The sequence below is a fragment of the Sphingomonas sp. genome (assembly GCF_041661885.1).
Taxonomy (GTDB): domain Bacteria; phylum Pseudomonadota; class Alphaproteobacteria; order Sphingomonadales; family Sphingomonadaceae; genus Sphingomonas.
This window is the reverse complement of record NZ_JBAZTL010000012.1, coordinates 1-41723: the sequence shown is the minus strand read 5'-3', so window position 1 is coordinate 41723 and position 41723 is coordinate 1. Positions and strand designations below refer to the sequence as shown.

At 62.8% G+C, this 41723-nt stretch carries 72 protein-coding genes; 38 read left to right on the top strand and 34 right to left on the bottom strand.

The annotated features are described in order from the left end of the window. The coding region (locus WC704_RS17175; protein ID WP_372892156.1) for a hypothetical protein at positions 1–390 on the top strand (390 nt) is incomplete at its 5' end. On the opposite strand, the gene WC704_RS17170 is transcribed toward WC704_RS17175, so the two are convergent. The 9 genes from WC704_RS17170 to WC704_RS17130 form a co-directional block, all read right to left on the bottom strand. After that, positions 383–802, bottom strand: coding sequence for a 3TM-type holin (locus WC704_RS17170; RefSeq protein ID WP_372892154.1), 420 nt, complete (start codon positions 800–802; stop codon positions 383–385). The two genes, WC704_RS17175 and WC704_RS17170, sit on opposite strands and share 8 nt — an antisense overlap. Next, complete coding sequence (locus WC704_RS17165) at positions 802–1221, bottom strand: hypothetical protein (protein WP_372892152.1); 420 nt, start codon at positions 1219–1221, stop codon at positions 802–804. The genes WC704_RS17170 and WC704_RS17165 overlap by 1 nt, the downstream gene beginning before the upstream one ends. 1 nt (position 1222) lies before the next feature. Next, positions 1223–1570 (bottom strand): hypothetical protein, encoded by a 348-nt coding sequence (locus WC704_RS17160; RefSeq protein WP_372892150.1) that lies wholly within the window; start codon positions 1568–1570, stop codon positions 1223–1225. A gap of 79 nt (positions 1571–1649) precedes the next feature. Then, entirely contained in the window at positions 1650–2069 is a 420-nt protein-coding gene (locus WC704_RS17155) for a hypothetical protein (RefSeq protein ID WP_372892148.1), read from the bottom strand. After that, positions 2066–3262, bottom strand: a complete 1197-nt coding sequence (locus WC704_RS17150) for a hypothetical protein (protein WP_372892146.1) — start codon at positions 3260–3262, stop codon at positions 2066–2068. Before WC704_RS17150 ends, WC704_RS17155 begins: the two co-directional genes overlap by 4 nt. Continuing rightward, entirely contained in the window at positions 3259–3432 is a 174-nt protein-coding gene (locus tag WC704_RS17145; protein WP_372892144.1) for a hypothetical protein, read from the bottom strand. The genes WC704_RS17150 and WC704_RS17145 overlap by 4 nt, the downstream gene beginning before the upstream one ends. Then, entirely contained in the window at positions 3429–4265 is an 837-nt protein-coding gene (locus tag WC704_RS17140; protein ID WP_372892142.1) for a hypothetical protein, read from the bottom strand. Before WC704_RS17140 ends, WC704_RS17145 begins: the two co-directional genes overlap by 4 nt. Continuing rightward, a complete protein-coding gene (locus WC704_RS17135; RefSeq protein WP_372892140.1) occupies positions 4265–4582 on the bottom strand; it encodes a hypothetical protein in 318 nt (105 codons plus the stop codon). Before WC704_RS17135 ends, WC704_RS17140 begins: the two co-directional genes overlap by 1 nt. A 3-nt stretch (positions 4583–4585) precedes the next feature. Then, entirely contained in the window at positions 4586–5098 is a 513-nt protein-coding gene (locus WC704_RS17130) for a hypothetical protein (RefSeq protein ID WP_372892138.1), read from the bottom strand. A 17-nt stretch (positions 5099–5115) separates the two neighbouring features. Between WC704_RS17130 and WC704_RS17125 the strand changes: the two genes are divergently transcribed. Continuing rightward, a complete protein-coding gene (locus tag WC704_RS17125) occupies positions 5116–5268 on the top strand; it encodes a hypothetical protein (protein WP_372892136.1) in 153 nt (50 codons plus the stop codon). Here the strand turns inward: WC704_RS17125 and WC704_RS17120 are convergent. From WC704_RS17120 to WC704_RS17015, 22 genes are all read right to left on the bottom strand, one after another. Beyond that, complete coding sequence (locus WC704_RS17120) at positions 5239–7014, bottom strand: hypothetical protein (protein WP_372892134.1); 1776 nt, start codon at positions 7012–7014, stop codon at positions 5239–5241. The genes WC704_RS17125 and WC704_RS17120 overlap by 30 nt on opposite strands. Further along, a complete protein-coding gene (locus WC704_RS17115) occupies positions 7015–8043 on the bottom strand; it encodes a hypothetical protein (RefSeq protein ID WP_372892132.1) in 1029 nt (342 codons plus the stop codon). A 3-nt stretch (positions 8044–8046) separates the two neighbouring features. Further along, complete coding sequence (locus WC704_RS17110) at positions 8047–9048, bottom strand: hypothetical protein (protein WP_372892130.1); 1002 nt, start codon at positions 9046–9048, stop codon at positions 8047–8049. A 9-nt stretch (positions 9049–9057) separates the two neighbouring features. Continuing rightward, entirely contained in the window at positions 9058–10002 is a 945-nt protein-coding gene (locus WC704_RS17105; protein ID WP_372892128.1) for a hypothetical protein, read from the bottom strand. Further along, a complete protein-coding gene (locus WC704_RS17100) occupies positions 10002–10619 on the bottom strand; it encodes a hypothetical protein (RefSeq protein WP_372892126.1) in 618 nt (205 codons plus the stop codon). Before WC704_RS17100 ends, WC704_RS17105 begins: the two co-directional genes overlap by 1 nt. A gap of 4 nt (positions 10620–10623) precedes the next feature. Next, the gene (locus WC704_RS17095) at positions 10624–10929 is read right to left on the bottom strand and encodes a hypothetical protein (protein ID WP_372892124.1); all 306 of its coding nucleotides are present in this window, start codon (positions 10927–10929) and stop codon (positions 10624–10626) included. Continuing rightward, on the bottom strand, positions 10926–12389 hold the full coding sequence (locus WC704_RS17090; protein WP_372892122.1) for a hypothetical protein: 1464 nt from the start codon (positions 12387–12389) through the stop codon (positions 10926–10928). The genes WC704_RS17095 and WC704_RS17090 overlap by 4 nt, the downstream gene beginning before the upstream one ends. Beyond that, a complete protein-coding gene (locus WC704_RS17085; protein WP_372892120.1) occupies positions 12386–13027 on the bottom strand; it encodes a hypothetical protein in 642 nt (213 codons plus the stop codon). The genes WC704_RS17090 and WC704_RS17085 overlap by 4 nt, the downstream gene beginning before the upstream one ends. Further along, positions 13024–13305, bottom strand: a complete 282-nt coding sequence (locus tag WC704_RS17080) for a hypothetical protein (protein WP_372892118.1) — start codon at positions 13303–13305, stop codon at positions 13024–13026. The genes WC704_RS17085 and WC704_RS17080 overlap by 4 nt, the downstream gene beginning before the upstream one ends. Further along, positions 13305–13541, bottom strand: a complete 237-nt coding sequence (locus WC704_RS17075; RefSeq protein WP_372892116.1) for a hypothetical protein — start codon at positions 13539–13541, stop codon at positions 13305–13307. The genes WC704_RS17080 and WC704_RS17075 overlap by 1 nt, the downstream gene beginning before the upstream one ends. Then, positions 13541–13906: a hypothetical protein gene (locus tag WC704_RS17070; protein ID WP_372892114.1), complete on the bottom strand. Its 366-nt coding sequence runs from the start codon at positions 13904–13906 to the stop codon at positions 13541–13543. The genes WC704_RS17075 and WC704_RS17070 overlap by 1 nt, the downstream gene beginning before the upstream one ends. Before the next feature lie 52 nt (positions 13907–13958). After that, positions 13959–14912, bottom strand: coding sequence for a DUF5309 domain-containing protein (locus WC704_RS17065; RefSeq protein ID WP_372892112.1), 954 nt, complete (start codon positions 14910–14912; stop codon positions 13959–13961). A gap of 29 nt (positions 14913–14941) precedes the next feature. Then, entirely contained in the window at positions 14942–15967 is a 1026-nt protein-coding gene (locus tag WC704_RS17060; RefSeq protein ID WP_372892110.1) for a hypothetical protein, read from the bottom strand. Positions 15968–15981: 14 nt separating this feature from the next. Beyond that, positions 15982–16212, bottom strand: a complete 231-nt coding sequence (locus WC704_RS17055) for a hypothetical protein (RefSeq protein WP_372892108.1) — start codon at positions 16210–16212, stop codon at positions 15982–15984. Beyond that, positions 16209–16388 (bottom strand): hypothetical protein, encoded by a 180-nt coding sequence (locus WC704_RS17050; protein WP_372892106.1) that lies wholly within the window; start codon positions 16386–16388, stop codon positions 16209–16211. The genes WC704_RS17055 and WC704_RS17050 overlap by 4 nt, the downstream gene beginning before the upstream one ends. 1 nt (position 16389) lies before the next feature. Continuing rightward, positions 16390–17037, bottom strand: coding sequence for a hypothetical protein (locus WC704_RS17045; RefSeq protein ID WP_372892104.1), 648 nt, complete (start codon positions 17035–17037; stop codon positions 16390–16392). Positions 17038–17046: 9 nt separating this feature from the next. Beyond that, positions 17047–18024: a hypothetical protein gene (locus tag WC704_RS17040; RefSeq protein ID WP_372892102.1), complete on the bottom strand. Its 978-nt coding sequence runs from the start codon at positions 18022–18024 to the stop codon at positions 17047–17049. Further along, positions 18021–19298 carry a hypothetical protein gene (locus tag WC704_RS17035; protein WP_372892100.1) on the bottom strand — a complete coding sequence of 426 codons (1278 nt, stop codon included), beginning with the start codon at positions 19296–19298 and terminating at the stop codon, positions 18021–18023. The genes WC704_RS17040 and WC704_RS17035 overlap by 4 nt, the downstream gene beginning before the upstream one ends. Further along, the gene (locus tag WC704_RS17030; RefSeq protein WP_372892098.1) at positions 19295–19810 is read right to left on the bottom strand and encodes a hypothetical protein; all 516 of its coding nucleotides are present in this window, start codon (positions 19808–19810) and stop codon (positions 19295–19297) included. Before WC704_RS17030 ends, WC704_RS17035 begins: the two co-directional genes overlap by 4 nt. A 109-nt stretch (positions 19811–19919) precedes the next feature. Continuing rightward, positions 19920–22148, bottom strand: coding sequence for a hypothetical protein (locus tag WC704_RS17025; protein WP_372892096.1), 2229 nt, complete (start codon positions 22146–22148; stop codon positions 19920–19922). Next, entirely contained in the window at positions 22148–22336 is a 189-nt protein-coding gene (locus tag WC704_RS17020; RefSeq protein WP_372892094.1) for a hypothetical protein, read from the bottom strand. The genes WC704_RS17025 and WC704_RS17020 overlap by 1 nt, the downstream gene beginning before the upstream one ends. Positions 22337–22339: 3 nt before the next feature. Beyond that, on the bottom strand, positions 22340–23641 hold the full coding sequence (locus tag WC704_RS17015) for a terminase large subunit domain-containing protein (protein ID WP_372892092.1): 1302 nt from the start codon (positions 23639–23641) through the stop codon (positions 22340–22342). An 84-nt stretch (positions 23642–23725) separates the two neighbouring features. Between WC704_RS17015 and WC704_RS17010 the strand changes: the two genes are divergently transcribed. Then, positions 23726–24067 carry a hypothetical protein gene (locus WC704_RS17010; protein WP_372892090.1) on the top strand — a complete coding sequence of 114 codons (342 nt, stop codon included), beginning with the start codon at positions 23726–23728 and terminating at the stop codon, positions 24065–24067. A 449-nt stretch (positions 24068–24516) separates the two neighbouring features. On the opposite strand, the gene WC704_RS17005 is transcribed toward WC704_RS17010, so the two are convergent. Continuing rightward, the gene (locus WC704_RS17005) at positions 24517–25002 is read right to left on the bottom strand and encodes a hypothetical protein (protein ID WP_372892088.1); all 486 of its coding nucleotides are present in this window, start codon (positions 25000–25002) and stop codon (positions 24517–24519) included. 216 nt (positions 25003–25218) lie between these two features. Here WC704_RS17005 and WC704_RS17000 point away from each other — a divergent pair, with 216 nt between their 5' ends. The 7 genes from WC704_RS17000 (at position 25219) to WC704_RS16970 (ending at position 27017) form a co-directional block, all read left to right on the top strand. Then, entirely contained in the window at positions 25219–25395 is a 177-nt protein-coding gene (locus WC704_RS17000) for a hypothetical protein (protein ID WP_372892086.1), read from the top strand. Further along, complete coding sequence (locus WC704_RS16995; protein WP_372892084.1) at positions 25392–25787, top strand: hypothetical protein; 396 nt, start codon at positions 25392–25394, stop codon at positions 25785–25787. Before WC704_RS17000 ends, WC704_RS16995 begins: the two co-directional genes overlap by 4 nt. Then, positions 25784–25957 (top strand): hypothetical protein, encoded by a 174-nt coding sequence (locus tag WC704_RS16990; protein WP_372892082.1) that lies wholly within the window; start codon positions 25784–25786, stop codon positions 25955–25957. The genes WC704_RS16995 and WC704_RS16990 overlap by 4 nt, the downstream gene beginning before the upstream one ends. 121 nt (positions 25958–26078) lie before the next feature. Further along, positions 26079–26414, top strand: a complete 336-nt coding sequence (locus WC704_RS16985) for a hypothetical protein (RefSeq protein WP_372892080.1) — start codon at positions 26079–26081, stop codon at positions 26412–26414. Further along, positions 26411–26590 (top strand): hypothetical protein, encoded by a 180-nt coding sequence (locus tag WC704_RS16980; RefSeq protein ID WP_372892078.1) that lies wholly within the window; start codon positions 26411–26413, stop codon positions 26588–26590. The genes WC704_RS16985 and WC704_RS16980 overlap by 4 nt, the downstream gene beginning before the upstream one ends. Beyond that, on the top strand, positions 26587–26826 hold the full coding sequence (locus WC704_RS16975; protein WP_372892076.1) for a hypothetical protein: 240 nt from the start codon (positions 26587–26589) through the stop codon (positions 26824–26826). The genes WC704_RS16980 and WC704_RS16975 overlap by 4 nt, the downstream gene beginning before the upstream one ends. Then, a complete protein-coding gene (locus WC704_RS16970; RefSeq protein ID WP_372892074.1) occupies positions 26823–27017 on the top strand; it encodes a helix-turn-helix domain-containing protein in 195 nt (64 codons plus the stop codon). The genes WC704_RS16975 and WC704_RS16970 overlap by 4 nt, the downstream gene beginning before the upstream one ends. A 237-nt stretch (positions 27018–27254) precedes the next feature. Here the strand turns inward: WC704_RS16970 and WC704_RS16965 are convergent, their stop codons facing one another. After that, positions 27255–27629, bottom strand: coding sequence for a zinc-finger-containing protein (locus tag WC704_RS16965; protein WP_372892072.1), 375 nt, complete (start codon positions 27627–27629; stop codon positions 27255–27257). A gap of 10 nt (positions 27630–27639) precedes the next feature. Next, a complete protein-coding gene (locus WC704_RS16960) occupies positions 27640–27894 on the bottom strand; it encodes a hypothetical protein (RefSeq protein WP_372892070.1) in 255 nt (84 codons plus the stop codon). A 134-nt stretch (positions 27895–28028) separates the two neighbouring features. On the opposite strand from WC704_RS16960, the gene WC704_RS16955 reads away from it, so the two are divergent. The 28 genes from WC704_RS16955 to WC704_RS16820 form a co-directional block, all read left to right on the top strand. Beyond that, complete coding sequence (locus WC704_RS16955; RefSeq protein ID WP_372892068.1) at positions 28029–28955, top strand: PD-(D/E)XK nuclease-like domain-containing protein; 927 nt, start codon at positions 28029–28031, stop codon at positions 28953–28955. Next, entirely contained in the window at positions 28952–29944 is a 993-nt protein-coding gene (locus WC704_RS16950; protein WP_372892066.1) for an ATP-binding protein, read from the top strand. Before WC704_RS16955 ends, WC704_RS16950 begins: the two co-directional genes overlap by 4 nt. Positions 29945–30073: 129 nt before the next feature. After that, positions 30074–30280: a hypothetical protein gene (locus WC704_RS16945; RefSeq protein ID WP_372892064.1), complete on the top strand. Its 207-nt coding sequence runs from the start codon at positions 30074–30076 to the stop codon at positions 30278–30280. A gap of 5 nt (positions 30281–30285) precedes the next feature. Continuing rightward, positions 30286–30741: a hypothetical protein gene (locus tag WC704_RS16940; protein ID WP_372892062.1), complete on the top strand. Its 456-nt coding sequence runs from the start codon at positions 30286–30288 to the stop codon at positions 30739–30741. Beyond that, a complete protein-coding gene (locus WC704_RS16935; protein ID WP_372892060.1) occupies positions 30741–32105 on the top strand; it encodes a helicase-related protein in 1365 nt (454 codons plus the stop codon). The genes WC704_RS16940 and WC704_RS16935 overlap by 1 nt, the downstream gene beginning before the upstream one ends. Continuing rightward, entirely contained in the window at positions 32096–33082 is a 987-nt protein-coding gene (locus tag WC704_RS16930; protein WP_372892058.1) for a site-specific DNA-methyltransferase, read from the top strand. Before WC704_RS16935 ends, WC704_RS16930 begins: the two co-directional genes overlap by 10 nt. Before the next feature lie 166 nt (positions 33083–33248). Next, entirely contained in the window at positions 33249–33641 is a 393-nt protein-coding gene (locus WC704_RS16925; protein WP_372892056.1) for a hypothetical protein, read from the top strand. 73 nt (positions 33642–33714) lie between these two features. Beyond that, positions 33715–33945 carry a hypothetical protein gene (locus WC704_RS16920; RefSeq protein ID WP_372892054.1) on the top strand — a complete coding sequence of 77 codons (231 nt, stop codon included), beginning with the start codon at positions 33715–33717 and terminating at the stop codon, positions 33943–33945. After that, complete coding sequence (locus WC704_RS16915; RefSeq protein WP_372892052.1) at positions 33942–34676, top strand: hypothetical protein; 735 nt, start codon at positions 33942–33944, stop codon at positions 34674–34676. The genes WC704_RS16920 and WC704_RS16915 overlap by 4 nt, the downstream gene beginning before the upstream one ends. Next, complete coding sequence (locus tag WC704_RS16910; RefSeq protein ID WP_372892050.1) at positions 34673–34945, top strand: hypothetical protein; 273 nt, start codon at positions 34673–34675, stop codon at positions 34943–34945. Before WC704_RS16915 ends, WC704_RS16910 begins: the two co-directional genes overlap by 4 nt. Beyond that, positions 34942–35148, top strand: coding sequence for a hypothetical protein (locus tag WC704_RS16905; protein WP_372892048.1), 207 nt, complete (start codon positions 34942–34944; stop codon positions 35146–35148). Before WC704_RS16910 ends, WC704_RS16905 begins: the two co-directional genes overlap by 4 nt. A 67-nt stretch (positions 35149–35215) precedes the next feature. Beyond that, positions 35216–35593: a hypothetical protein gene (locus WC704_RS16900; protein WP_372892046.1), complete on the top strand. Its 378-nt coding sequence runs from the start codon at positions 35216–35218 to the stop codon at positions 35591–35593. After that, complete coding sequence (locus tag WC704_RS16895) at positions 35590–36159, top strand: hypothetical protein (RefSeq protein WP_372892044.1); 570 nt, start codon at positions 35590–35592, stop codon at positions 36157–36159. Before WC704_RS16900 ends, WC704_RS16895 begins: the two co-directional genes overlap by 4 nt. Continuing rightward, positions 36156–36494, top strand: coding sequence for a hypothetical protein (locus WC704_RS16890; RefSeq protein WP_372892042.1), 339 nt, complete (start codon positions 36156–36158; stop codon positions 36492–36494). Before WC704_RS16895 ends, WC704_RS16890 begins: the two co-directional genes overlap by 4 nt. 31 nt (positions 36495–36525) lie before the next feature. Further along, positions 36526–36804, top strand: a complete 279-nt coding sequence (locus WC704_RS16885) for a hypothetical protein (protein WP_372892040.1) — start codon at positions 36526–36528, stop codon at positions 36802–36804. Positions 36805–36958: 154 nt separating this feature from the next. Beyond that, positions 36959–37174 carry a hypothetical protein gene (locus WC704_RS16880; protein ID WP_372892038.1) on the top strand — a complete coding sequence of 72 codons (216 nt, stop codon included), beginning with the start codon at positions 36959–36961 and terminating at the stop codon, positions 37172–37174. 178 nt (positions 37175–37352) lie between these two features. Further along, positions 37353–37628, top strand: a complete 276-nt coding sequence (locus tag WC704_RS16875; protein WP_372892036.1) for a hypothetical protein — start codon at positions 37353–37355, stop codon at positions 37626–37628. A gap of 253 nt (positions 37629–37881) precedes the next feature. Then, positions 37882–38229, top strand: a complete 348-nt coding sequence (locus tag WC704_RS16870) for a hypothetical protein (protein WP_372892034.1) — start codon at positions 37882–37884, stop codon at positions 38227–38229. A gap of 196 nt (positions 38230–38425) precedes the next feature. Beyond that, a complete protein-coding gene (locus tag WC704_RS16865; protein ID WP_372892032.1) occupies positions 38426–38731 on the top strand; it encodes a hypothetical protein in 306 nt (101 codons plus the stop codon). Between the two features lies 1 nt (position 38732). Further along, entirely contained in the window at positions 38733–38981 is a 249-nt protein-coding gene (locus tag WC704_RS16860; RefSeq protein ID WP_372892030.1) for a hypothetical protein, read from the top strand. After that, a complete protein-coding gene (locus WC704_RS16855; protein ID WP_372892028.1) occupies positions 38978–39133 on the top strand; it encodes a hypothetical protein in 156 nt (51 codons plus the stop codon). Before WC704_RS16860 ends, WC704_RS16855 begins: the two co-directional genes overlap by 4 nt. Before the next feature lie 130 nt (positions 39134–39263). Then, complete coding sequence (locus tag WC704_RS16850) at positions 39264–39725, top strand: hypothetical protein (protein WP_372892026.1); 462 nt, start codon at positions 39264–39266, stop codon at positions 39723–39725. After that, positions 39722–40063, top strand: a complete 342-nt coding sequence (locus tag WC704_RS16845) for a hypothetical protein (RefSeq protein ID WP_372892024.1) — start codon at positions 39722–39724, stop codon at positions 40061–40063. Before WC704_RS16850 ends, WC704_RS16845 begins: the two co-directional genes overlap by 4 nt. Then, positions 40047–40661: an NUMOD4 motif-containing HNH endonuclease gene (locus WC704_RS16840; protein ID WP_372892022.1), complete on the top strand. Its 615-nt coding sequence runs from the start codon at positions 40047–40049 to the stop codon at positions 40659–40661. Before WC704_RS16845 ends, WC704_RS16840 begins: the two co-directional genes overlap by 17 nt. Then, positions 40658–40942, top strand: a complete 285-nt coding sequence (locus WC704_RS16835; RefSeq protein ID WP_372892020.1) for a hypothetical protein — start codon at positions 40658–40660, stop codon at positions 40940–40942. Before WC704_RS16840 ends, WC704_RS16835 begins: the two co-directional genes overlap by 4 nt. Positions 40943–40944: 2 nt before the next feature. After that, a complete protein-coding gene (locus tag WC704_RS16830) occupies positions 40945–41334 on the top strand; it encodes a hypothetical protein (RefSeq protein ID WP_372892018.1) in 390 nt (129 codons plus the stop codon). Then, positions 41331–41507, top strand: coding sequence for a hypothetical protein (locus WC704_RS16825; RefSeq protein WP_372892016.1), 177 nt, complete (start codon positions 41331–41333; stop codon positions 41505–41507). The genes WC704_RS16830 and WC704_RS16825 overlap by 4 nt, the downstream gene beginning before the upstream one ends. Next, positions 41504–41723: hypothetical protein (locus WC704_RS16820; RefSeq protein ID WP_372892014.1), on the top strand; the 220-nt coding region annotated here is incomplete at its 3' end. The genes WC704_RS16825 and WC704_RS16820, both read left to right, overlap by 4 nt.

Below are 41723 nucleotides of genomic sequence, written 5' to 3'. Positions count from 1 at the left end.
TCAGACGAGCTGGAGGCCGCGATGGGAGCGCAGTCGGTAGGACGTTTCGGCGTTAGCGATGGCCGCGTTTCGTTGTCGCTAGACGACATGCAGATCGGCCTAATCCTCGCCATTGGCGGGTGCGAGGTCTATGCCACCCCGCAGCCTGCGCCGACGTGGACACCGCCGCCGAAGGGCGCCCCGCAGCCCGCGATACCGGAGGGCTGGCGCAAGCCTGGGCCGGTCACGCCGAATCATCCGATGGAATGCCTGATCGTTGTCGAGGCGTGGCGCCAAACAGACGGAGACTGGTTCAGCAACGAGAAGTTCTTGAGCGCGCACGAACCGATTGCTTGGATGCCGGACACGCCGGAGAACCGCGCCATGATCGAGGCGGGGAAGGCTACTTAGCCGCGCCCTTGACCTTCTCGAACGATCTGCCGCCGATGTACCCGAGCATCACCCACTGGAATAGCTCGACGATGTCGGGCGGAATCGACGCCAGCCAGGCTTTGAACCCTGCCGCAATCGCTGCCGCAGTCTCCGCGCTGAACGCCGACAGAATGCCCATCGGGATCGCGGTCAGGATGAGGATGTAGACAACGTACAGGAACGATGGTCGCGCCCGACTTGTCCACGGATCTGTGCTTTTGGCTTCTGCCATGATTGCCGACAAACGCACATTGACCTCTTCCAGTTCGCCACGCTGCTGAGCCTGCAACATGGCCAGCCGCGCCGCGTCGCGCTGCACTGGGTCCGGGAACACCTTGTCGATGATCTTGCCACCGATGTCCAGAATGGCGGTCAGCGGGTCGAGTGCCATTACAGCAGCCCCGTCGCCTTGCCCACGATCTGCGCCAGCAGCAGCGCGAGCGCGCTCAGTGCGCCGACGAACAGTTTGCGCTGGAACGAAACATCCGCCTCACGCCACTTGTCCTGCGTGGTCAGTTTTTCAATGATCGTCCGGTTCTGCTCTTCGCAGACGGCGATGTGCCGCGAGATCGCCGTGTCCGCCTGCGCGGCTTTCTCGAAGGCGGCCTTGGCTAGTGCCCAAAGCTCGTGGTCCTTCTGCCTGCGTCCTGGCGAGCCTGTTCTTTTCTCTTTTGGTCCGGCCATCGCTAGTTCTCCGACCGAAACTGCGGTGAGTGGGAATAGCGCCAGAACCAGCACGCCGAGGATGATGAATGACGGGTCAAGCGTCAGCGCCGACAGCCCGCAGGCGCCGAGCATGACGAATGCCACACTACGTTCCGCGTCGCTTCCATGCGATACAGGCGGCTGCACAACAGATGAGCAAGGCATATCCATTACCTCCGAACAATTCGACACACAGCCCGTTCGGCGAGCCTTCCGACGACAGGTAGCCACACAGCGCCGTCTGTCCTTCCTCAAATATCAGCAGCCAGCACGCAGCAGTGCCGACAATGCGCGGCAGACCGGGCGGGAACGTGCCCAGCAGCGCGATACCGAGTACGGAACCCTCGACGCCGCGCAGGATGTAGAACGCCCACGATTGAGCCTGTTCGTCTACCGTGAGATAGCCGTAGTGCGCGAGCATCACGGCCGCCAGAATGGCCACCGCGCGCGTCATCTGCGCGTGCGCTTGGCCGGTTTGATGGGCTTTGACTTCTTCACTGGTCCGGGTCCGCCGCCTGACATACTCGTTTCTCCTATGGGTTGACGATCCATATATCATCCCGCCCGTGGTTGCGACAATCAATGTGCAGCCAGGTCGGGGTCGCTTCTGGTCGCTCCATCGTCGTGATGGTCGGAAAGCGCAGTCGATGCTTGACGATGTAATCCACCGCTTCCGCAGACGGGATACCGATCTTGCAGTCCATCGCCCCGCCGAACCGATGCATGGAGTACGGGGCGCCGGTCTTGGTCGTGAACGTCCGCAGTCCCGATTCCTTGTACGGCCCGCCGTCCGCCCAGTTGTTGACGACGACCGGACCGAAGGCTGCCCGTAGGTCGTCCAGCGCGACGAGGATCGCCGGTTGCAACAGCTCCCACGCACGGTCGCCCCGCGCGGCGTAGATGTCGGGGTCGACCAGCTCGGTGAGCTTGAAGTGCTTGGGGCGGTAGATCATGCGATTTCCAGCGTTCCAGTGCGGTCGACGACATGCTTGTACGGCGCCCACTGCCCGTCGCGCTGGCCCTTGCTGTGCGGCCAACGCAGCATCGTGTTCTTGCCCTGCGACTCGTTCAGCACGCCGATGCCGCCGGTGTTCCATGTGTTGACGCCGATGTCGATGCCCTGCACGCCGGCGCCCATCTTGATCCCGACCGAGCAGTTCGCGTCGTCGGTGTAGTAGCCGGGCTCGAGAAACTGGTTGCCGCTGATGGTTGCCTCGGCCGCCTTGATGAGCCACAGCCCGACCGTCTGCGGCACGCTGCGGTCCCAGCTGCCGTTGGGCGCGTAGAACTGGTTGCCTTGGATGACGAGGTGCCTGTGCTTCGTGAACACCGCGCCGTAGCTCCACGGGTTCAGGTGGTTGCCGATGAGATGGAACCCCGGCTCGTACAACCAGTCGTTGTCGAACGTGTGGTCGACCCACACGCAGAAGTCTGGGTGAACGATGTTGCCGCCTTCGACTCTCCCGCCCTCGTACGTCTCGCCTGATGCGCGGCTGTTCGTGCGCACACCGTACTTGAAGCGGCCCCAGACGTACGGCCGGATCACCCACGGGTCGTAGCAGCCGGTGATGCGGATGCCGTACTCCGCCACGTCCGGTCCGGCGTTGGTCTCCACCCGCACGTCAGTGAGTTTCGGGTAGAACATATCGTTGAGGTCGATGCCGATCTTGAACCGACCGCGCTTGTGCGGTTCCGGCCCCTCGGGACCGACGAACAGTTCGTCGCCACGGAAGTTGTGGATGCGATGGTCGCCGGCTCCCGGCTGACCTTCCGGATGCTCGGCCGTGACCTGCAACATCACGCCGTTGTCCACGGTGTCGCTTGCCAGCACCTCGGACAGCAGCGCCATCTCCTTGACGATGACCTGCACCCTGTTGTCGCCCCGGTGGACGTGCAGCACGCCGGATCGGTTCGCACCCGTAGCCACCAGCGAGGTCGAGAACTGCCCTGTACCGGAGATGGTCAGCCCCTTCTCTCGGCCGTTGAACGCCGTCGGGGTGCGGACCTTCATCGCCCGGTCGAAGTTGTGCCGGCCGTCGATGGTCGCCGACGTGCAGCCGCGGTCCGCGACCTGCTGGATGACCCTCTCGAACTCCCCTGCGCGGTCCGGGCCGAACGGGTAGCGGTCGTTGTCGAGAACGATCACGGGGCGGGTTCGGGAATGGGTCCGAAGTCCACGCCATCCCACGTCCCGCCGATCACGCACCCGGCCGCGTAGGCGACCAGATCATGACCGGCAGGCGGGGTGTAGCTCGAAACGCCGTCCCACACGATGATGTTGACGACGAAACCACCCTTGACCAGTGCGTACATCACGCAGCCCTCCGTGTGACGATGCGGGCAAAGCCCTGAGCGCCGTTGCCGCCTGCGGCTGTTGCGGCAGTTGCGGCTGTGCGAGTACCGCCACCGCCGCCGCCGGCCCCGTAGTTGCCGCCGACGCCGCCGGCATGGGCTGTTGCAGATGTCACGTCGCCCGTGCCGCCGCCGCCGCCGCCGCCTGTGTAGGTCGGGGTCGTGCGCGCCGTTCCTGCGGAACCGTCAGCGCCCGCGTTACCAATGCCCGCAAGCGAGGATGATCCATCAGCGGGATAGCCGCCCGTGCTGCCGGGGTCAGTATCCACACTGGAGTTGACACCACCGCCGCCGCCCGGAGCGCCTGCGCTGGTGGGCGTTGTGGTTATGGTGACGCCGGTCGAACCGGCCCCGCCATCGCCGCCCGCATAGAATCCCAGCCCGCTGAATCCGGACAGGCCGCCAAGGCCGCCCGGAGATGATCCGCTGGCCGGCGTCGAGCCCAGTCCACCGCGCGCGTAGAGGTTCGCAAATGACGTAGCGCCGCCTGCCGTGCCTGCGGTCCCGTTCGCGGTCGCAGCGCCGGCAACGCCACCAGCACCGATCGTGACCGTTTCAGTGGCCGAGAACTCGTCCGCCGTGGACTCTCCGATGACCTTCGCGCCGCCACCGCCACCGCCGCCGGCCACCGCCGTCGCCGTGCTGCGTCCGCTTGCACCGCTGGCGCCGGCGCCGATGATTTCCCAGCTCACGACGGCCTTGTTGTCCGCCCACGCGGCCTTCGTCCATGTGCCGGAGCTGGGGAACTCCTGGATGTCGATCAGCGTATTGCCGGAATCATGCGCTGGAATGGCCATTACGCGCCCCTCCCGCTCAGTCGGAACGACACGCCGGTGTTGCTCGCGCGGACCATGATCAGTTCGTTCGCGCTGATCGCCTCATGGCTCATCAGCGGTTGACTGTCGTTCGCGTTGACCGTGAAGTCGTAGTAAACGTAGTCCTCGCTCGCCAGCGCGCCAATCGCGCCGTCGATCACGGCCAGGCGGATCGTCACCGACGTAGCGTTCCGGTTGCAGACCGTCACGTCAACCGACGACGCCTCCGTGAAGTCGAACAACGTCTCGTCCGTGGCAGCGACGGCGATGTCGTGTACCGCAATCCTTCCAAGTGCCATGATTCAGCCTCCAAACATCCAGTGAACCTCGGCCGCAGACAGCGGCAGAAGCGCGGTTGCAGTAGCGGAGACGAGGCCGCCTTCTTCCAGCGTGCCCTCGTCTAGATCGGTGATGGCGAGAGTCGGCAGCGGCAGCGAATCGTCGGACGAGACAAGCCCGACCTCCCACGTCGTCGGCGCGCCGGCAAAGGTGATGACGGACACGGTGACGGTCGTATTGGTCGCGAACACGGTGTTCGTCACACGGCCTACAACGCTGTCAGCGCGCACGGCGCGGCCGATGGGGTAGTAGGCCGACACGTCGCCCGACAGCACGATGTCGGAGCCGCTCGCGCTGTTGATCGTATGCCCCAGTCCGATCCACTCCGCGTCCTGATACCACTCGCGCATCCGCGCCATCATCTCCCGCGCGCAGTTGTTCACCGACGACGGCGCCTGACCTTCCGGCCATCCGTTGGGCGGCGAACTGTTGTTGCTCGCCGGCGTTGTTGAGTAGCTCTGTAGCTTGGTGGTCATTGTGATAGTCTCAGGCTATGACGACGATGACGCTATCGATTCTCATTAAGCCGCTGGTGCTGCTGCTTCTGTTCGCGCTCGTCGTCCGTCCGCTCGCGCATGCATTCGCACGGGTGTACCCGGAAGGGCGCGTCAAGCGTCTATTGCTGCGCCGCATTGCTCGCACCTAGAGCTGCCGCAGAAGTGCCCAGCAGCGACTGACGGCGCAGCAGCGCCTCAAGCGCCCGATCAGGATCAGCCGCACGCGAGAGGATGTCGGCCGCTTCCTGCGGATTCAGGCCGATTTCAGCGAGCCGCTGCACAACACGCGGTTCCGCCAGCCTGCCGGCCCACTGAATCGGCCGCGCAAGCGTCTGCGCAAGCACGTTCTGACTCAGCGTCTGCGGCAATCCGAGCGGACCCGCTACTTGCTGAATGAAGTTCTGCGCGATCAGGTTCTGCGCGGTCGGGGAGCCTGGCGCGCGGCCGAGTTCTTCAGCGTTCACGCGTCGACCAAGTGCACGGCCCACGTTCTCGACCGTTTCCATCGCCTGCGGGGCGAGCAATCCGCGCATGGTGGCGCCTTCAAACCCAGTAGCGCGCCGCGCCGTCTCGTCGGCGTTGCGCAGCGAGCGCGCGTAGGTTTCTGCCGTCGTGCGCGTGTTCGCGCCGTAGTCAGCGAGCGCCGGCCGGAATCGCTCGACCAGTTCTTGCCCGATCTGCATCTGTCCGACCGGCTGCGACATCTCGCGATAGATGCGGTTCGCGGCTTCAAAGTCCGGAGACTGCCGCTCGAACCAGTTCACGAACTGATTGCGCGTCGCCCGTACCCTGCCCGCCTCCCTGCCGCCGACACCGCGCTGCGGCCCTGTTTCGAGCATGTCGTCGAGCGCCATCTTGACGTTGTGCAGGAACTCGCCCGGTGATGCCGGCGCCCCGCCCTCGGCTGCCAGTCCTTCCGCTCGACGAATTGCCTCCTGCATGGCAGGCCGCTGCGCAAGCGCCGTGAACTGCTGGTCGGGCATGATGTTCGACGCATAGAGCGCGTCATACAGCGGCCTTACCGCAGCGCCTCGCGCCGTTGTTGCGGCTGCAAGTTGCGCCTCGTCTCCGGCAATGTTCGTCAGCGCCGATTCGAGCGCGCCACGATTGGCCTGTGCGCGTCCGGTGATGGCCGAGTTCACGTCCGGATTGTTCAGCAGCGACCGCTGCAACTGCGCCACTCCCGGATTGTTCGCCAGTTCCGCCGCCGTGGGCTGGTATCCGGGAATGTTCAGGTCGGCCGCGCTGCGGATGTTGGTCGCAGCCTGACGCGCCCGGTCACCGCCTCCTGCGAAACCGGAATAGATGCGTTGCGCGATGCGTTCCTGCCCGCGCGCTGTGAGCGGTTCCAGAAGCCCGCGCGCTGTGCCGGTGAGCGCCGCAGCCCCTCTTCCAGCCAGTAGACCGGCCGGACCAGCGGCGGCGCCGATAGCCGGCCCCATGAGCGCCTCTTGCGTCGTCACCGTTGGCGACAGCGCCCCGGAAGCGCCGCCGATCAGGGTTGCGCCGATCAGCGTATTCGCGCCCGGAATGAACGCAGCCGGCGCGAACGCAGCGACGTTCCCGAGAACATTGCCCGCCATGCCGGCGCCAGTATCGAGAATCGGCGCATCCCTGACTCTCGATTCCTCGATCTCGCGCTTGAGCGCTTCCTGGTCGCCGATGTTCAGCAGTTGCTTGGCGCCGCGACCGACATCCACGAATGCCTTACCGACGCCGACGAGTCCCTGTTCGACTGGCGACATCTCGGCGACGTTCTTTTTCAGTTCCTGCTGCCACAGATCGCGTGCCGATGGGCGCCCGGCAAGCGCGCGCAGCCCTTCCTCGCTGACAGACTGCATGTCGCCGCGAGAAAGTGCTTCCAGGTCGCCTTCGGACAGCGATGTCATGTCCATTCAGCGGACTCCGGCCTTGCGGCGCTCCAGTTCCGCCCGCGCCGCAGCCGCGAAGTCTGGCGCTTGCGTGGCTGGGCCAGCCGGCTCGATAGCGGAGCCGAGCCGCTCTTTGATGCGCGACTCAAGGTCCGCGATGATCTGGCGATTGACGGCCGGATCGTTTCGCACATCTGGCAACTGCATCCCATATTGCGCCTGCTCACGGTCGCTGAGCGTGCCTTCGCCTGGAATGCGGAACAACGTGCGCAGCTCGGTGGAAAGTTGCTCCTTCCGGTTGTCGAATTGCCGCACCTTCTGGTAGTCCGTCACGCGCGACAATTGTCCGGTTGCCCCCATGAATCCGCCCGTCGGAGTGCGGCCGATGCTTTCAAGCATGTTCGTTGCCGCGATCTGAAAGGAACCATATGCCGGCGCCTTTTCATTTCGCCCGGCCTCCGACTTGGCCGCTTCACTCGCTGCGGTCGACGCTCCGGCCTGTGCCCCGCGCACCGATGGCAAGTCCTGCGGCGGCAGCGTTTTCGGCGTCGCCGCGTCCAGATTGAGCGCGGCGGTGCGTGCATCGACCGGAGCAATGGAGCCGCCCAAGTCCTGGAACTGCGCCGCGCGTTTCATGGCAAGGTATTGCTGCTGTTGCGCCGGCGTCAGCGCGTTGTAATACTCCCACTCGCGAACGTTCGACGGCGTGCCCGTGCCAATGACGGCCTTTTGCTTGGCAACCAGTAACTGCGTCAGCCCCTCAGGCCCAGCGATGTCGGCAATCATCCGCATATCCGCATCCGTGATCTGCGAAATCGCCTTCTCCTGAATCTCCTGCAACCGCTTGCGCCGCGCCTCGGCTTCCTGCTGCTGCTGCCACAACACGGACTGCTGCTGCGCCTGCTGGAATGCCTGCACGCCCTGCCCGATGCCGGCGCCGGTCGGCACGCCCTGTGCGCCCGCGTTCATCAGCGAGCCGCCGAGAGCCAGCAGCCCCTGCGACACTTCCGGCCGGCGGAGTTGCCCGAGCAGCCCAGCGATCATGTCGGCCATGGATTAGCCTCCCCCGAACAGGGAACCGTAGATGCCGGCGCCCGTCGCCGCGCCGCCGAGCGCCCCGAGCCACGGGTTCGACTGGTACTGCGTCTGTGACGTGCCGCCGTAGTTGCCCGTCACCGCGCCGAGATACTGGTTGATGTTCTGCCACGGCGCCTGTTGCGACTGCTGATAGCGCTGCATCTGGTCGTTCAGCATCCGCTGCGCCTGCGTGTCCAGCGTGCCGCCTGCCGCCTGCTGGCCGGCGTATGCGCGCATGATGGCGTCCTGTGCGTCCATCGCCTGGTCGGCCGCTTGCAGGCCGTAGCCGCGCCCCGCGTTCTGCGCGTTCTGCACCGCCTGCTGGTTGCCCTGCGCGATCTGGTTGATCTGCCCGGAGCGCCCCTGCGCGAGCTGCGCGGTCTGCTGCTGGCGCTGACGCTCGGCCTCGTACGCGCCGCCGTAAAGGTTCGTCGCCAGATCCCCGAGCCCGCCCGACAGTGCCCGCTGTGACGCGCCGGAGTTGAGCCGGCCGCCGGATGCGAACTGCGAGTTGACGCCGGACATCACGCCACGCGCCGCCTGTTCGTAGCTCTTGTCCAGCCACGGGTTCGCGTTCAGGTAGCCGCCGCCCAGCGATCGGTCGATGTACTGCTGCTCGCCCACGTTCGCCGCGCCGACGATGGGCGCCTGCGTCGGCTGCGTCGCCTGCCCGGCGAGGTAAGAGCCGATGTTCTGGTACGCCTGCACGTTGGAGGGGCTGGCGAGCCCCGCAATGCCGCCCAGCGTCGTCTGTGACAGCGGCGCCACGCCAGCATTGGGATACGGCTGCTGCGGCCCCTGCGAGAACAGTTGCGAGGCGGCGTTCAGCCCCTGCTGGACGTAGGGAACCTGCCACGGCGCGAGGTTGCTCGTCGTGGTCTGCGGGCCTTGGCCGCCGCCGCTGTTCGCGCCCGCGACCGCGCCAAAAAGCGCGGAGCCGATTGCGCCCCAGTCGATTTCACTGCCGGTTGTTGCGGGCATGGTCGTTCCTCATGAATTCTGGTTGCGCCAGCGGTTCATCCATTTTTCCAGCATGGCGTCTTTTTCTGCTTCCCAAGCGCCCATCCCAGCGCCCGATGTCGTGCCTCCGCCCTGCCCCGCGTAAAACCCGCCAACCGTGCCGCCGCTTGCCGACGGCCCACCCAAGCCAAACGCGTAGTTCGCGTAAGCTGATGTCGGCTGTTCGGTCAGCGGGCTGATCGGCTGCGGATTCACCGCGACGCCGCCGGGCGTGGCCGGCATGATGCCGTACTCATCGCTGCCGGAGACCGGCGTCGTGCCCATGCCGCCGCCGCTGATGTAGTCGCCAAGCCCACCGAGAATCACCGCACCCAGGGGGCCGCCACCTGCGCCGCCGACAAGTCGGCCAATATCCCCAGCGTGTTCGCGCCCCCAGTCGAGAATGCCACCACTACCGATATTCAAGTCGCCGCCAGCCGTCAGCCCCTCGCCACCCGGCGGCCGACCGCCCCAGACATAATCGACGCCGCTGACGAGGTTGCCGTTCTGGTTCACGCGCGGCAGGGTTCCCGGCGGCGAGGTTGTCGTGTCGCTCGGGGACTGCCTGCCGTTGTTGTTACCGCCAACGCCCGGTCCCAGTCCGGCGCCCCAGTCCACGCCGCCGCGATAGTCCGGCATCTGCACGTTGAGCTGCTGCAACAGCAGGTCCGATTGCCCAGGCCCGTACAGGTCGCGCATCAGGTTGACGCCGGCCTCGTACTGCGACATCGGCGCCGATGTGAACTGCTGCGGCTGCGACGGCGAGGTCCACGGCGCCGGCCCGCCCGGTGTCGGCTGCCCCGTTGCGCCGGTCGGCGTCGCCCCCGGCATGTACGGCAGGCCCGTTCCCGGACGCATGACGGTGCCGTCCGCCGACATCAGCGGAGTATTGACCTGCTGAAACAGGTCGTACGGGAGTTCGATCCGGACGGGCATCAGCCGCCCCCGCCCCAGAACGGTCGCTGGGCGCCGAAGCCGAATCCAGACTGCGCGGGCTGCTGCTGCGCCATGCCGCCGTACATTCCGGCGCCCGCCCCGCCGGCTGCGCTAATAGGCATCATCTGCATCGGCGGGACGTAGCTGGGTGCTGCCATACCATTCATGCCGCCGAAACCGAACCCGGACGACCAGCCGGCGGACGGCTGCGAGGTCTGCGCGCCGCCCCAGCCGCCCCCGGGCTGTACCGGAGATCCACCGGACGGGGCCAGCATGCCACCCGCCGCCCCGCCGCCCTGCCGCGCCATCGCCGCCTGCATCAGCGCCTGCCGCTGCGCCTCCGGCATGCGCGCGAGTGCCGCCTGAACCTGGTCGCGGCGCGTCAGCAGGCCGCCCTGCGGAGCCGCGCCACCCTGCAACGGGCCGCCGCCGGTCGTCAGGCCGCTGCCGGCGAGTCGGTTCGGGTCGCGCATGTAGGCCAGTTGCGCGGCAAGCTCCTGCTGCCCGACTTGCCCCGGCGGTCCTTGGTACTTGCTCATGTCGCCCTTGGACGAATACCGCGACAGGTAGTTCGCGATGTTGGGGGAGACGTTGCGGAGATCGAGATTGGTGGCCATTGGTCTATCCCAGAAGCACGTAGAGGAAATCCGCACTCGCACCGGGCGCGGCATGGGTGAGCGTGAACGAGCCGGTTGCGCGGGCGCTGACGTAGGGCGCCATCGCAGCCGCCGTGGCGTTGGCCGGCATCAGTAGCGGCACCGACGAGGCGTAGGCGTTCACATCGGGCACGACGGTCGACGTTGCCGCAGCGCCCACGGTGAACGAGCCGAACGAGTTGATCCGCCCCTGCAAGATCAGGTTGATCGTCGTAGTGGCGTCGCGCAGCAGTTCTGCGGTCGCGCCTTCCTGTCTGATCGGTGTTGTCATCGCTCACCGTCGTCCTGATTGACCAGCGCGTCGATGCCGACCGCTTTGGTGAAGCCTGACGGCACCCTGGCGCGGACACGATGGAAGAACGCGGACGACCGGAAGTCGGCCTTGCCCGTGGCGGTCGTCGTGGCCATTTCCGTGCCCCACGTCACCGCCTCGTCCAGCGTCTTTTGCGTGCCCAGCGTGATCTGCGCGGTCCCGCCCTGGATCAGCGGGCGAATGCCGTTGACGAAGGTCCGGCGCCCGTCGAGGCCAAACGAACCCGTCTCGAGCATCGCCTCCAGCGCGGTGCCGTCGAAGCTCGCCAGCTTGTAGTTCTGCGTGATGACGGCCGGAAAGCCGGCGCCGCCCTGCCACACTTCCGAATCCAGCGAAGCCGGCAGCGTTTCGAGCGTTCCGAATGCGTCGAGTTCTTCGAGCGTGTAACTGCGCGTGCGCCCCGTCAGCGCGAGGACGGTGTTGACTTCCGCATGCGTCCAGCGCCCGGTCGTGTAGTTGAACAGCAGCGCGTGGTCGTTGAACGTCAGTTCAGACGCCGAGAACATCCACGCCACGCACTTGAGGTCGGGGAACGCCACCGCCTGCACGTAGTCGATGCGCGATACGGCGGCGTTTTCGTTGAACCAGCGGTCAACCTTTCCGTTGCCGATCGGCGTCGAGTCACCGCTTCCGTCGTTTGCGAAGAATCCGTCCTTTGCGAGAAAGTAGACCACGCGGCCGAACTGGACGGCGGCGTTGCGTGCCCGCAAGCCGCGCGAGCCGTCCATCAGGTCGAACCGGAACACGAGCGGAGCGCCGACATAGGATGCGCGGGTGATGGCGCGTTCCTGAAAGATCATGCCGGCGTCAGAGCCGAGAATCGCCATTACCTTGCCGTTCTCGGCCTTCAGGTCGTTCTCGTCGGCCTGCAACGCGACGGCAGACGCCGTTCCCGGAAGCGGCCACGTCAGCGGGTCTCCAATGGCGCCCCAGCGCACGCGGTATGGCACCTCGCCGTCGGTCGGGTCGTTGATGTCTCCGCACATCACGAAGTCACGCACGGCGGCGACGACGCGCGCCTTGGGTGAGTCCGTGATTTCGGCAAAGTCCACGACGGCGCCGACTTCGCGGTAGCGCATCAGGTTGTTGTAGCTGACGACCAGCACGTAGCGGTCGAACTGCGCGAAGTCCCAGACCATCGGGTCGTCAGTGACGACCGCAGGCCCGGTCACATCCACCCATCCGCCGCTGGTCAACTGGTAGATCGTGTCCAGCGTCGCGGCGTAGGTTTCCGAGATGTTCTCGACTTCCGCCGTGGCGATGGCCGCCAGCGGTTCAGCCGGTAGGGCGTCGGAGATTTCGGCCGTCCCGTTGAACGGTCGGTAGTGCGTGTCGTACGGGAACGCGTTCAGCGCCTCGGTCAAGGCGTTGTCGAGGTCCGGCGTGTCCGGGCGCCATTCGCCGTACTGGATTCTCACGGCCGCGTCACCATCTGCTCACCCGACCACTGTTCACGGTCGGATTCGGCCTGTACCTGACCCAGCAGCGCCGTCGTGCGCGCCGCCCAGAACTGCATCTCGGTCTGGTTCTTGATGTAGGTCGCCGCCTCGAACATGCACGCGGACAGCAGCAGGTCCGGCGCGGTGTCCGTAAGCCAGTTCGTCGGCGCGGCCCCGGACAGCGCCGTGAATCCGGCGTAGTAGATGCCGCCCAGGCTATACGTTCCGGACGGCTTGCCGCTGACGTAGAAGCGCGGGCCGATGCGCGTCAGCCACAGGCCATTTCCGCGCGAGAACTGGAAGTCCTGCGCGGCGCCGGCCATCTGCGTCGTCTGCAACGGCGACACGAGCGTGTTGGCGAAGGCGTTGAACGTGTCCGTCGTGTCCGGAGTGCCCTTGTACAGATAGGCGTTCTTCCACTGTCGATACGTCGTCGGCACCGCCGCACTCGCGTCGCTGTCCAGTTCGCGGAAGTAGATCGACTCCATCGCACGCACCCGAAGCTCGCGATTGATGCGCGCCTCGGCAAAGTCGATCAGGTCATCCAGCGTGCCCGACGTGAGGTCGGACCGCGCGATCCAGTCGGCGATGGATGTCTTGAGCGAGGTGTAGTTCACCCAAGCACTCGGAAGCCGGCGAGGTCGCGATCAGCGCGCATGCGGTCGGCGTGTACCGGGTTCATCAACCACTCACGCAGCGTGATGCCGTGGAGCTTGCAGTATTGCTCCACGACGACAGCCGGGAATGAAGCAAGGTGATGCAAGTCCTTGCCGCGCCCGGCGCCGGCGTTGTGCATCGCCTTCGCGTGTTCGAGGACCGGCTCGACATCCTGCACCGACTCGACCACCACGCGACCATCGTCGAATGCGTGAATCCGCGTTTCGAGGTCGCCCATCACACCATCTCGACCACTTCGCCCGCGCCGGTCCACGACACGACGAAGCCGGGAGCCACGCGGAAATACTCCGAGAGCCCCGGCCCGACTGTGCACGCAACGCCGTTGATCGTGAACACGGCGACCGCCGCCGCTCCTGTCTCTGTGCAGCGGATCACGTCGACAAACGCGGATACCGTATGCGGAGTCGCCGCATCCGACAGAAACGGTTTCAGGTAGCCGGCTTCGTTCTTCATCAGATCGTCTCCAGCTCCAGCGTCACGACAACCTGCACCGCGTTGTCCGAACCGCCGTCCGTTTCGATCTCGATGGCCTGCTCGTCGGTAAAATAGTTCGCCGCCGTGGGCGTCGCCGTGTCGATGTCGCCAGCCGCCGAGCCTGAGAATGCGATGGTGACCGTGCTGCCGGTAACGGCAGTGCCGGCAATCTTCGCCGTCAGCACTGCGTTGGCCGTCGCGATTGCGCCGTTGAGGACCGAGTTGATCTTCTTGATCTTGCCGCGAAAGCCGGGGACGACGTAAATCTGACCGGCCGTCGACACGTCTTCGATCATCACCGTCAGAAACTTGGTGCTGACCGGGGGAACGTAGGGGTATGCCATGCGATGCTCTCCTGTTTGAAGGAGGGGGCGTTTCCGCCCCCTCCCCTGTTCCTTACGACGTGGTCAGATCGAAGACGCCGCCCGAAGCCTTCTCCTGGAGCGACTTGATCGTCCACTCCACGAGAATCTGGTTCTTCTCGGTGTCGCCGGTCTTGGCCAGCGGCCAGGTGCGCGGCGCGCGCAGGTACGCGAGTTCCCAGTAGTCCATGTCCAGCACCAGACAGTCGCGGGTGCGCATGAAGCGATTGGGGACGATCTTGAGCGTGCCGAAGTCCGACTTGTACACGTCGAAGGCGGCGTACAGCGTGCTGTCCTCGCTCTTGTCGAACTTCGTCGCGCCGCCGGTGAAGGTGGACGCAACCTGCTTGTTGAACGCGCCGCACATGATGACGGTCGGGTCGCCGCCTTCGGTGTAGCAGCCTTGCAGCACGGTCTTGAGCTGCGACTCGGTGAACGCGCGCTGCGTGCCGTCCGTGCGAGTTGCCGAACCGTCAGCGCCCACCGGGGATGCGCCCGCGCCGGCGCCGAAGTCGTCGTTCGTGCCGATCCACGACAGGACCGAGCCGAGCTTGCGCGCCGTGGCGCCCGTCGTGCCGGCGGCCTTGGCCTGGTTCATCAGCGCGATCGCTTCCATGTCGCGCTTCAGCTCCTTGGTCTTCTTGGCAATCTGATATGCCATCTCGCGCGCACGGCCGGCCTTCTTGACCGATTCCTCGGTGCCTGAAATGACCGCAGTCTTGTCGCTGATCTGGGTGTAGTTGTTGAGCCGAACCGTCGGCGTCACCGCGTCGAGCGTGGCGTCGTCGCCCTCGATCACCGCATTGGCGGTGTCGGTCGACGCGAGCGCATCGGTCTGCCACTCGGTCAGGCGATTGGAGCAGGTTCCCTTTTTGCAGGACGTGATGAACGGCGTCTGCGTCGGGCTGATGTTGGCAATCATGTCCGAGAGGTCTTCCCGGATGCCGATTGCGGCGTAGGTGTCGAAAGTGTTGCTGGGGATAGCCATGTGAGTCTCCGAATCAGGTCAAGTAGGGGTCACGAATACTTGGCCGCCAGCGCATTACCCCAGTCCTCGAAACGGCCGCTGCGCTTGGCGCGTTCGGCGAGCTTCTGGGTCTTGGGCTTGGATGCGTTCGCGTCGCGCGGGCCGGTGCCGGTGAACTTCGGCACGGGCTTTTGCTTGGCTTTGGCGGCCTGCTGCTTTCCAGTCTGCATCCGGTCCCACATCATCGCCTTGCGGGCAATGGCCACCGTCAGGGCATCGTGGAGCGTGTTCAGTTGCTCCGCAGGAACGCCGAGAGTGCTCAGGTACTGAGCCACCTCGCCCTTCTCGCGGTTGGCAACGTCCACGTCGAGCCATTCGGGGATCAGCGCCGGGAGCTTTTCCGCCTGGTCGGCGATAAGTTGCTCCTGGTGCTGCTGCTGGACACCGGACTGCTGCTGCTGCGCCGTCTGGTAGGCCGTGAAGGCCCGCCCGAGTAGCGCCTTTCGCTGCTGGATATCTTGCTGTCGCGCGGCGTATTCAGCCGGGTTTTTCTGCCGCAGGTCGTTCCAGTCCGTCGAACCTTCGAGGTTCGTCAGGTGCTGCATGAACGTCTGTGCGAGAAAACCAAGCTCGTCCACTCGTTGCTTGATTCCTGCTTCGTACTGCTGGGCGTGAGCCGTGAAACCGCGCCGATGTTCAGCGAGTTCCTGCGTCTTGCGGGTGTAATCCGCGCCCATCATGTAGCCCTTGCGCAGTTCCGAAAAAGGAACCTCGCGCTCTTCGCCGTTGACCTTCACCTTGACGGTGATGTCGTCGGTAATTTCGGGCTTTTTGTCGCTCGCGGCCTTTTCGGTCGCATCGTCCTCGTTTTCCTCGTCTGATTCGGCCTCGTCGGCGTCCTCTTCTTCGGTTTCGTCGGACTCTTCGGGCTCGCCGTCGGCAGTTTCCTGTTCGGGCTCGTCCTCTTCGCCTGCATCCTCCACTTTCTCGGCCTTGGCCGGCTTCCCGCGTGATTCCATGCGGGCAACCAGTGCGTCGGCTGCTGAATTGATGTCGGTTGCTTCGTCAGTGTCCATTGCGCGTTGACTCCTTACGGGGTGGTCTTGGTCGCGCGGACTGACTGGTCAAAATCATACGCCAGATTTTCCAGTTTTGCCCGTACGGCCTGTAAACAGTCGAGTTTCAGCCTCAAAAGCTGCATGGCCGGCGTGTCGTCCGGCTTGATGTGGAAGAATTCGGACAGCATGTCGGCCCGGATCGCGTCGAACAGCTCGGGGAATCCGGGTTCTACGAGGATTCGCTTGGCGGTGTCGGGGGTCATAAAAACACCGACGGTTGCGTGGCTTCGACGACGACGTGTCCGGCCTGGTCATCCTTCGTCACGGTCCCGTCCTGCCCGATGCGTGCCAGCGCCAATTCGTAAAGCGCCTGCAAGTCGGCTCCGTTGTCGGGCGTGATGGTCAGGACTGCGGCGACAGTTGCGGGAATGTCAGCCATGTCACGTTCCCGCACCAGTTACCGTGCCGGTGAAGTTGGCGCTCCACGTCGCAATGCCCGTGAAATCCACCGTAAACACGTTCGTCATCGAATACAGCGTGCCGTCCGTGTCCGCTGCCGTGGTGTTCGTGATGTTCGCCGTGTGCGCCGAGAAAAACAGGCGCTTCATGGCGTAGCTCACCGCACCGATGCCGCCGGTCGTCGGGTCGTTGAAGGTGCCGGTCGCGCTGACGACGAGGCTTGCCCGCGTCGCGGCGCTGTTGAACGTCCGCAGCGTCTGCGTGCTGGCGCCGGTGTCCGTGCCGCCGCCCGTGTTGCTGCTGACGCTGGTGGCAGTCGGGTTCGTCGTGCCGTTGTCGACGCCGATACGGACGACTTCCTGCGTCAGCGAGTTGAGCGGCGAGACGCCGGAACCGCCGCTGATCTGGAACAACCGATCCAAGCTGCGTGCCACGCCGACCTGAACGACGAGATTGGGGCGTGGCAGCAGGATCAGCTTGCCGTCCTCCTCGCCGACGTTCCATCCGTCGATGAAGTCATCCGGCCGGCGCAGCACCCGCGCGAGGTCGTGTTTCGGCATCGTGACGACGCCCTGCCACTTGACGACGCTGTGGTCCTTGCCCGTGTACCGCTGCTGGATGATGTTCATGTCGCGTTCCTATGCCGCCGTGAAAGTGATGTTGACCTGACCGCGCGCGCCGACGCCGCCGTTGGTGGCCGTTCCGAGCGCGTTGTTTGTGCTGCCCGCCCCGGCGCCGCCGAGAATGGAACCGGCACCAGCCGTATTCGTGCCGCCGTTGCCGCCGCCGGCAGATCCACCGGTTCCGCCGACGTTCGCGGCAGCATTGCCGCCGTTGTTCGCGTCGCCAGCACCGCCACCGCCGCCGCCGACGCCGGTCAGGCTTCCTGCCGCGCCATTCCCGCCGTTGAATGTGGTGTCGCCGATGTTGGCCGTCCCGCCCGTCCCGGCCGTTCCGCCAAGCGTCCCGCCACCGCCACCGCCCGTGCCGCCAGCCGCGAACACGTCAGATGTGCTGATGAACCATGAATCGCCACCAGCCCCGCCTGTCCCGCCCGTGCCGCCGCCAGTGCCGCCCGTGCCCGCTGCGCCGACGAATCCGCTGTATGACGTGCTGCCCGTCAAGGCAACGACCTTGCGCGCGTATCCTCCACCGCCACCGCCGCCACCGCCGCCCAGATTGGTCGCGCCTGACCCGCCTTGCCCGCCGCCGGCGCCACCAGCCCAGCATTCGATGGTGTAGTTGCCAGTGACCGGCGCCGCAAATGTGAAAGATCCCGTTGACTTGATCTGCGCTGCTACTGCTGCACCCATCGCGTCGGTCTGCGTGCCGGTGTCCTGCGTCGTCGCCATGGACAGCGCATCCGTTCCTGTTTCCGTGCCGGTCGGATGCGTTGACGACGTTGTGGCCGACATCACGTCGGTATGCGTGTCCGTTCCCATTGGCAATGACGGCGCGGCCGAGAACGTGTCCGACTGCCCGTCGCCGCCCAAATCCTGCGTCATCGCCAGAGCGAGCGCGTCAGTCTCCGTTTCCGTGCCCGTCGCAATCTGCGTACCTGCCCCGCCGGATATGAGCTGGACGATCTTCTTGACGAATATCGGAAACAGTTTCAACGGAAGTGCCCCCAGACCGTGACCGTTGTCCCGGTCGGCGCGTAGACCTTGACCGCCGTCGCCGGTTCAGGGATTGGCAGAACCGCGCTGGGCGCGTCAGGCCCGACCGGGATGCCGCTGGTCGCGCTGGGTGTGCCGCCGTAGTGGTCAAGTTTGCACACGCCAGCGTCCCCGACGACGGCCACCCAGAATCCAGCGACCTCCGCAGAGAACGTGAACGTCAGCACCGCGTCTGCGCCGGACTGGTCTGCCAGCACCTCGCCCAGCGCGTAGTCGTCGCGGACCTTCTGAATCCCGCTGGCGTCCGTGGCAAACGCGCGCAGGTTTGTGCCGTCGCTGCCGCCGGTCAGCGTTGCCGATGTCGGCGCGGCCGCGCCTGTTGCGGACACGCTGTCATTCGTGACGAACAGTCGGCCTTGGTTGTTGACATTGACGCCTACCCAGTCTCCAGCGTTCGTGCGACCGACCAGTGCGGCGACTACGCGGCTTGCCAGCGTCCGATCCGATAGCGTGTCGCTGATGCGCGCCTTGTCGCTCGCGGCCCAGCCGGCTTGGCACGCCGATGTGATCGAGACGTTCGTTGCTCCGGCGCCGGATTTTACGACGCCCATGCCAAGCTTCAGGTCGTTGTTCGTGAAGACCGCGACCGTCGAGTTGTTGATGTTGGTGTGATCGATGATCCTGATCCACCGCACAGACCCGTCATCGTTGGGGACTGGGGAGGCAAGCTCTACAACGAAACCGCGATGCCCAAACAGGCCGGCGCGGATGCGTGCGATCTGATCGAATGACTTGTCGAATGTCTCGCCGTACTTCGTCTCCCAGCCGGCAATCCAGTCGGCCGTCGTCTTGGTCCAGATCGTCGATCCGCCGCGGCGGTAGCGCACGCCCCATGTGCCGTTGAACCAGCCGAATACGACGGCGTTGGTCAGCGTCGTCGTATCTGCCGCGCCCCACCACACGTCAGCATTGGCGATGCCTGCCGCGTCGAACTTGAACGTGCCGCCCCAGCCGACCTCATGGCCGAGCCGGTACTTTGTCGCGTCCTTCGACAGCACCGTGCGCGTGCCGTTGGCGCCTGTTCCACTGCTGACCGTTACCTGCCCGTCTGCCTGCGACGCTGCCGGCGCGCTACCCGACGATGCCTGATCGACAAACGTCGCCCAGTTCGTGTCGTCGTACGGAACCTCGGTCTGGTTCGCGTCAATCGACACCTTCTGTCGCGAGAATGCGTCGACCGTTGCATTGCTGCCGCCGTCAAGAATGTTGCTCATCCGACGACCCATCCTTCGCCGCCATCCGACCAGTAGACGTGCATCGTGCTGCGCTGCTGAACCACGCCGACGCTCGCCTGACCGTTCACGTTCGACGGCGACGCCACGTAGACCGCGTTGGGCGATGCGTCGACCTTCTGCACGATGTACTCGGACTGCGCCGCGCCGGTTTCGCCGAGCGCCGGCAGAGTGATCGTAACCGCGCCGGCGCTGGCGTCGACCAGGTACATAAACCGGCCCGAGGTTGCCGTTGCGTCCGTGTTCTGGGTGACCGACGTGTACGACAGGTCGTTGACCTGCCTGATGCCGTTGCGCACGTAGAACGCGCCGTCCCTGCCCTTTGCGCCCTTTGGCAGCGTCGCCTTGCGCTTGAGCTTGCGGCCGTCCGACAGCGCGATGACGAACGTCAGCTCCGCGCCGCGCTGATCGATGGTCACATCTTCGATCGACACGCCGTCCGTGCCGTGGATGACCTCCGGCGCCGGCGCGGGGACCTGAACCACCTCGCGCACGACGCGCAGCGTTCCGTCAGCGCCCGGAGAACCGGGAGAGCCTGGCTTCCCCTGCTCACCTCGAGGCGACGGCTGTCGTGCCCGCTTGAGCGCCGCCAGAGCGATGATTTCAGCCCTTCGCGTCATCTTCCGACTCAGGTTCAGCACCTTCCGCCGGACCATCGCCCAAAGCTGCCATCAGTTGCTCGTCCTTCGCCGCTTCCGCCTGCGCCTTGGCTGCGTCAGCACCGAGCTTCTCGCGTGCCATGACTGCGTCGTGCAAGAGCTTGTCGTAGAACTGCTGCTCGTTCTGCTCGAGCTGCTCCTCGGCCTGCTTTTCCTTCGATGCGGCTTCGGTGACTTTCAGCGCATGCTCGCGCTGCGCCTTCGCCTCGTCCGCCCTGATCTGCGCAACCTTGATCTGCGCGTCCGCCTGCACCTTGGCCATTGCCACCTGCGCGTCGATCTGCGCACGCTGCATCTCGGTCTTCCGCTTGTCGGCCTCGATCTGCATCTGCATCTGCGCGATGACGATGGACTCAGGCGGCTGCGGAGGCGGGGGCGGCGGGATTTCCTCGGGCCGCGCCACGAACGAATCGACGTTGCTGTAGCCAGCCGTCTCGATGATCTTCGTCATCGTGTGGCGAATCTTGTCCGGCGTCATCAGCGGCAGGCCGCGTTGCAGCATGTCGAGCTGCATCGTCAGGATGCCGCCCAAGCTCTTGAGCTGCGAATCCTTCGTGCCGACGCCGAGGCCGACCGTCACCTTGGCGTTGTTGCGCTCGCGCCACTCGGTCGGGTCGATCTTCACCCACTTGCCACGCAGGCGCACCATGCGCGCCGGGTCCTGGTTGCGCGTGATGGCGTTGTACAGGCCGATGAACAGGCGTTTCAGGCCACCTTCCGCGAACAGTCGCGCCACCAACTCCACGCGCATCTGCGCCTGGCTGACCATCTGCGCCATTCCGGACGCTGTCTCGTGGATCTGGTCTGCGTCGCGTCCCTGTGATGCGGCCGACGTGCCCGTACGTTCCTCGCGCACGTTGTCGATGTACTGCACCATTTGCAGCGTCTGCGGCAACGCGGACGGAACCTGCATGTCGCGCACCATGCCGGCCTGCTTCACGCGAATGACGCCGCCAACCTTGGCCTGTGTCAGATCGTTCAGATTCACCTGACCTTCCACCGCCTCGCGCTGCGGCTTGTTCGTCAGGTACAGGTTATCGAGTCCCTGCCGCCACAGCACCGTCTTGATGCGCTGGATGTCCTCGACGACATCCGTGTAGCTCAGGCCGATGAAGCGGTGCGGAGTGCGGATCGGGCAGATATCGGCGTACGGCGCCTCCATCGCATGATCGATGTCGACGATCTCCTTGCCGACGTAGCGCACGCGCAGACGCTCGTCCATGCCGTCGCCGTCCATGTCGAACTTCACGTAGACGGTGTACAGCCAGTAATGCTCCTCGTCGCTCGGCTCGTTGACCGAGCGCGTGTTGTCCACGCTGCGGGCGAGCGCCTGCTCGTCGTTCAGGTCCGTCGCCTCGTCGCCGCTCAGGTTGTCGACGATGTCCGCGGGGATGCCCTCTTTCAGCAGGTCCGACTTCGTGCGCCGCGACTTGTGGCCGACGAGAGTCGCCTCATCAATCGACCGAGCGTCGGTCGTGATGATGAACTCCTCGCCCGGAATCGCCTCGATCTTGAGCTTGCGTTCGCTCTTGACCTTGCGCACGCGGATGTCGTGCAACTGCATCGGCATCGGCGGTGCCGGCTGCGGACCCTGCGGCGTCATCATCGGCGGCTGCGGCACGACGACGACGCGCATGCTGTGCTCGATCATCTGCACATCAGGCTCGGACATGATTCCTTGCAGCGCCTTGTCATCGATGCCCGTGTACGTCTCGTAGACCGGCTCGTAGTAGTCGCAGTACCCCCAGTGCACGACCGACGTGCGGTGCATCAGCGCTTCCTTGAACCAGTCGTACATCAGCAGCGCGCCGTTGCAGTCCTGCATCAGCACATGGTTGACGTAGTCGGTCTGCTGCTCGCTGCCTTCCACGTCCTCCGGCCCGAACGGCTCGAACTCGCAGAACCTGTCGCCGGTGAAGATGCGCAGGAGCTGCGCGAGAATCCACTCGATCGTCTCCATCACGTCGCGGCTGACGACGGTGGAATAGCCTTCGATCTCGTCGCCGTACGGGCGGCCGTAGTACAGGTCGCTCGCCTTCGATCGGAACTCGACCAGCTCGCTGTCGATGAACGACTCGCAGTCGTCGATCTGCGTCTGGATGCGGTTCTTCAGCTCCTCCAGCTTGCGCGCCTGGTCCTGCTGCTCGCCGCCTGGCAGATCATCGTCGTACATCACACGTTACCGGGCAGGTGCAGCGTCGCATCCTTGCGCGGGCGTCCGGGGCCGCGCTTGGGCTGACCAAGGTCGTCGATTGGCTGCGGCGTGTTGTTCACGATCTCGCACAGGTCGCTGATGCGCTCGCGCAATTCCTTCATCTCGACTTCCAGCATCCGCACGCGGTTCGTCAGTTCAATGCTCATAGTTCAGGCCAGTCTGTAGGTCGGTTGGGTAAAGGACGCGCCCCATGCATCGCGGCGCACCACACGGGAGCGGTTGACCGCATACACGCGCAGCGCGTCAGCCGTGTGGCTCGTCCAGTCGTGGACGGGCTTGTCGTAGAACGACTTGCGCTCGTCGTTGTACTCGTACCGGTAGTTGCGCAGGCACTTTACACCGTAGGCGCAGCGGTCAGGGTCGAACCACGTCGAGCGCAACATGATGCGGACCGAGTGCACCTCTTGCGACGGGTTTCCCTTGGGGCAGATGTGCGTGGCGTAGCGCATCTTGTCCAGCGTCACCTGCACGCTGTCGCCTGTCATGTGCCGGTGCGTAGCGTCGTGCGGAAGCAGCAGCGTTCCCCACTGAAACCCATGCTGCCGGCGCCGATCTTCCATCACACCGACGTAGTGCGTGATGTCGTGCCCATTGTTCTCGTAGTGATCGACGATGCGGATCTCCGGGCCGACCTCCTGCACGAACCACAGTGCAGTGGCGTCACCGCGCCCAAGGTCGAATGCCACGTCTACCGGGACATCCGGCAGGATCGGCAGCGAACGCAGGCGCCCCGCCTTTTCGAGCGCGTCCAGGTCGCGGCCGTAGATGCTGCCGATGATCGAGGATGACCAGCTGCACTCGAACTCGCTGGAGTACTGCTCCGCAGACATCGACTTCTGCGCCGATTCAAGCTCGCCAGCGTCGACCAGGTGCGTTTCAGATGCCCGGTGGATGCGGACGTAGCTCCCTGCCTTCTGCAAGCGGTCGTAGACCTCGTACAGCGGATTCTCGGTGCCTGCCGGCGTGCCGCTGAACACCGCGCGTCCTTTTCGGTCAGCCAGTGCCGGACGGATGATCTCGCCGAACACGCGCGGGTGCCACATCTGATATTCGTCGCACGCTACGTCGTCGTAGTAGCTGCCGCGCAGGCTGTCCGGGTTGTCCTGCCCAAGCAACTGGAAGCGCCCGCCGTTTGGGAGGTCAATACGCAGTTCCGCCTCGTTCGCTTTGGCGCCAGGAATCACCAGCGCATACCGCTTGGCGTAGTCCCACGCGATGCGCTTGGCCTGCGCGTACGTTGGAGCGATGTAGGCTGTCCGGGGATCGATCAGCGGGCACGTCAGCGCAGACTTGATCATCTCGTTGACGACCGACACCGTCTTGCCAGCTCTGCGATGCGCGACTACACATGACTCGCGCGTACGGTTCTCGTGCCAATCCATCCAGATGGCACGCGGCGAGTAGGGAATCTCTACTCGGATGACTTCGGCGGCGTCTGCTGCGTTTGCCATCCAAGCTCCATCCGCTGCGGGCCGCCGTTAGCGCCGGTGACTTCCTGCCGGGCTAGTTTCGGGATGTGATACTCGACCACGTCCATGAAGCATCTGAATGCCGCTTGCGGATCGTCGTCAGCGATCTTCTCAAGCCACCCGTTCAGACGCCCGACATTGCCCTCGACAAACGCTGCAATTGCTTCTCGCGCGTTCTGCGTTGACTTGTTGGGGCGCCCCTTCCGTGACCCGCCTGGGGGGATCGTGCCTTTAGGCGCTGGCATCGGCAGTAAACGACTGTTTGCTGTTTATCAGCACTTCTTGCCGGGCATCTTCGGCACCTTCATGCCGCCCTTCTTGCCCTTCTTCGATCCCTTCATGGTCGCGCGCTCCATAGTCAGAAACTATCGAGGCCCGACTGTAACAGAAAAACCCGCTGATGGTTAAGTCAGCGGGCGAGTGCTGATCCGGCGTATGCAGCGGACGAGGGAGGACGTCCGTAGCCTGGGTCAGCGTGCCGCGACCGGGAGATGGCGGCGAGGTGAGTGTACGCTGGCTTCTTCGATCCCTGCAATGGAGTCAACAGCGGTTGTCCGAAAGAGGATCGTTGCCGTTGTTCTGACTGCTGTGCTGCTCAGGCTTCGTGTCGGCCTGCTGACATTGCGCCGGCAAGGCGTTTCGGCCTTCGGCCTCCTATTCGCTTCGCTCACTGTCGTGGATCTTCGGCAACTTGTCTTGTGCAGTTGACTTATCAACAGGATATCCAGGAAAAAGAGTCCCAACCGCTAGGAAAGCGGATTTGAATAAAAAGCGTGCCGTTTATCACCTTTTTGCATAAGCCCTCGCCTCTGTGCGGTCGGTGCTTAGGCCATGGGGGCATCCCCCAACTTCGGTGTTTATGGTTGCTGGCGCTTTACCAGATAAACCGGGCTGGCTTGAGGCCCCGACTGCCGGGATTCAGCGGCCCGGCTTTCCCTGCTGGCGTTCTTCGCCTCCAGCTTGCGTGCTGCTTGGTCTTGTAGATTTCTACGATGGCGCAGGTAATCGCTGGTGCGCGCGCGCTTCCAGGCGATCAACTTTTTTGGGTTCCACTCGTCCCATACGTATATCGACAGTGCCCCGCTGTTTTCGAGGATGTCGAATGTTCGGCGTTGGTTATCACTGAACCAGTCGGCGCCGGCCTTTACTTCGACCCCGACTATCTGCTGATCAACCATGCAGAGAAAGTCCGGCCACGATGGGCGGTGTACGGCGATCATTTTCTGACCGGCTAGGCCCACGAAGCGGGCTTCGGATCGGGTCAACTTCGACTGCTCGCAATGGAAATCTGCCGCCTGCATTTCTGCGTTGATGAACTTGCGGAGTGATTTCGATAGAGCCACGTGGCGATTGTGTCGAATGCTTGCCTATCCGGTCCAATACCTGAATGGAATAAAAGCCGCCTCCGACCCGGCAAAGTGCGAGACGATCGCGTGAGGTGTGTCCGGCGGGCGGCTGGCTATGAGAATCCGCGTTTCGATTGAAAAATGCAATTGTACTGACCTGCCATAGTCCTGTAGATTACGCCTACATTCACTGACGCACAGAGGGAGTAGGACATGAACGAGCAGATGAAGGCGCGGATTGTGGCACTCGCCGGCGAATGCGAGACGCAGTTCCGCATCAGCGAGACGCATAACCGCATGGACGAGATTCTGTACTGCGAGAAACTCATCGTCAGGGCAAGCGAGGCGGCCTTCCGCATCGCCTCTTTGTCCAGCGAGGCGCGGTCGTGAGCGGCGGGCAGAAGTGGACGCTGGAGCCGTGGAAAGTAAATACAGAGTACGCAGGTTGGAATGCAAACGGCGGATTCAGTCCCTCCCCGATAGCCATTTTTGATGGCAACGGAGAGGCTGTGCTGTCTGCCTCGGAGTGGATGACACTGACCGATGCAGACCTCGCCCGCATCGTCGCCTGCATAAATGCGCTTGCCGGTGTTGATGATCCCGCTGATTACATCGATCGAGTAGAGGCCACACGGATGTCATTGATCCGTCAGCGCGACGAGCTGGCGGCGGCGCTGCGCCTCTACCAGAAGGCCGGCATCGGCAACAGCACCGACTTTCGCGTGCAGGCAGAAGCATCCGACGACGCCCGCGCCGCGCTCGCCAAGGTGGCCAAGCCATGATCGAAGTCACCCGCAAGACCTACAACGTCTTCCTGCGCGGCAAGTTGATCGAGACGCTGGGCAGTTTCTCCAGCGATCCGGAGTACGTGCGGCAGCTTCTGGTCCGCGAGGGCTACCACCCGGAGATCGACGTGCGGCGGAGCTACCAGGCCGCAGAGGCGCGCGCGTGAGGGCGTTCCTCGCATTCCCCGTCGCAGTGCTGGCCGGTGTTGTGGCCGGCGCTGTCATCGCAGCATCCATCTATGTCGCCGCGTTCGTCGCGGTGGCCCAGTACACCTACAGGAGTCTCAAGTGACCGATACGCAGAGCATTGAGGACATGATCCGCCAGCGTGAGGCGCTGAACGCAGCTATCTTCGCGGCTCAGGAAGCCGCCGAGATCAACCGCCCTGTCGTCGTCAACGGTCCCGGCTTGTACCGCACGCGCGGCGGAACTGTGGCGCGGGTGTACGAAATCGGCGTTGCTCGCATACGCGGAAAGCGCGTCGATGTTGCGCTCGGAGTGGTCGTATCAGGCGACGGCATCTCCGACGCTTCGTCGTGGGCGTTCAACGGCCTGTTCATGCTCTATTCGCCGGGGACGGAGTCTACGCTGGACCTGATCGAGCGCATCGGGGATCTGCCGTGAGCGTCTACGCCGAGATCACCCACCTGATGGCGCTTCTCGCGGCCGAGATCGATCCGATCAAGCAGTCTGAGATCGAGCGCGAGCTGTGGCACGCACAGGCTGACGCACGGGCAGAGGCGCGGCGCGACGCCGAGGACGACTACTACCGCGTGGACATCAACAGGGACGAGCCATGAGGATTACGAATTTCAGGCTTATCGAGACGCGAGGGAAAAGTGCGCTCGATACGGAATACATCGCAGAAGTCGATGTACAGGAAGGCGCCATGTTCTGGAAAAAACAACGCACAAGGAAAGTCAGGAGGGAATACGCAGGGTTGTGGCACTTTGTCGATTCTGGAGAATTTACCCCGTTGTTTATCGTCGAAACATTGGCGCGCGCGTGGACTGCACAAACGGGACAGAAAACATGAGCCAGACTGACGCCATCCTGCGTCACCTTCGCTCCGGTCGCCCGCTGACGGCGCTGGAGGCGCTGCGGCGGTTCGACGTGCTGAGGCTCGGTGCAAGAGTTCTGGAACTACGCCAGCGCGGCCACGACATCATCACGCGGATGCGAACGGTACGGTCCGGGAAGCGGGTTGCGGAGTATCGGCTCGCGTGACTGGGTAATTTGCATTCCCTATCGCACAGGCGCATATTGATAGTACGTAGCTATCGGTAGGTACACGAAGGCGAGCGCAGCCTGAATCCGATATAAGCCCTGCCGGGTGCCCCTGGTGGGGCTTTTTAGTGGGCGACGCTCTGAGCCGGCCATATGTCCTCGCGCAGCCCCGTGAGCGTCAGCAGATAACGATTCTCGTTTGTCTGGTTAGGCGTCATTTTGTCGTCTAACATCTAGTTATGCGTATCGGCGAGCCGCTGCGTACACCGTGCGGGCTTCTTCAACGCTGCGAATCTTTGCTGTGTGGTACTTCCATCCGAGTTCATCGCTTAGCCTCCTGTAAAGCTCTTTGCGGTCCATCTTCCCGCTTTGCCAGATCGGGTCTATCAGTGCGTGTATGTGCTGCCGAGCCACCTTCAGTTCTGGCGTGGGGATGCAGCCCAGCGGCTGCGTCCGCTTCGCTGTTTTGTGGTGGCACCCAACGTAATTCCCGCAGGCGTCGCACTTCCAAAACGGCAGCGTTGCAAGGTCGGCGCGGTGCGCATATATCTCTCGGCCATCTGTAAGTCTGGCCTCCACGTCGCATCCGCACCCGCAGCAGTAGATACGCATAACCCGGCGCTCAAGCCGACCCTCCCTTCGCTTCGCTGCGGTCGGTCCGCGGCTTAACACTGGCGTTGTCCTTCCAGATATCTGGCCTTAGCGATTCCAGCCGCAATCGCTGTTCGCACGCCACCATCCGCTGCGCCGTCTTTGGCGATGGCCGCTCATGGCCACGGCGGATCAGGGACAGGTACGCGGAACTCATGCCTAGCTTAAACGCCAGCGCATCAATTGCCGGCTGTCCGGCCTCGTCGTAAAGCTCTTGCAGGTTCATGCCGGCGAGTGTATGCCATTCCGACGACGGCGTGCATTGTATTTCGCAATGAACAGACGACAATCAATAGCGAAAATTGTGTTTACTGTGCCGTAGGATGAGCATACGATTGGGCTATCCACAGGGAGACACACATGCAACCAGGCTTGCACAATCTCGACGCTGAAACCTACCACGCCGACCCGGCGCCGAAGGTTTCGCTGTCGGCCAGCATCCTCAAGATCGTGCTGTCGGAATCGCTGCTGCACGCTTGGCACGCGCACCCGAAGCTGAACCCGAACTGGAAGCCGAACACCTCGCGTGCTGCCGAGATTGGCAGCGTTGCGCACAAGCTCGCGCTCGGGGTCGGCGCCGATGTCCAGATCATCGCAGCCGAGAACTACCGCACGAAGGCCGCGCAGGAGGCCCGCGACGCGGCACAGGCGGCGCGTAAGATTCCCTGCCTGCAATCGGACTACGCCGACGCCGAAAGCCTCGCCACGCCGCTGCGCGAGGCGCTGGAGGACTACCTTGGCGCACACGTCGCTGACTGTCTCGTTGAACACTCGTTCGTTTGGCAGGAAAACGGCATGTGGCGCCGCGCGATGCTGGACATCGTTACGCGCGACTTGATGCGGGCGGCTGATCTCAAGACCTCTACGGCATCCGTCGCGCCGATGGCCGCAGCCCGCCGTATCTACGACAGCAACTATCACATTCAGGCCGGCTTCTACCTGCGCGGACTCGACGCGCTCGACCCTGACAACGTCGGCCGGCGTACGTTCGGATTCGTGTTCGGCGAACAGAATGAGCCGCACGCCGTATCGCCGCCGATTGAACTGTCCGAAGCCGGCCTCGAAATGGCGCGCCAGCAGATCGACGTGGGCGTCGCGCTATGGGATCACGCGCTGCGCACGAACGTCTGGCCGGGCTACTCGACCGACATCCTCATTGCCGAGCCGCCGTCGTGGGCGCTGACGCAGTGGCAGACGCGGTATGAGACGGACGAGTCGCTGAATCCGCGCGTGGATGGACCGCGCGAGCTGCGGAAGTTGGACATTCTCACCGGGGCAATGTCATGAGTGGACGTAAATTTGATGCAAAGCCGGCAGAGCGCCGCGACGTGTGTTTGGCCATTGGATTGGTAGCCCCTCCGGGGGCAGGGAAAACTTGGTCCGCGCTGCGTTTGGCTGCAGGCATTCAAAAGGTACGCGGCGGCGACATCATCGTCATCGATACTGACTTCGGCCGCGCCTCGCATTACGCCGACTATTTCAAGTTCAAGCACGTGAACTTCGAGCCGCCTTTCCGCCCGACTGATTTCCTTGCGGCCGTTCAGCAGTTCGATCTGCCGACGACAGCGGCGATCATCGTTGACAACATGAGCGACGAGCACGAGGGCACGGGCGGCGTGCTTGAGTGGCATGACGAAGAACTCGACCGCATGGCCGGCAACGATTTCAGCAAGCGTGAGCGTTGCTCTCAGGCCGCATGGATCAAGCCGAAACAGTCGCGCGAGAAAATGCGCCGTGGGCTTGGCCGCATCAAGACGCCCGTTATCTACACGTTCCGCGCGAAGGAAAAGACCGAGCAGCGCAAGAACGATCGCGGGAAGATGGAGCCGGTAAAGATCGGCTGGATGCCGATTGCTCCGATTGAATTGGTATTCGGCATGACGATTACCTGCATCATTCCGCCGAACGGGAAGGGCGTCCCGATTTGGCACTCCGACAAGGTCGGAGAGGACTTCATCATCAAGATGCCAGAGCAGTTCAAAAAGATGTTCTCCGACGGACAAACGCTCACCGAAGAACACGGCAGACTGATGGCCGAGTGGGCGCGCGGCGGGACGAAGCGTCAGGAGGCGTCGACGGCTGTCGACGCTGCGCCAGCCGATCCAATCAGCCTCGAAACGCTCGACTTCGCCCTCGCCCAGTGCGACACCGTGGAGGATCTGAGAACGACATGGGTCACGAACGAGAAAGGAATCGACAAGGCGCAGTTGCTCGACGCGCAGGCGATGTACAAGGTCCACCTCAAGCGCGTGAAGGAATCGACGGCATCCCCGTAGAACGACTGTCGGCCATGATCGCAGACTACCGCGAGCGCCAGGCGCGGCCCGTTTCACAGTTGCATGACAAACACGGTTATCGGCTCACCGTCAAAGAGCTACCCGCTACCCCATTTCAGGAGTCAAACGATGTCCAGCAAAGCGCCGTACGAAGTTCACTTCAACGACAAGGTCAATCTCATCGAAGCCGAAAACGCACATGACGTTCGCGCGTTCGTGCTGCGTGCGGTCGGGTTCGAGTGCAAGCGCGCGTCCACGGCGTTCGTGATGGCGCACATGCGCAGCGGCGGCGGCGTGATCGACGCGCAGCCGGTTGGTCAGGGCGATCAGGAGTAGGCGCCATGCCGCGCAATCCGAAAGCCGAACCGTTCGTATTGCCGGAGGCGGACATGCCGGCGTGGCTGCCCAAGGACTCGTGGCGTGATTTCGAGTCCGCGCGCAACACGTCGGCATATCCCCTGACCGTTACTTCCACACGCGCCGCCCTGCGCCGGCTCGACAAGATGCGTGCGACCGGCGTCGACATCGCAGACGTGCTGGATCAGGCCACGGCGTCAGGATGGCGCGGTCTGTTCGCGGATGCCCGCCAGACCGTCGCAACGGCCCGCGACGCAGCCGCAGAGTCGTGGCAGCAGTTTAGGGAGTCGATCCGCTGCGACCGCATGCCGGAGGACGGCCGGCTGCAACGGATCATCCGCAAATTCGGCGGGCTGTCGAATCTGGGGATGCGGACGAGTCGCGATCTTGACATGCTGAAGCCGGATTTCGTCAAGTTGTTGAGTGGGGAGATGCATTGATGGACTACGCCGACTTCATCGACCGCAAGACGCATGGCGGGGCCGAGTCAGGATTCGAGCCGCTGTTCATGCCTGGCTACTTATTCGACTTCCAAGCCGACCTCGTTGATTGGTCGGTGCGGAAAGGGCGGGCCGCCATCTTCGCAGACTGCGGCCTTGGCAAGACTCCGATATCCCTCGTCTGGTCGCAGAACATCGTGCAGAAAACTAATGGCCGCGTTCTGTTTCTGACGACTCTGGCAGTTGCGGCGCAGATCAAGAAGGAGGCAGAAAAGTTCGGGATCGAGGTTGTCCGTTCTCGCGACGGTACTGGTCTTGGACACATCACCATCACGAACTACGAAAGCCTGCACCATTTCTCACCTGATGATTTCGTCGGCGTGGCATGCGACGAGTCCAGCATCCTCAAGAGCTTCGACGGCGCGCGCAAATCAGAGATCACGCGATTCATGCGCAAGGTGCCGTATCGTCTGCTGGTGACGGCGACAGCGGCGCCGAACGACTTCATCGAACTCGGCACGTCTAGCGAGGCGCTCGGATACCTCGGGCACATGGACATGCTGAACAAGTTCTTCAAGAACGACCTGAACAACAGCGCGCAAGGACGGATGCGCGGCGAGGTCATCAAGTGGCGATTCAAAGGGCATGCCGAACGCCCGTTCTGGCGCTGGGTCTGTTCATGGGCGCGCGCCTGCCGCAAGCCGTCAGACCTGGGTTTCGATGATTCTCGATTCATTCTGCCGGAGTTGATCGAGAACCAGCACGTTGTCGAGGCGCGCACGTTGCCGGACGGTATGCTGTTCGCATTGCCAGCTGCAGGGCTCAAAGAGCAGCGCGACGAGCGTCGGCGCACCATCGCAGAACGCTGCGAGAAGGTCGCCAGCCTAGTGGCAAACACTGGCCAGCCGGCGCTTGTATGGTGCCACCTCAACGATGAGGGCGATCTTCTGGAATCGCTCATCCCGGATGCCGTTCAGGTGAGCGGTTCTGACTCAGACGAGGCTAAGGAAGAAAAGCTGATCGCGTTCGCGGAAGGCCAGGCGCGCGTGCTGGTGACAAAGCCGAAGATCGGCGCCTGGGGGCTGAACTTCCAGCACTGCAACCACGTCACGTTTTTCCCGTCGCATTCGTTCGAGCAGTATTACCAGAGCATCCGCCGCTGCTGGCGGTTCGGTCAGACGCGGCCGGTAACCGTCGATATCGTTGCCACCGAAGGCGAGTCCGACGTGTTGAAGAACCTGCAGCGCAAGGCTCGTCAGGCTGACCAGATGTTCGCGAACCTCGTCGCCGAGATGAACCAGGAACTCGGCATCCACCGCATCAACAAACTGAACACGAAAGAGGAGTTGCCCTCATGGCTGTAATTGCGCAGCGCATCACCGAACAAGCCGCTATATATAATTCCGATTGCATGGAGGTAATGAGCGCGCTGCCGGACGGGAAGGTGCATATGTCCATCTACTCTCCCCCGTTCGGCGGGCTGTACAACTACAGCAGCAGCGAGCGCGATCTGTCGAACTGCGACGGCTACGACGGATTTTTCGAGCACTACGAATACATTGTGCGCGAGATTCACCGCGTAACGATTCCGGGCCGGCTGAGCTATGTTCACTGCATGGACGTGCCGCTATCGAACAGCGGAGCCGACGACCTGGAAGATTTCCCCGGCGACATCATCCGCCTGCACAAGCGGCTCGGTTTCTCGTACATCAAGCGGCATTGCATCTGGAAAGAGCCGCTTTCCGTGCGAATCCGCACGATGCAGAAGAACCTGCAACACAACAATCTGTGCGAGGACAGCACCAAGTCTGGCGTAGCTTCAGCTGACTACCTGCTGGTGTTCCGCAAGAAGGGAGAGAACCCGGTTCCTGTCGCGCATCCTACCGGCATGATGGAATACGCAGGCGAGCGGCAGATGCCAGCAGAACTGTTCGCGTACCGCGGCTGGACTGGAAAGCAGACCGAGAACAAGTTCTCTCATTGGATCTGGCGCCAGTATGCGTCCTGCTTTTGGGATGACATCCGCATGAACGTCGTTCTGCCTTACGAGGGCGGCAGCGATCCTGACGACGAGAAGCACGTCCATCCGTTGCAGCTCGATGTTATCGAGCGCGCCGTCATTCTCGGCAGCAATCGCGGCGAAACTATCCTCACGCCGTTCATGGGCGTTGGATCGGAAGTCTACGGCGCCGTCGTCAATGGCCGTCGCGGCATCGGGATCGAACTCAAGGAAAGCTACTACCGGCAGGCGGTGAAGAATATCGAGATGGCCGAGAAAGGGATCAAGCCAGACGTTCGCAACATGGAACTCGATCTGACGATAGCGGAGGATATGGCATGACCCGCGCCGCTCATCCAAAGGAAGCCGTCCGCCTGGCCCACGAACTACGCGCCCTCGGCCACGGCTACGGCCGGATAGCGCGGGAGATTTACAGCAGACTTGGGATCAGCGTTGGAGAGTCCTGTATCAGGGACTGGGTGACGTATCGGACGCGCGGGGCAATGCTGTGATCGCCGCCGAACTGCGGCTGCCGTGGCCTGATCGCCGACTGTCGCCAAACGCGCGAATTCACTGGGCGCGACGTTCAAAGCTGGTGAAGATGGCGCGCATCGAGACGGCCTGGTACGTCACTGTAGCTGCCGGCTGGAACAAGATCGCGCTGCCGGATGGCCGTCTGCACCTATGGCTCGACTACTACCCGCCAGACCGGCGCCAGCGCGACACGGACAACTGCCTGAGCGCGAGCAAAGCGCAGATAGACGGCATCGCTGACGCACTCGGCATCGATGATCATCGGTTCGTGCCGCATCCGTACCTCAAGGACGAGGTGCGCAAGGGCGGGGAGATTCGCGTGCGTCTGACTGGCGGGCCTGATGCTGCGCCTATCGTCCCGCGCTGATCAATCAAAAAATGCAATTGTCCACCGTGCGAGTGATGCTGTAGGCTGTTCCTACATTCAACGGGAGAACGAGATGAAAAGACACTACTGCCACGACTGCACCGCAGCTCCGGGGCATCACTGTATCTGCGAGCGGATCATCGCTGCGCGCGAGGCGCGGCTGTACCGTGACCAGGCGCCGCAGTTCGCCGACGCGCGCACGCATGCGACGGAGCGCGACAGCATTGACGCCTCGTCGGGCCTGCTGATCGCTGCCGGACTGCTGGCGATGACGGCGCTGTATGTGCTGGCGTTCGTGTCATGAACATACCGACCCCGAAGTATGCCATCGGCGACAAGGTGTGGAATTACTACACCACGCACGTCGAACGCGAATGGCCGTGCCCTGATTGCCTTGGCACGAAGAAATGGGCCGTGTCCACGCCGGCAGGCGGCGCGCTCATTGTGGCTTGCCCGCGTTGTTCTGGCCGCAACATTGTGAGAGAGATGCCGAGCCTCCGCTATACGGCGCGGACTGCCGCAGTGCGCGAGTTGACGATTGGATCAGTTCGCATTGACACGGCCGAGACGGATCGCGACAAGGTTTCCTATATGTGCGTGGAAACCGGCGTCGGTTCCGGCTCCGTGTACAACGAGTCAATGCTGTTTGCGACGGAAGCGGAGTGCAAAGTTGCAGGCGATGCGGTGGCTGCCGTGGAAACGAACAGCATGCATAGTCGCCCGGAGTTTCTTCACGCCAAGGACCTCGGGAAGCTCCACATGCAGGCCGCTGTAGATCGCCTGTTTCACGATTCTACGTGGGCCGCTTGGTATCACTTCCGCGAGTTGCGCAGGGAGTTTGCTGAGCTACTGGCCAGCCGTAACGTAGAGCCGCCGAATAGCTGGGAGGACGGGTCTTATCACATAGACGAGTTTGCAAAGACTCTTTCCGGGACGTTGGGCGCGGCAAGCGCCGCTGGCGAGTATGACGAGGTTGTGAGGCTGCTAAAGGAAGCCAGCGCGTCTATCGTTGAACATTGCAAGGTGGCCTCGTGAACCTCCTCGACCGCATCCAGGAGCGCGCCATCGTGGCGAACTACAGCGTGCGCCCCGGCGACTTCCTGATCTACGCCGGAATCGTCCATCGCGTGACACGCATCGGCGGCACGCACAACGTCTGCAAGCGCATCGTATATGCCGTGGACGTATCGGCAGCCGGCATGGACGACCGTCGCGCGCTCGCGTGGAGCATCGGCATCATCGCAGCCACCGGCGCGTACATCGCGTTTCACGCGGTCGTAGCATGGTCGCGGGGGCTGCTATGACGATCATCAACGGGTTCATCCGCACAGGCGTCGACAACCATCGGGTCAAGCATCCGGACCACGTCGTACTGCGCGCCAGGCTGCTGCGGCAACGCGGATGGAAGCCGTCCGAGATACGCGAGCATCTGCGCGACGAGGGGCACAGCGTGAACCTCAAGACGTTGCAGAACTGGCTACTGGAAAACACGAGGACGGGAATATGAGCGCGAAATCGCAGGACAGACGGAAGGCACGTCGCGCGAAGGAGCGGCGGAAGTACGGAGAAGGAAAATGATCTCAGCATTTGACGTGTATCTGGTGATGCAGCTCGACAGCATTGTCGTGGCCGTCGCGATTGTGGCGTTTCTCGCCGCGATCGTGGCCGTCGTGCTCGGCATCGTTTTCATCGTCTCGGCAACCGACGGCTACGGCGACAAGTCTCACACGATTGTCCGCAAGCCGCTGAAGATCGCTTGCGCCGTCGCTGCGGTGACGATGACCGTGTCCGCCCTGATCCCCAGCAGCAAGACCGCAGCCGCGATGATCATCTTGCCGGCGCTCACGCGAGACGAGGTGGTCGAGCCACTGAGTAAGGAGGCTGCGGAGCTGTATGGGCTGGCCAAGCAGGCGTTGAAGAATGCGGCGGGCGTAGACGGAGATGGGAAATGACCCGCACGTTCGTGACCGTTACCGGCAAGAGACTCGTCCACGTTCGCTTCCGTAGTGAGTGCGGCAGCGCCACAGGCCCGCTCAATGGGTGTGTCAATTTGCCCGACGGCGAGTACGAACTGGTCAGCGCGGCGAAGGCGGCTACGCAGTCGGCTGACGGATGGAAGTGCGAGAACTGCGGGCAGACGCTCCCATGGAACAGCGGCCATGCCTGCCATGCCCCGGTCAAGCCCATCAACACCGGCTGGCTCTGCCCGCGCTGCGGTCGCGGCAATGCGCCTAGCGTGCGGGTGTGTGATTGCCACGGAGTGACGCATCACACGGCGATTCCGGCGACGCTCAATCCGGGGGACACGTTCACGATAGAGACGACGTTTAAGGACCGCGCCGACGACGGCTGGATCGAGTGGAGGGGCGGAGCGTGCCCGATGTCCGTCGATGCACGCGTATCAATCCGGCTGCGCGACGGCGATGAATCTACAGGCAAGGCTGGCCGTTTCAATTGGTCACACCGATCTGACGAACTACGCGCTGGCGACATCGTCGCCTACAAGGTGCAGCCGTGAACCTCGCCGACCTACAAGCCCGCGCGGATGCGGCTCTACGCAGCGAACTTGCACAAGGCATGACGCCGCACGTCCACTTGTTCAACCTCATTGCCGACCAGTCCGCCGCCCTTCGTTCGCAGGCTGCGGAAATAGAGCGTCTGAAAGTAGAACTGGATGCAACGAAGAAGCGGCTCGACAAAAGCGACGAACTGCTGCGCGATGAGTTTGCACAGAAGCAAGATGCTCTGGCGACACTACGTGCAATCGCCGAGTACTCGCACGAAAGAAGTACCGGACCGGCCGTCGAAGACGCTCTGTGGGAAGTTCGCCGGATGGCATATGAACAGTTGTAGATATCGACGCCGCCCTCAAGGAGAACCCCGCATGAGCGACTACAGGAAGATGCGCACGAGCGCAGAAGTGTGGGCCGTCATCCGCGCCGCGCATCCGGAGTTGGTCGTGTTCGGGTCATTCAGCGCGCCGTGTGGCCAAGCCCATGGCGATCCGACGCGTAGTCGCATGGAAACCAGCTATGGATTTGCCGGGAGCTATTTCCCGGTCATTGAAGCGCGAACGACGTGGGACTGGAACCCCGAGAAGCCGAGCGATCGCGCTAACGAGAAACACGAATACTGGTTGTGCCTGCCGGAGAACCCCACATGACTACCAAGCAAACACACACCCGAAAGGTGCGCCACCAAGCAAAACAAAAGCTAAAACACGGTAGCCGCGCCAAACCCTCACACAGGCTCCTTTCGGGCAGAACCGGCAGCGTGCATAAAAAGAAACTCCGCAGTCGACGCATGGAGAACCCCGCATGACCGACGAGGAAGTGATTGCGCTGGCGAAGAAGTACGGTCTGGACAAAGAACTCAAGTGGTCTGTGCTCAAGTTCGTCGCCGCAATCCGCGAAGCTGCGATTCGGGAAGCTGACGAAGTAGTTGACGGATTCATACGTGCAGAAGATTGGGATGCAGACACCTGCGAAGGTATTAAGCAATCCATCCTAGCTCTCACCGAGAAGAAGCCATGACCCTCACACTGCACTGGTGGATCTTTCCTCTGGCCCTTTTCCTTGGAGCAATGTACTTCTGGAATCGCCCACGAAAAGGTGCGTTCTATGGGCCTGACACTTCAAACATTGGAGACCTTTTCATCGGTCTCGGACTTTTGTTTGGAGCCGTATCCTTTCTAGTTGGACACTTCCTGCCATGACCCTCTACTGTTTGAAGCGCCCGGATGGGACGCTGGAGCGCACAATCTGCGGTGAGGATCGTGAGTGGATAAAACTCTGCGCAGAGAAGTATTGCTACTTCGAATCCCTCGGCTACTCCGTCGTGCCGGTGCGGATTGTGGAGGTGGAGCCGGTGAAGTGTAAAACCTGCAACGGCACCGGTTGGAATCACGGCGCGCAGCACGGCGCATCAAAGCCCGGATACAAGAGCGTGAAGTGCTACGACTGCAACTACTGGTTGGGCAACGCATGACCGCGCCCCGCGATGAGTTGCTCTGCTGTCCTTTCTGCGGCCGTGGCGACACGCTCACGCACGTTTGGGCCAGCGATCTTGCCGGTGATGATTGGACTGGCGAGAACGACGATACCGTGCATGTTGTTTGCGACGCCTCACGCCCCGGCGGTCCGGGCGGATGCGGAGCAATGTGCGGGGCAGCACCTAACGTCGATGCCGCAACGCAGAAATGGAACCGCCGCGCCCAGCCCAAGCAAGAAGGAGAGAATGGATGACCAAGAACGATAAAGATCTGCACGAGATTGCGCGTGGCCCAGAAAAATTCTGGGAGCGCAGCTACTACAACAGCTACGGCAACTACCATGGATACAGATTTCAGGACTTCCGCGCTGGGTGCGAGCACCGCGATGATAAACATGGCGGATGCAACCCATCATGCAAAAACCCGGACCATCCGTATGCGACATGGGAACCAGACTACCGCGAGTGCTGTTGCGACAACTGCCCGATGGTGGAAAAGGACTACGACGACGAAGACCCAGACGCGCCTGACTACAGCGAGGGTGAGCAGCCGATTCTCGTTTTGAAGCCACAAAAGAGCCATGGGGAATTAAAATGAATACCCCACAGCCGATCTACTACGTCAAACACCCAGACGGCACATTCAGCGTCGCATCGCGTCAACCGATAAACCCAGAGGCATACGCAAAAGTCTGCGAATGTTTGGCGCGTGCTCGTAATTGGATGTTCGGGCTTGGCGCCGCACAAGACGAACTCGGGACGCAGATTGACACGGTGATGAAGGAGAACCAACCATGAGCGTAATCGACGAAATCGCAGCAGAGCGCCGCAGGCAAATCGAAGTCGAAGGCTGGATTCCAGAGCATGACGATAAGCACGACGATTGGTCGCTGTGCCGCGCGGCGGCTTGCTATGCAGATGTGCGGAGTGTTGAGCCGCCGGCCGCGTGGCCGTGGTCTAAAAAGTGGTGGAAGCCGAAATCTCGTAGGCGAAACATGATTCGATCTGCTGCGCTGCTCATCGCTGAAATCGAACGGATGGATCGTTTAGCGCACGGTGTTCATGAGCGAGAACTAGACGACATGCTCGGAGGCCGATGACATGACCACCGAACAGTTGACGATTGAGGAAGCATCCAAGGCATTGCGCGAAGCTCGCGAGCGACACGACATTGTGAAAGCTGAGGCGGACGCAGCGAGCCGGCGTGAGTGCGATGCGCGTAATGCGCTGAATCAGGCACAGAGAGATTTTGACGCCGCAGTTGAAGCTGTGCGTGCCAATCCTCCGTTGGATACAAATTGGCATCGGCGCGCACGTAAAGGCGACGCTCTCTGCGGAGATGGAACGTGACCCCCGAACAACTGAAAGCCCTGCTGGCGTACATCGATGCGAGGATTTTTGAGGTCGTTTGTGGCGGCACTGCGCAAAGCAACGAACACCGAAGAGTCAGGTTCGAAGCCCTCGCCCGCGCATTTGGAATTGACCCGGAGGAATTGAAGTGAGAGCAATCCTGTGCTGGTTGGGGTTCCATCGCTCTGCGCATTTGCACACGCGCCCGAACTTTAACGGAGACAACGTGACTGTTTGTCGCTGCTCCTACTGCATGCGAGAACTCCCACCAAGGATCGTGTCATGACCCCCATCACCGACGAACAGGCGCGAGAGGCCTTGGTGCGACTGCTAACCGCGTCCGACTATTACGACGACAAGGCAGAGGATTGCATGCGCCTCCGCGCATACATCGACCAGCGTGAGAAGGGGGAGGCGGTGGCGTGGGACGGCCACGCAAGTGACTGCGCCAAACACAATGAGCCTGCGTATCCAGCAGGGGAGTGTGATTGTGGAGCACAAAAGCCAGTAGCCTACATGCTAGACGGCAGCGTGTTTTCAGCAAAGGAAATCGGGTGGCGCAGCAAAGACGGGGCGGCGCTCATTCCCCTCTACCTCGCCGCCCCGCCAGCAGCGCCCGCGCCCATCGACGAGGAAGCGGAGCGGGTGAGGTTTGAGGACACCTTCGGATTCTCGCCGACGCCGGACTCGAAGAGGTTCGATGGATGGCTCGCTGCCATCAAAGCAGAACGAGGTGTGAAGTGACACAACAACTGCACTACGAGAACATCGGCGGCTGTCTTGTCCGTCGTAACGGGCGCTTGCACTGGTCGTGCCCCGACTGCGGCGCGCGTGGATTCTCCTACGTCGCACGCAAACGCTGCCAGCAGTGCAAGCCGTACCGTCCCACGATGAACGTCTACGACCGGGCGGCAGTGAGGATTTTGGAGGAGGAGACGATCTTCCTATGCGTTGAACTGCCGGCCGTGTTCAACACACCATGCAATACGCCTTATGCTCACGCTGCCTCACCCGAAGGCCGCGCCGAGCGCCTGACCGCGCTCGCGTTGGCGTCGGCTCTTTTCGATGCCGGCGATTTATAGAGGATCTATGCGCATGAAGAACGACGAAGAATTATGGGCGCCTGTATCCGGATACGAGGGCATGTACAGCGTGTCATCCCATGGGCGCGTGCGCAGCGAGGCGCGTACGGTAATTGATTCTCTTGGGAGGCCGCAGCGATTCGCGGAGAGAATCCTGTCCCCTTATCCGGACACGAGCGGATATCATCTTGTTAGCCTGCTTAATCGATGCAAGAGGTCTAGGGGCGCCGTGCATAGACTGGTAGCGCGCGCATTCCTCGCAGATAGACCACCGGGAGCGCAGGTCGACCACATCGACGGGGACAGAACGAACAACAGGCTGATAAACCTTCGCTGGGTAACGCCAGCGGAGAACTCGCAGCGCCAACTTCCGCATGCGACTCATCGCGGCAAGCCAGTTAGCTCCAAATTCAAGGGCGTCTCTTGGCATAAGAAAACCAGCAAGTGGACGGCGCAAATACGGGTGGCCAACAAGCAGACATATCTCGGTGAGTTCGCGTCTGAGGACGCAGCCGCGGCTGCCTACAACGCCGCCGCTCTTTCTGCATGGGGCCAATACGCACGACTTAACGCGGTATCAGCGGAGCAACACCTATGACCACCACCCCGCTGGATCAGGCCGTCGCGCGGCTGCTTGAAGTTGCGCCAGAGAATATGAGCGGTCTTCGCTACGACGCCGACCTCACCCTCGTCCTCGCCGAGCTGGAGCGGCGCGCAGAACTGATCGATGCGCTGACCGCACAGGCCGAAGGGTTCATCGATGCGCGCGCCGCGTTCGTTGACATGGCTCAGCAGCGGGACGAGTGGCTCCGCAAGGCCAACGAGGCGCAGATCGAGATCGGTCGGTTGCAGATGCGGGTAGAGCTGCTGGAGAAGTGATCATGTGCATGTACGATTCCTGTTCAGCAAGCGATTTCTACAGTAGCTCATGGCCGAAGGCTGCGAAGTCCCACAAGTGCGGGGAGTGTTTCAGAACGATTGAACCCGGCGAGTCATACATGCGAGCAGCCGGAAAGACCGAAGGCGACATGTGGCAGGCGAAGATGTGCGCGCACTGCCATGCCGGCGCCGCGCTACTGCAAAAGCACTGCGGCGGATGGTTGTTCGGCGGCGTGCAAGAGGATCTACAGGACCACATCAGCGAGGTTCTGCCGTGGAGCATGCGGGCGGCTCGGCTGGTTGTCGGGATGCGTAGAAAGTGGCGCCGCTTCGATGGCAACGGGATGATGAGCCAAGCATCCGGCGACAAGGCAATGCAGGGGGAGATATGAGCTTCGACGAGGAACCGGACGGCGATCTGCACGGTGAGTGCGCTGCCGAGATTGCGCGCCTGACAGAGCTTGTGCGATGGGCGTACACCAAGCTCCACCGGACGAACTTCACCAGCATGGATGACGCGCTGAAGCTCGACGAGATGAAACTGCTACTGGAGCATGGTCTATGAAAACAGTCCCGCAGATCGTCGCGGAGATGCGCGAGCATGCCTGCGACCCGCAATGGGGAACGAAGGCCAGCGTACTGTTGCAACGGTTCTCAGACGAGCTGGAGGCCGCGATGGGAGCGCAGTCGGTAGGACGTTTCGGCGTTAGCGATGGCCGCGTTTCGTTGTCGCTAGACGACATGCAGATCGGCCTAATCCTCGCCATTGGCGGGTGCGAGG

Excerpts from the sequence above, each read along its gene's own strand:
- WC704_RS17170 (WP_372892154.1), bottom strand. The coding sequence starts at position 802 with ATGGCACTCGACCCGCTGACCGCCATTCTGGACATCGGTGGCAAGATC.
- WC704_RS17160 (WP_372892150.1), bottom strand. The coding sequence starts at position 1,570 with ATGACGCGCGCGGTGGCCATTCTGGCGGCCGTGATGCTCGCGCACTAC.
- WC704_RS17155 (WP_372892148.1), bottom strand. The coding sequence starts at position 2,069 with ATGATCTACCGCCCCAAGCACTTCAAGCTCACCGAGCTGGTCGACCCC.
- WC704_RS17140 (WP_372892142.1), bottom strand. The coding sequence starts at position 4,265 with ATGGCCATTCCAGCGCATGATTCCGGCAATACGCTGATCGACATCCAG.
- WC704_RS17135 (WP_372892140.1), bottom strand. The coding sequence starts at position 4,582 with ATGGCACTTGGAAGGATTGCGGTACACGACATCGCCGTCGCTGCCACG.
- WC704_RS17130 (WP_372892138.1), bottom strand. The coding sequence starts at position 5,098 with ATGACCACCAAGCTACAGAGCTACTCAACAACGCCGGCGAGCAACAAC.
- WC704_RS17125 (WP_372892136.1), top strand. The coding sequence starts at position 5,116 with ATGACGACGATGACGCTATCGATTCTCATTAAGCCGCTGGTGCTGCTG.
- WC704_RS17120 (WP_372892134.1), bottom strand. The coding sequence starts at position 7,014 with ATGGACATGACATCGCTGTCCGAAGGCGACCTGGAAGCACTTTCTCGC.
- WC704_RS17115 (WP_372892132.1), bottom strand. The coding sequence starts at position 8,043 with ATGGCCGACATGATCGCTGGGCTGCTCGGGCAACTCCGCCGGCCGGAA.
- WC704_RS17110 (WP_372892130.1), bottom strand. The coding sequence starts at position 9,048 with ATGCCCGCAACAACCGGCAGTGAAATCGACTGGGGCGCAATCGGCTCC.
- WC704_RS17105 (WP_372892128.1), bottom strand. The coding sequence starts at position 10,002 with ATGCCCGTCCGGATCGAACTCCCGTACGACCTGTTTCAGCAGGTCAAT.
- WC704_RS17100 (WP_372892126.1), bottom strand. The coding sequence starts at position 10,619 with ATGGCCACCAATCTCGATCTCCGCAACGTCTCCCCCAACATCGCGAAC.
- WC704_RS17095 (WP_372892124.1), bottom strand. The coding sequence starts at position 10,929 with ATGACAACACCGATCAGACAGGAAGGCGCGACCGCAGAACTGCTGCGC.
- WC704_RS17080 (WP_372892118.1), bottom strand. The coding sequence starts at position 13,305 with ATGGGCGACCTCGAAACGCGGATTCACGCATTCGACGATGGTCGCGTG.
- WC704_RS17075 (WP_372892116.1), bottom strand. The coding sequence starts at position 13,541 with ATGAAGAACGAAGCCGGCTACCTGAAACCGTTTCTGTCGGATGCGGCG.
- WC704_RS17070 (WP_372892114.1), bottom strand. The coding sequence starts at position 13,906 with ATGGCATACCCCTACGTTCCCCCGGTCAGCACCAAGTTTCTGACGGTG.
- WC704_RS17065 (WP_372892112.1), bottom strand. The coding sequence starts at position 14,912 with ATGGCTATCCCCAGCAACACTTTCGACACCTACGCCGCAATCGGCATC.
- WC704_RS17060 (WP_372892110.1), bottom strand. The coding sequence starts at position 15,967 with ATGGACACTGACGAAGCAACCGACATCAATTCAGCAGCCGACGCACTG.
- WC704_RS17055 (WP_372892108.1), bottom strand. The coding sequence starts at position 16,212 with ATGACCCCCGACACCGCCAAGCGAATCCTCGTAGAACCCGGATTCCCC.
- WC704_RS17050 (WP_372892106.1), bottom strand. The coding sequence starts at position 16,388 with ATGGCTGACATTCCCGCAACTGTCGCCGCAGTCCTGACCATCACGCCC.
- WC704_RS17045 (WP_372892104.1), bottom strand. The coding sequence starts at position 17,037 with ATGAACATCATCCAGCAGCGGTACACGGGCAAGGACCACAGCGTCGTC.
- WC704_RS17035 (WP_372892100.1), bottom strand. The coding sequence starts at position 19,298 with ATGAGCAACATTCTTGACGGCGGCAGCAATGCAACGGTCGACGCATTC.
- WC704_RS17025 (WP_372892096.1), bottom strand. The coding sequence starts at position 22,148 with ATGTACGACGATGATCTGCCAGGCGGCGAGCAGCAGGACCAGGCGCGC.
- WC704_RS17020 (WP_372892094.1), bottom strand. The coding sequence starts at position 22,336 with ATGAGCATTGAACTGACGAACCGCGTGCGGATGCTGGAAGTCGAGATG.
- WC704_RS17015 (WP_372892092.1), bottom strand. The coding sequence starts at position 23,641 with ATGGCAAACGCAGCAGACGCCGCCGAAGTCATCCGAGTAGAGATTCCC.
- WC704_RS17010 (WP_372892090.1), top strand. The coding sequence starts at position 23,726 with ATGAAGCATCTGAATGCCGCTTGCGGATCGTCGTCAGCGATCTTCTCA.
- WC704_RS17000 (WP_372892086.1), top strand. The coding sequence starts at position 25,219 with ATGAACGAGCAGATGAAGGCGCGGATTGTGGCACTCGCCGGCGAATGC.
- WC704_RS16990 (WP_372892082.1), top strand. The coding sequence starts at position 25,784 with ATGATCGAAGTCACCCGCAAGACCTACAACGTCTTCCTGCGCGGCAAG.
- WC704_RS16975 (WP_372892076.1), top strand. The coding sequence starts at position 26,587 with ATGAGGATTACGAATTTCAGGCTTATCGAGACGCGAGGGAAAAGTGCG.
- WC704_RS16970 (WP_372892074.1), top strand. The coding sequence starts at position 26,823 with ATGAGCCAGACTGACGCCATCCTGCGTCACCTTCGCTCCGGTCGCCCG.
- WC704_RS16965 (WP_372892072.1), bottom strand. The coding sequence starts at position 27,629 with ATGCGTATCTACTGCTGCGGGTGCGGATGCGACGTGGAGGCCAGACTT.
- WC704_RS16960 (WP_372892070.1), bottom strand. The coding sequence starts at position 27,894 with ATGAACCTGCAAGAGCTTTACGACGAGGCCGGACAGCCGGCAATTGAT.
- WC704_RS16955 (WP_372892068.1), top strand. The coding sequence starts at position 28,029 with ATGCAACCAGGCTTGCACAATCTCGACGCTGAAACCTACCACGCCGAC.
- WC704_RS16950 (WP_372892066.1), top strand. The coding sequence starts at position 28,952 with ATGAGTGGACGTAAATTTGATGCAAAGCCGGCAGAGCGCCGCGACGTG.
- WC704_RS16945 (WP_372892064.1), top strand. The coding sequence starts at position 30,074 with ATGTCCAGCAAAGCGCCGTACGAAGTTCACTTCAACGACAAGGTCAAT.
- WC704_RS16940 (WP_372892062.1), top strand. The coding sequence starts at position 30,286 with ATGCCGCGCAATCCGAAAGCCGAACCGTTCGTATTGCCGGAGGCGGAC.
- WC704_RS16935 (WP_372892060.1), top strand. The coding sequence starts at position 30,741 with ATGGACTACGCCGACTTCATCGACCGCAAGACGCATGGCGGGGCCGAG.
- WC704_RS16930 (WP_372892058.1), top strand. The coding sequence starts at position 32,096 with ATGGCTGTAATTGCGCAGCGCATCACCGAACAAGCCGCTATATATAAT.
- WC704_RS16920 (WP_372892054.1), top strand. The coding sequence starts at position 33,715 with ATGAAAAGACACTACTGCCACGACTGCACCGCAGCTCCGGGGCATCAC.
- WC704_RS16915 (WP_372892052.1), top strand. The coding sequence starts at position 33,942 with ATGAACATACCGACCCCGAAGTATGCCATCGGCGACAAGGTGTGGAAT.
- WC704_RS16905 (WP_372892048.1), top strand. The coding sequence starts at position 34,942 with ATGACGATCATCAACGGGTTCATCCGCACAGGCGTCGACAACCATCGG.
- WC704_RS16900 (WP_372892046.1), top strand. The coding sequence starts at position 35,216 with ATGATCTCAGCATTTGACGTGTATCTGGTGATGCAGCTCGACAGCATT.
- WC704_RS16895 (WP_372892044.1), top strand. The coding sequence starts at position 35,590 with ATGACCCGCACGTTCGTGACCGTTACCGGCAAGAGACTCGTCCACGTT.
- WC704_RS16885 (WP_372892040.1), top strand. The coding sequence starts at position 36,526 with ATGAGCGACTACAGGAAGATGCGCACGAGCGCAGAAGTGTGGGCCGTC.
- WC704_RS16880 (WP_372892038.1), top strand. The coding sequence starts at position 36,959 with ATGACCGACGAGGAAGTGATTGCGCTGGCGAAGAAGTACGGTCTGGAC.
- WC704_RS16875 (WP_372892036.1), top strand. The coding sequence starts at position 37,353 with ATGACCCTCTACTGTTTGAAGCGCCCGGATGGGACGCTGGAGCGCACA.
- WC704_RS16870 (WP_372892034.1), top strand. The coding sequence starts at position 37,882 with ATGACCAAGAACGATAAAGATCTGCACGAGATTGCGCGTGGCCCAGAA.
- WC704_RS16865 (WP_372892032.1), top strand. The coding sequence starts at position 38,426 with ATGAGCGTAATCGACGAAATCGCAGCAGAGCGCCGCAGGCAAATCGAA.
- WC704_RS16860 (WP_372892030.1), top strand. The coding sequence starts at position 38,733 with ATGACCACCGAACAGTTGACGATTGAGGAAGCATCCAAGGCATTGCGC.
- WC704_RS16850 (WP_372892026.1), top strand. The coding sequence starts at position 39,264 with ATGACCCCCATCACCGACGAACAGGCGCGAGAGGCCTTGGTGCGACTG.
- WC704_RS16840 (WP_372892022.1), top strand. The coding sequence starts at position 40,047 with ATGCCGGCGATTTATAGAGGATCTATGCGCATGAAGAACGACGAAGAA.
- WC704_RS16835 (WP_372892020.1), top strand. The coding sequence starts at position 40,658 with ATGACCACCACCCCGCTGGATCAGGCCGTCGCGCGGCTGCTTGAAGTT.
- WC704_RS16830 (WP_372892018.1), top strand. The coding sequence starts at position 40,945 with ATGTGCATGTACGATTCCTGTTCAGCAAGCGATTTCTACAGTAGCTCA.
- WC704_RS16825 (WP_372892016.1), top strand. The coding sequence starts at position 41,331 with ATGAGCTTCGACGAGGAACCGGACGGCGATCTGCACGGTGAGTGCGCT.